This window comes from Variovorax sp. J31P207 (assembly GCF_030316965.1).
In the GTDB taxonomy this organism is placed as follows: domain Bacteria; phylum Pseudomonadota; class Gammaproteobacteria; order Burkholderiales; family Burkholderiaceae_C; genus Variovorax; species Variovorax ginsengisoli_B.
The window spans coordinates 225,433-280,179 of record NZ_JASZYN010000001.1 but is presented as its reverse complement, the minus strand read 5'-3'; the positions used below and the strand labels follow the sequence as shown (position 1 = coordinate 280,179).

Here is a 54,747-nt window from a genome sequence, read left to right as displayed (position 1 = left end):
CCGGCATCGCTGACCGCATGGATCTCGGCGCCGGTCATGAGATCGATGGCGGCCCGCACGTCGCCGAGCCGGGCCGGATCGGCGTGCACCACGACACCCGCGATATGCCATTCGTCGACGGCATCCTCGGGCTCGGGCTCGATGGTGATGAAGCGCTGTGCAATCGCCACTCGCAATCTCCTTGGTTGGGACATGCGTAAGGAAAGGGCGAGCCGAAATGCCCGCCCTCCTCATCCGTTGCGTCTGCGCACCGCCGTTAGTGCGAAGGGGGACCGCTCACCATCTGGATCATCCACACCATGAATCCGTAGCCGCCGACGACGGCGACGGACAGGACGGGCACCATGACGGCCGTCAGGAAGAGAAAGCTGCGAAGCTCCTCCTTCTTGCGCTGCGGGTCGAGCGCAGGCTGGTTTTCCATCGTGGTCATCCTTTATCGCTGGACGATCCCTGCCACTGGCGAGCAGTACGAGGCAAATTAAAGGCATGCGGGAGAGGCTTGTCAAGACAAGAGCAGATGAGGAGGCGCGGGAGAACGCCGCTTCAGGTGTCCGCGTCTTTCGACGGCTAGGTCTCCGGCTGCCCGTTGCGGAACGCCGCCTCCCCGGCCTCCGACACCTCGACCCAGCGCTGGTCGGGCGCCGCGTCCGCGGCGTAGTTGTCGTGCCAGTTCCACCACTTGTAGGGTGCCGTCTGGGGATAGCCTTCGGGCGAGTCCTCCCACGACTCCTGCCGGCCCAGCGGCGTGATGTCGAGGTAGTTCCAGGTGCCTCCCATCTGCTCGTCGCCGCGGCTCTGGATGAAGTAGGTCCGGAAGACGCGGTCGCCGTCGCGCAGGAACACGTTGGTGCCGTGCCATTCGTCGACACCGAAGTCGGCGTCGAATCGGTCGGTGAGGGTGAACCACGGCATCTTCCAGTCCATCCGCGCCTTGAGCCGCGCGATGTCCGCCTGGGGCGCCCGGGAGACGAACACCAGCGTGGTGTCGCGGGCGTTCAGGTGCGCCAGGTGGGCGACCTGGTCGGCCACCATCGAGCAGCCCCTGCAGGCCTGGTCGGGCCAGCCGAACACGCCCGGCTCGAAGAAGGCGCGGTAGACGATCAACTGGCGCCGGCCGTCGAACAGGTCGAGCAGGCCGACCCTGCCTGCGGGTCCTTCGAAGGCATAGCCCGTGTCGACCGCCATCCAGGGCATTCGCCGGCGCTCGGCCGCCAGGGCGTCGCGGGCGCGGGTCTGGGCCTTCTCTTTCACGAGCAGCTGCGCCCGGGCCGCCTCCCAGTCCTGCGGCGACACGATCGGTGGCCGCTGCATGGCGGGCCGTGGGCCCTTGCGTTCGTTCTCGGTGGTCGTCGCCATGGGTGTCGTCTCCTGGTGGGCCGCTGCGCACCATGCGCATGCGGGTCGGGGACAGTCTGGCACCGGAGGGCGAATACGGGGAGTAACAAGTGTGGCGGGGTTCCCGCCTGCGAGTCCCTACAACCGGGTCCCAAGGTCCTGTCGCCGGCGGTTGGCCCAGAGATTGACCAGCGCGTCGAGCTCCGTCGCGTAGATGCCCCGCTGGGGCAGACCCGGGGTGCCGTCGTCCTGGGGCTTGCTGCGCAGGGACGCGTGCCAGAAACCATCCGAGAGCTGTCTGTACTGGCCCATGATTTCGCAGCCCAGCGGCGTCGTGAGCGAAAACCCGCAGCGGCGGATGAGCATCCCGTCGCTGCGCGATCCTTCCACGCCCTTGGTCGATACGAGCATGTAGACCCCGTCGTCCTGGAGCACGCTTTCTCTCGGGAGCTGGGTCAGGAGTTCTGGCGGCTGGCTTGAATGTGGCTTGTCCATGGCTCCCTGTGTATCGGCCGACCCGAGGCAAGTTGTAGGCGGGATGTCATGAAAAATGTGTAAGCGTTGCAGACCGCTGGCATCAAAATCGCTTGCCTCCCGGCTCGGCAACGAAGCAAGGTGACACGAATGGCGAAGATCCCTCCCGGCGTCGGTCCGCGTTTCCCGCAGGTGGTGATGCTGGTGGGCGCGACCGGCGACCTGGCCCGGCGCAAGCTGCTGCCGGGCCTGTTTCACCTCTGCAGTTCGGGCTTCATCCCCGGTTGCCGGATCATCGGCGTGTCGCTCGACGAACTCGACGCCGAGGGCTTCCGTGCCGCCGCGCGCAGCGCGCTCGACGAATTCGGCAGCCGCAAGGTCCTGCCGGCCGCCTGGGACGCCTTCGCGGGGATCCTCGACTACGTGCCGCTGTCGGGCGGTGCGCAGGCGTTCAAGGAAGCGGTGGAGCGCGCCGAGAGCTCGCTCGGCGCGCCAGAATGCCGGCGCCTGCACTACCTGAGCGTGCCGCCGAGCGCGGCCCTGTCGGTGGTGCGCATGCTGGGTGCGGCCGAACTGGTCGAACGCTCGCACATCGTGATGGAGAAGCCCTTCGGCACCGACCTGGCGAGCGCGGTGATCCTCAACAGGCAATTGCACGAGGTGTTCGACGAGGAGCAGATCTTCCGCATCGACCACTTCCTCGGCAAGGAGCCGGCCCAGAACATCCTGGCCTTCCGCTTCGCCAATGGCCTGTTCGAGCCGATCTGGAACCGCAACTTCATCGACCACGTGCAGATCGACGTGCCCGAGACCCTCGGCCTGGGCAAGCGCGCGGGCTTCTACGAGCAGACCGGCGCCTACCGGGACATGGTGGTGACGCACCTGTTCCAGATCCTCGGCTTCATGGCGATGGAGCCGCCCACCGCGCTCGAACCGGCGCCGATCAGCGAGGAAAAGAACAAGGTCTTCCGCAGCATGCTGCCGATCGTGCCGGCGGACGTGGTGCGCGGGCAGTACAGCGGCTACCGCCAGGAGGAGGGCGTCGACCCCGACTCCGACACCGAGACCTTCGTCGCGCTCAAGTGCCACATCGACAACTGGCGCTGGGCCGGCGTGCCCTTCTTCCTGCGCACCGGCAAGCGGCTGGCCGAGGGCCAGCGCATCATCTCCATCGCCTTTCGCGAACCGCCCAAGAGCATGTTCCCGCCCGGCTCCGGGGTTGGCGCGCAGGGGCCGGACCACCTGACCTTCGACCTGGCCGATGCGTCGAAGATGTCGCTGTCCTTCTACGGCAAGCGGCCCGGGCCGGGCATGCGGCTGGACAAGCTGAGCCTGCAGTTCGCGATGCGCGACACCGGGCTGGTCGGCGAGGTGCTGGAGGCCTACGAGCGCCTGATCCTGGACGCCATGCGTGGCGACCGCACCTTGTTCACGACCGCCGAGGGCATCGAACGCCTGTGGCAGGTGTCGACGTCGCTGCTGGAAACGCCGCCGCCGGTGCGGCTCTACGAACCGGGCTCCTGGGGACCGAAGGCGATCCACCAGCTGATCGCGCCGCACGCCTGGCGACTGCCTTTCGAGCGCGCCTGGCGGGATCCGAACAAGGCGGGCAGCTGAGGCCGGGCCGACGGGGCGGAGGCCGCCGCGTACCCATGTCCGGAGTAGGCACACTGGCGCCGACAGCCGCGGCAACGATACTGGGCCTCTCTGCGAATGGAGGTCGGGTATGGCTCAACATGCAATCACCGCGATCCACTACGCGGGCGACAAGATCGACCTCGTGGCGGTTCATCCGGTCGTGGACAAGGAGTTCGGTTCGACCGGGCTGGCGCTGGGAGCGGCGCAACGGATCAGCGTCGGCGAATGCGCCGACCTGCTGGCGGCCGGCGAGGAGGTCTGCCTCGCGCGGCGCACCGAAGACCACGCCTGGGAGATCATTTGCGATGTCGAACTGCTGCCCGGCCGGCGCGAGTTCACCGGCGTCGACATCGTGAATCGGCCCAACGACGCATTGCGGAGTCTGCCCAGCTGGGGTTAGCGGCGATCGTTGCGCCTGCGCGACAGACCGCGCGTTCGGTTTCGAGGGCTTGGCGACTCCATACCCCCCATGTCACGGCTGGCAGCAGCCGTTCGACTCACGCTTTTGCCGGTCTTGCCTCGTCCCGCCGAAGGCATGCGCGCGCTTGACCTGATCCGAGTCTGACCATAAAAATGTGACAAACGTATAACTATGTAACTTTCGGCGGGCGCTCCAGGCCCCGCACCAGGAGGGCCCATGAGGAAAATCGCCGGCATCGCTTGCGCTGCCATGCTCTTGAGCGCCTGTTCGACAGGGCAGCAGCGACCGCCTGACGGCCCTGGCTCGGGCGTGGGCGCGGCGTATGTGCCGATGGTCGAGCCAGGTCCTGCCAGCGGCCCGCCGGCGGGCGAGTCCTACGAGGCGCTGGTCGCCAAGTGTCAGCGCGAGGCGAGCGGCCTGCCGTTCATCAAGACCGAGGACCATGACGCCGCCCTGATCGTGGTCGGCGTCGGCGTGGGTGCCGCGATCGGCTGGAACATCGGGCACACGTACTGGGACAATCGCGGGTTCGCCATCCCCCTCGTCGCCGCCGCGTCGCTGCCCATCGCGGGGATCATGGGCCTCTTTGCCCAGTGGGTGTATTCGCCCCAGACGGCTGTCTGGCGCAAGAAGCAGGAGACGCAGGTCGCCAACTGCATGGCCCGCTCCGGCTACAAGAACGTCGACCCCACGGTCCTCGTGACCTGGCTTGCGGTGCCGGCGAGCAGCATGGCGACCCGACCGACCGGGCGCGACACCTTCACCGCGGAGAAACTGGCGAAATCCCGCAGCTGCGCGGCCACGCCGATGGCCACGCTGGTCGCCAAGGGGCCGGGCTTCGAAGACTATCGCGTCGCCTGCACGAACGCACCCGAATTGGCCATCCATTGCGAGTTCGGCCAGTGCCGGGCCAGCAGCGATTACGCCGCCCGATAGGCCGATGGCGCCATTGCACACCGACGGCCGCACCGAGCCGACCCTCGGCGCCGATCCCGTCGCCCGCCCGCCGCTTCCCCGTGTGCCGGCGTCGGAGGAGGCGCGCGAGTTCTACGAGCTCGCCATCGGCGAGAAGAATCGCGAGTACTACCTGCGGCGTTTCGAGGAATTCGACCGGGAGGGGACTCGCCTGGGCTGGCACTGGCCCGCCTTCTTCTTCACTTTCTGGTGGCTCATGTACCGCAAGATGTGGGGCAAGGCGGCGTTGTACTTCCTGCTGCCCAACATCATCGGCGCCGCCATCGGCGCGGTCGCCATCGCGGCCCCGGGGTTCGCGGTGCTGGCGTACTGCGTCTACCTGCTGGGCCTGTTCGTCATCCCGCCCCTGATCTCGAACGGGGGCTACTACCGCCACTGCCAGAAGCTCATCTCGAGTGCCCGCCACACGAGCAGCAACCCGCAGGCCCAGTTCGCGCTGCTGGCAAGAAAAGGCGGCACGAGCAACATCGCCCTGATCCTGCTGGCGATCATGGCCATCGTCGCCGGCATCGGCATCCTGGCGGCCATCGCGCTGCCCGCCTACCAGGACTACACGGTCCGGGCGAAGGCCGCGAACGCCCTGCGCTACGGCAAGGCCGCGGCCGCCGCGGTCGGCGAGCACTACGAGACCCGGCGCACGCTGCCGGGTAGCCTGGCTGCCGTCCAGTTCGGCCCGCCGCTGCCGGCCGAGCTCCAGGACGTGCAGCTGAACACCTCCAATGGCGTCATCCGCCTGGTGCTCTCGAGCGGACCCGCGAACGGGCGGACGTTCCAGCTGGTTCCGTCCGCGGACACCGGCGGCCGCGTCACGTGGAGCTGCCAGTCGGTGGACATGAAGCCGAAGCTGCTGCCGGCCGAGTGCCGGCCCTGAGTCGGTCAGGCCAGGCGTGCCTGGATCAGAAGGGCCAGGGCGATCAAGGCGCCTATCGTACCGATCCCCAGCGCGATGCTGCGGGCCTTCCGCCGGGCCGCGCGGCGCCGTCGGTCGCCGATTTCCTCCAGCCGATCGAGTACCGATGCGATCAATGCGTCGTCTTCTTCGGGGTGGGCCAGGCGCTCTTCGACCGCCAGCGCCTGCAGCTTGTCGATCGCTTCCCGTCGTTGATTCGGCATGGTGGCATTCTGAAGCATGCGCCGCAGGGCAGGGCCGTGCTATCGCGTGACGTAGTACGCGGAGAACTGACCGGAGCTGTGCGGGCAGCGCTGAAACCCGACCCGCAGAAGCCAGCCTTCGAACCTCGGGCTCGCGATGTTCTCGAGGTAGAGCACGCGGGCCTGCAGGCCGTCGCTGCCGTCGAGGAAGCGATCGACCAGCCGCGCGAAGTAGCCTTGGCTTCGGGCGTCTTCGGAAACCTGGATGTGGGCCAGGCAGAGCGCCGGCTCTCCCGGGGTGGAGGCCTTGAACCATGAATAGTGCATGTACGCCTGCAGCGCCGCGCTCGTGTACCAGCGCGAGACGACGTCTTGCGCCTGGGGGATGCTGGCCTCGAACCGTGCGAGCCATGCGAAGTAGAGGTCCAGCTCGGCCTCCAGTTTGGTCGTGCAGTCCATGGGCCCATCGTAGCGGGCGTTGGCGGGCGGGTATTGCGCTGCAGCAACACCGGCGCCCGTGGAAAGCGGTTTCTGGCCTGGGGACTTTCCCCAGCCGCAAATGCCCGCTGGCGTCTCTTTGGCACCCTCACTTGCGCCAGAACGAGGGGGTCAGCAAGGCGATGAAGCTGAGCAATTCGAGCCGGCCGAGCACCATCGCGAAGGTGCAGACCCAGACCTGGAAATCGGTCAGGACGCTGAAGTTGCCGGCCGGCCCGACGCTGCCGAGCCCGGGGCCGGTGCAGTTCACGCTGGCCAGCACCGCGCTGAAGGCGGTGACCGGGTCGAGGTCGCTCAGCACCAGCAGCATGCTCAGCGAGATCGTCGTCACGCCATAGACCAGCATGAAAGCCAGCACCGAGAAGATCACGCGGTGGTCGACCACCATGGCGCCGAGCGTCACCGGCTGGACCGCACGCGGATGCACGAGGCGCGTCATCTCGCGCCGCGCCTGCTTCACCAGGATCAGCACCCGCACCATCTTGATGCCGCAGCCGGCCGAGCCGGCACTGGTCGCCACGCTCGACAGCAGCAGCATGAAGAGCGGCGCGAACACCGGCCAGGCCAGGTAGTCGACGGTCGCGAAGCCGGTTGTGCTGCCGACCGAGATGGCGTGGAACATGCCGTAGCGCAACGCATCCACCGGTCCGTAGACGCCCTTGGCCCACAGCACCAGCGCCACCAGCAGGCCGCCGCCGACCAGCGCGGCGAGCGTGCCGCGCAACTCCGGGTCGCGCCAGAAGCCGCGCCAGTGGCCCTTTCGCAAGGCGATGAAATACAGCGCGAAATTGCAGCTGGCCGCAAGCATGAAGATCACGGCGATGCCCTCGAGCAGCGGCGACGCGAAGTACGCGAAGCTGGCGTCGTGCGAGGAGAGGCCGCCCAGGCTCACGGTCGTGAACATGTGCATCATCGCGTCGATGGCGCTCATGCCGCCGGCCCAGTAGGCCAGGAAGCAGGCGGCCGAGAAGGTGGCGTAGATGCCCCAGAGTCCCTTGGCGGTCTCCTTCACGCGCGGCGTCAGCTTGCTGTCCTTGATCGGGCCGGCCACCTCGGCCTTGAAGAGCTGGCTGCCGCCCACGCCCAGCAGCGGCAGGATGGCCACCGCCAGCACCAGGATCCCCATGCCGCCGAGCCATTGCAGGAAGGTGCGCCAGACGTTGATCGACACCGGCAGCGCGTCCAGCTTGGCGAGCACCGTCGCCCCGGTGGTCGTGAGCCCCGACACCGACTCGAAGTACGCATGCGTGAAGTTGATCGGCCGGCCGATGTCGTGCAGGGCCCACATCATCGGCAGGGTGGCGAACAGCGGCAGCAGCACCCAGGTGAGCGACACCAGGAAGATGCCGTGGCGCGGCTGCAGCTCGCGCTTGTAGCGGCGCAGCCCGCCCCACAGGGCGGCCCCGCAGGCGAACGAGATCGCCGCCGACAGGGCCCACACATGGCGCAGGCCGTCGGCGTGGGTCCAGGAAATGATCCACGGCACGAACATGCCGAGCGAGAAGAAGGTCAGCAGGGCGCCGAGCACGCGCAGCACCGGGAAGAAGTCGCTCATCGAGACATGCCGGTGGCGTCAGAAGAAGGTGGCGCTGACGCGGAACAGCTTTTCCACGTCGCGCACCTGGCGCTTGCGCGGCACGAAGATCACCACATGGTCGTTGCTCTCGATCAGGGTGTCGCCGCGCGCGATGATCACCTGCACCGGCGTCGGCGGCGCCCCGCCGGCCGGGGCCGCGCCTTCGCCGATCTCGGGCAGGCCGCGCATCACCAGGCCGAACTGGGCGCCCTTGGGGAGCTGGATCTCCGAGATCCTGCGGCCGACCACGCGCGAGGTCTTGCGGTCGCCGCGCGCCACGATCTCCAGTGCCTCGGCCACGCCGCGGCGCAGGCTGTGCACCGCCTGCACGTCGCCCTGCCGCACATAGGCGAGCAGTTCGCCGAGCATGGTCTGCGCGGGCGACAGTGCGATGTCGATCTGCGTGCCGTGCATCAGGTCGGCATAGCTGCGCCGGTTGATCAGCGCCAGCACGCGGCGCGCGCCCAGGCGCTTGGCCAGCAGGCTGGCCATGATGTTGTCCTCGTCATCGCTGGTGAGCGAGAGGAACAGGTCGATGCCCTCGATGCCTTCGTCTTCCAGCAGGTCCTCGTCGGTGCCGTCGCCGTGCAGCACCAGCACGCTGCTCGGCAGTTCGGCGGCCAGCTGCACGCAGCGCGCGTGGTCGTGCTCCAGCACCTTGATCTGGTAGGGGCGGCCGGTCTCGACCAGCTGCCTGGCGAGCCGCAGCCCGACCCGGCCGCCGCCCGCGATCATGATGCGTTCGACGCCGCGCTGCTTTGCCCGGTCGTCGCGGTGCAGCGCCGACAGCACCAGGGGCAGGTGCTCGCGTGCCGACAGCACGAAGACCTCGTCGCCGGGTTCGACCAGGGTCTGGCCGTCGCAGACGATGAAGCGGTCGGGCTCGTTGTCGAGGCGGCGGTAGATGCCGACGATGCGCATGTCGGCGCCGGGCACGCGTTCGCGCAGCTCGGCGATGCTGTGGCGCACCAGCGGTGCGCCCGCCACCGCGCGCACCGCCACCAGGCAGGCCAGTCCGTTGGCGAACTCGCGCACCTGCAGCGCCTCTGGGTACTCGACCAGCTTGCCGATGTAGCGCGTGAGCGATTCCTCGGGGCAGATCACGCAGTCGACCGCGAAGCCGTCCTTGCCGAGCAGCGGGCTGTCTTCCTTGTAGGCGTTGGAGCGCACGCGCGCGATGCGCGTCGGGATGCCGAACACCTGGTAGGCCACCTTGCAGCAGACCAGATTGGTCTCGTCCTGCGCGGCGCAGGCGATCAGCATGTCGCAATCGCGGGCACCGGCCTCGGCCAGCACGTCGGGCTCGATGCCGCTGCCCACCACGCCGCGCAGCTCGAACCGTTCTTCGAGCTCGCGCAGGCGCGCCGCGTTGGTGTCGATGACGGTGATGTCGTTGCTCTCTGACACGAGCGTGCCGGCCACGCTCTCGCCGATCCGGCCGGCGCCGAGGATGATGATTTTCAAGTGATGTGGTCTCCCGGCAGGCTTTATACGCTGGAAGGCGGCGCGCGAAGAGTGGCCGCCACCCCGGGGTGGCGGGGATTGCGGTGTCTGGGATTCGCCGCTAGACTGGTTTAACGAAAACCTTAACGGATTCAGAAAAATGCCATTGCGAGCATCCGACATCGTTCCCATCAGCGAGGCGCGCGCCAGGCTCACCGAGCTGGCCGAAGACGTCGTCGGAAGCGGTTCGGAAAAAGTGCTGACCAAGAACGGCGCCAGCTACGTGGCACTGGTCGACGCGCGTCGCCTGGACTACTACCATGCCCTCGAGCAGGAGCACGCGAGCCTGGTGCTGGCCGACGATGCCGTCACGGGATTGCGGCAGGCCTTGGCCGGCCACTTCGTCGCCGACGACGAACTGGACCAGGCACTAGGCGCCCCACCCGCACCGTGAGCATTCCGGTCAACGCGAGGGTTCGCGCGGTTCCAAACTTTCTGGCGTGCCTGGGCGCGGCGCGCGACTTCATGCACGCGCAAGACGCCGCGACGGCGCCGGCGCGCTTCAAGAAGCTCCAGCGTGAACTGGCGCGGGCGCGCGAACTCCTGTCGTTCGCCCCGGCGAGCGGTCGGCCGGCGAGGTTTCTCGCCGCCCGGTCCGGATGGGGGCGGCTCCAGGCGGAGCAGGCCAGGCAATTGGCCGCGGCACTGGGCATGCCCGAGCTGCGGGAGTTCATCCTGGCGCGGCACATCCTCCTCTACGCGCATTCCGAACGGGAAGTCGTCCTGCTCTCGCTGCGGCATGAGCGCGAGCTGGGCTACGGCATGGCCGAATGACCCACGCGCCCCCTGCCTAGAATCCCGCGATGGATACCCGCCAGATGCGCTGCATCGTCGCGATCGCCGAATGCGGCAGCCTCACCCGCGCCGCCGAGCGCCTGGGGCTGGCGCAGCCGGCCTTGACGCAGACCCTCAATCGCCTCGAGGGCGAGATCGGCGCGAAGCTGTTCGAGCGCAGCCGGCGCGGCGCGGCGCTGACCGAGGCGGGCCTGGCCATCGTCGAAGACCTGCGGGCCGCGCTGGCCCACGGCGATGCGGCCGCCGAACGCGCGCGCGCCATGGGCGCCGGCCGGGCCGGGCGGCTGACCATCGGCTTCGTCACCCATGCGGTCTACGAGGTGCTGCCGCGGGCGCTGCGCCGGCTGCACGTGGAGCATCCGCAGCTGGACGTGGTGCTGCGCGAGATGAGCAACGCCGAGCAGGTCGACGCGCTCGAGGGCGGGCGCATCGACCTCGCGCTGCTGCATCCCCCGGTGCCGGTGACGGCCCGGGTGCACGAGCGGCGGCTGGGCGAGGAAGCGATGGTGGTGGCGCTGCCGGCCGACCATGAACTGGCGGCCGACGGCTGCGTGTCGATGGCCGAGATCGCCGCCCACGGCCTGGTGTGGTTCCCGGCCCAGCAGATGCCGCTGCTGCGCACGCTGATGCTCGGTGCCTTCCGCAGCGCGGGCCTCGACCTGCGGGTGCGGCAGGACGCCAACCGCACCCTCACCGTGCTGGCCTGCGTGGCCGCCGGCCTGGGCTGGTCGCTGCTGCCGAGCTCGGTGCGTTCGCTGCAGCACGCCGGCGTGCGCTATGCGCAGGTGCGCGACGGCGCGACGCTGCCGTCCTTCGAACTGGCGGCGATGTGGCTGGCGCGCTCGCGGCCGACCTTTGCCGATACCTTCGCCGCCATGCTGGCGGACTGAGGCTCCGAGCTCAATCCATCTGGATCTTGTGCGCCCGCGCCAGCTGGCCCCACTTGGCGATCTCCGCGCGGCGGAAGGCGTCGAGCTCGGCCGGCCCGCCGGCGACCACTTCGGCGCCGGTGGCCTCGAGGCGCTGGCGGATCTCGGGCTCCTTGAGCAGCGACGAGAACTCCTTCGCCAGCCGGTCGACCACCGCCGCCGGGGTGCCCGCGGGCACGAAGACCGCGTTCCACTCGTAGACCTCGTAGCCCGGCAGTCCCGATTCGGCCACCGTCGGCAACTGCGGCAGCACCGGCGAGCGCGCCTTGCCCGTGACCGCCAGCGGCCGCAGCTTGCCGGCCTGGATGTACGGCAGGCTCGACGCCAGGCTGGCGAAGAACACCGGCACCTGGCCCGCCATCACGTCGGTCAGCGCCGGGCCGCCGCCCTTGTACGCCACGTGGGTCATGCGCACGCCGGCCATGGCGCTGAACTGCTCGGCCGCCAGGTGCTGGGCCGAGCCGTTGCCGGACGAGGCATAGTTGATCTCGCCCGGCCTGGCGCGGGCCTGCGCGACCAGGTCCTGCACGCTGCGGATCGGTGCCGCCGGATTCACCACCAGCACGTTGGGCACCTTGACCAGCAGCGACACCGGGGCCAAGTCGCGGAGCGTGTCGAAGGGCATCTTGCTGCGCAGCGCCGGGTTCTGGGCATGGCTGGAGGCATCGAGCATCAGCGTGTAGCCATCGGGCGCGCTCTTGGCCACCAGGTCGCCGCCGATCGCGCCGCCGGCGCCGCCGCGGTTGTCGACCACCACCGGCTGGCCGAGCCGGCTCGACAGGGAGGGCGCGATGATGCGCGCCACCGCGTCCACCGTGCCGCCGGGCGGGTAGGTCACGACCAGCCTGATCGGGCGGCTGGGCCAGGCCTGGGCCTGGGCTGGGGACTGCACCGCCACCGCTGCGAGCAGCAGGACGGCGCCGGCCCCGGCCAGGCAGCGCCGGCGCGAGATGTCATTGCGCATGAAGGTCTCCCTCTTGTTCGAATTTGAAGAGCCGGGCCGGCGTGTCGACCAGGATCCGTTGTCGGGCGGCGGCGTCGGGCACCCAGTCGGCCAGGGCCGCCCGGGCCGCCGTGTAGTCGACCGTTTCGCGGTGCTCCGTATGGGGCCAGTCGCTGCCCCACAGCAGGCGCTCGGCGCCGAAGGCGCGCAGCAGCCGATCGGCCGCCGCGCGGGCCTGGGGCGCCCAGGGCTCGGGCCAGCTGCGGTAGGCGGCCGAGAGCTTGACCCAGGTCCGGCCGCCGACGGCCGCGGCCAGCAGCCAGGCCTGGCCGGCGTCGGCCAGGGCACCAGGGCGGCCGAAATGGTCCACCACCAGCTTGCAGCCGGCATCGAGCACGGGCTGTCCAGCCTGGGCCAGCGCCTGCGAGTCGCGGTGCAGCTCGACATGCCAGTCGAGCGCGCGCACGCGCGCGAACAGGCGCTGCCAGGCCGGGCGCGAGAAGTCGGGGATCGACAGGCCGACCAGGTTCAGCCGGATCCCGCAGATGCCGCCGTCGGCCAGCGCCTGCAGGGCGAGGTCGTCGGCCTCGGGATCGACCACGGCGACGCCGCGCAGCCGCCGCGGCCGGGCCCGGATCGCATCGAGCAGGAAACGGTTGTCGGTGCCCAGGAAGCTCGGCTGCACCAGCAGCGCATGCGAGACGCCGTGGGCATCGAGCAGGGCGCTGAAATCGGCCGGCGTGGCGTCGTAGTCCGGCGCGTGGCGGCGCTGGGGGGCCAGCGGCAGCCCGCGCACGAACACGTGGGCGTGGCTGTCGATGGCGGTGACCGCCGCCGGCGCGGCCTCAGGCATAGCGGCGCTCGAGCGCGTCGAACGCATTCTTGCGCACCAGCGCCTGGCGCTCGGCGAAGGTCGCGACCAGGCCGCTGGATTCGTCGAGCCGGCCGTCCCGCTGCAGCGCCTGCAGCGCCTGTTGCATGCCGTGCACTGCACCCTGCAGCGCGGCATTGGCGTAGAGCACCATACCGAAGCCCATGGCGCTGAAGTCGCTCGCGGCCAGCGTCGGCGTCTTGCCGCCGATCACCACGTTGACCAGCTGAGGGCAGGCGATCTCGCGCGGGATGCGGCGCAGCGCGTCGAGCGATTCGGGCGCCTCGACGAAGGTCAGGTCGGCGCCGGCCTCCGCATAGGCCACGGCACGCGCGATCGCGGCGTCGATGCCCTCCACGGTGGCGGCATCGGTGCGCGCGATCACCAGGAAGTCGGGGTGCAGGCGGGCATCGACCGCGGCCCTGACCTTGCCGGCCATCTCCTGCGTCGGCACCAGGGCCTTGCCCTCGAAGTGGCCGCATTTCTTGGGGCTGGCCTGGTCCTCGAGCTGGATCGCGTTGGCACCGGCGCGCTCGAGCGTGCGCACGCTGTGGCGCACGTTGAGCGCGTTGCCGAAGCCGGTGTCGGCGTCGACGATGATCGGCAGCGCCACCGCGTCGCGGATCGCCGCCGTGTGCTGCGCGATGTCGGCCAGGCCGACGAAGCCGAGGTCGGGCAGGCCGTAGAAGGTGTTGGTCAGGCCGGCGCCGCTCAGGTAGACGGCTTCGAAGCCGAGCTGCTCGATCACGCGTGCCGCCAGCGCGTTGGCGGCGCCCGGCACCATCAGCCCGCGCCGGGCCTCGACCTTGCGGCGCAGCGCCGTGCCGGGATGCAGCGCGTCCACCTCATTCGTCCTTCATGCCGGTGGCCTTGACCACCGCGCCGAGGCGCGCGCGCTCTTCGTCGACGAAGCGCACGAAGGAGGCCCGGGTGCCGCCGATCGGCTCGATGCCCAGGCCCTTGAGGCGCTCGGCGATGGCCGGCGTCTTCATGGCCGAATCGACCGCCGCGCTCATCTTGTCGAGGATCGCCGGCGGCGTTCCCTTGGGCGCGTGGATGCCGGCCCAGTGCGCGATGCGCAGGTCGCCATAGCCCTGCTCGGTCGCGGTGGAGAGTTCGGGGTAGGCCGAGATGCGGCTGGTCCAGGTGTCGGCCAGGGCCTTGAGCTTGCCGCTCTTGAGATAGGGCAGGGCGACGATGCTGGCCTCGGAGGTGGCTTCGACCTGCTTGCCGAGCACCGCCGTGATCGATTCGGAGCCGCTCTTGTAGGGCACGATGTCGAGCTTGGCGCCGTACTTCGTCTGCAGCACGCCCGAGACGAAGTGCGGCGTGCTGCCGGTGCCGGCGGTGGCCCAGTGGAAGCCTTCGCCGGTCTTCGAGGCGGCGATGAATTCCTTCAGGTTCTTGTACGGCGCATCGGCCGGCACCAGCACCACCGAGGGCGCCAGGCCGATCATCGCCACCGGCTCCAGGTCGGCGTCCTTGTAGGGCATCGACTTCTTGATCATGCTGTTGGAGATCACGCCGGCGGCGCTGATCAGGAAGGTGTAGCCGTCGGGCGCCGACTTGGCGACCACGTCGGCACCCAGCGTGGTGCCGCCGCCGGGCTTGTTCTCGATCACGATCGGCTGGCCCAGCGCCTTGGAGGCGCCCTCGGCGGCGGCGCGCGCCATCAGGTCGTTGGCGCCGCCGGCCGAGAACGGCACGATCAGCCGGATCGGCTTGGTCGGCCAGGCGGCCGGCGCCGCCTGCGCCCAGGCGGCACTGCCGGCCGAGGCGGCGAGGGCCGTGGCGACGAAGGTGGCGGCCAAGGTGCCGCGAAGGGAATGGGTCATGGTGTCTCCGGTTGTTCGGCCGCGCATGGCCGCGCGGCCCGGCCAAGTATCGGCAGGTCGCCAGCCCATGGGAACGCCTTGGCGGGTTGCTTTTTCATAAGCGGCGCTTATGCAACACTCGCTGCTTGGGTTCGCCATCTTCCCGTTCGTCATGACCTCGCAGCTTCTGTCCGCCACGATCTCCTCCAGCGCCAACGGGCGCGCCATCGTCACCATGGTCGCCGCAATGGCCTGCTTCGTGCTTAACGACGCCCTGGTCAAGCATGTGAGCCAGTCCATGGCCTCGGTGCAGCTGATCTTCCTGCGCGGGCTGATGGCCTCGGCGCTGGTGCTGCTGGTGGCCCACCGCCTGGGCGCGCTGCGGCAGGCGAGCGCCTTGCTGCACCCGCGGGTCGCGCTGCGCGCCGCGGTCGACGCCTGCGCCACCCTGTTGTACCTGCTGTCGCTGTTCCGCTTGCCGATCGGCAACGCGACCGCCATCAACCTGGCCGCGCCGCTGTTCATGACCGTGTTCGCGGTGCTCTTCATGGGCGAGCGCGCCGGCCGGGCACGCTGGTCCGCCGTCGTGCTGGGCTTCGCGGGCGTGCTGTGCGTCGTGCAGCCCAGCGGCGACGGCTTCAACGCCTGGTCCCTGCTGTGCCTGCTCGGCACGCTGTTCCACGCCACGCGCGACCTGTTGACGCGGCGCATCGACCCTGTGATTCCGTCGATCATCATCACCCTGGCCACGGCATTGGCCGTCACCTTGCTGGCGGGCTGCCTGACACTTTTCAGCGGCTGGCCGCCATTCGCGCTCGGCGACCTGGCGCTGCTGGGGATCGCGGCCGCCTTCCTGGCCACCGGCTACTTCCTGCTGGTGCAATGCATGCGCGCCGGCGAGGTCTCGCTGACGGCACCGTTTCGCTATTCGGCCGTGCTGTTCGCCATGCTGCTGGGCTACGCCGTGTGGGACGAGGTCCCCAGCGGGTGGGCCTGGCTGGGCATCGCGCTGCTCGTCGGCTCGGGCCTCTACATGCTGCACAGCGAGCGGGGCCGCCTGCGGGCGGCCGCGCTGGACGCTCAGCCGGAATGACGGCGCGGCGCTACGCCTTCGGCGGCGCCGGCGTTTCGGTGTGCATGGCGCACAGCCACTTGTCGCCGTCGCGCACCCAGGTCGACGAGTCGAGCATCTCCACGGTCGAGGTCTCCGACTGGCCCCTGGGCGCCGTCGTCTGCCGGACCCGGTAGACCAGGATGGCGGTGGCGTCGTTGGGACAGACCACCTCGACGTCGCTGAGCTCGAAGCCCTTCACCACCATCGATCCCTGCTCCGCCATCTTCCGATAGCCTGCGTGGTCGAATTGCATCGCACCATGCGAACTCACCATCAGGGCAGGTTCGCACAGAAGCGACAGCGCGCTGTCGGTGTCCTGGTCCACCATGGATTGCCAGAACCGGGTCTCCAGATCCATCAGTGTCTTGCGCATGGCGGCACACTCCTTCTTGTGGCTTGGGAAGTGAGGTCCATTCTCGAAGCGGTCCGGCGTTCGGGCGTCGGAGGGGTCGTGCTGTGCTGGTCAGTCGATTCCGACACCCCGATCGAAGTCCGTGCCGCGACTCACCGATTCCCAGTCATCCATCTCCTTCAGCATCGCCTGCGAATGCGCGCGGACCGCGTCGACCGCATCGCCGCCGAGCTGCAGGCGCAGCGGCGTGCGTTCGGCGTTCAGCGCGCGTTCGATCGCGGCCGCCGCCTTGCGCGGATCGCCAGCTTGCGTGTCGTGCATCGCGTGGGCGAATTCACGCGTGCCGCCGACCACCGCCTGGTAGTCCTCGACGACCGGCATGTGCCGCATGCCGCTGCCGGCGAGTTGCGTGCGGAACTGGCCCGGCTCCACGATCAGCACCTTGATGCCGAAGGGCGCGAGCTCCTGCGCCAGCGCCTCGGACACGCCTTCGATCGCGAACTTGGATGCCGAGTACGCGCTGAAGCCGGCGAACGAGAGCTGCCCGCCGAGGCTGGAGATGTTGACGATCGCACCCGCGCGTTGCGCTCGCAGACAGGGCAGCGCGGCGCGCGTCACGGCCATGGCGCCGAAGAAGTTGGTGTCCATCAGCGCGCGCAGCTCGGCGTCCGATGTTTCCTCGAATGCGCCGACCACGCCGTAACCCGCGTTGTTGATGAGCACGTCGATGCGGCCGAAGCGGGCGATCGCCGCCTTGACCGCCTCTTCGGCGGCGCCATGCGCAGCGACGTCGAGCGTGGCAGCGAGAACGCGGTCCGGTGCGCGCGCGACCAGATCGGCGAGCCGGGCCGGGTCGCGTGCCGTCGCGACCACGTTGTGGCCCCGGGCGAGGGCATGTTCGGCGAACGCGCGTCCGAAACCCGACGATGCACCGGTGATGAACCAGGTGCTGGCTTGGGCGGAAGAGTTCATGGCGAAGTCCTTTCTTGGTGGTGGACCCATGCAGGGCATGGACGTGACTGTCCCGCAATCTGAATTCATCGACTAGACCGATCAAATAGAAAGCACTGTGCGATACGATGCATGAATGGACCGGCAGCTCCTTCCGCATCTCGCCATCGTTCTCGCGGTGCACCGCCGACGCGGGTTCGCAGCGGCCGCGGGCGAGCTCGGCATGAGCGCGTCGGCGGTCAGCCACGCGGTGAGGGCGGTCGAAGAGCAACTCGGCCAGCCGCTGTTCGCTCGCACCACGCGCAGCGTGCGGCTCACCGAGGCGGGCGAAGCCTTCCTCCACACACTCGCGCCGGCCATGGCCGAGATCGCGGATGCAGTGGACGGCTTCGGCGCCAGCTTCGGCCGGGTCGGCGGCGTGTTGCGCATCAACGCGCCGCACGTGGCGCTGCCGATGGCCGTCACGCCGCTGGTGGCCGAGATGTCGCGGCGCCATCCGGACGTGGAAGTCGAAGTGACCTCGGAAGACGGGCTGGCAGACATCGTGGCTGGCGGCTACGACGCTGGCGTGCGGCTCGGTCATACGGTCGCGCAGGACATGGTGGCCGTGCGGCTCACGCCACCCTTCAAGGCGATCGTGGTGGCTTCGCCGGCCTACCTGGCGTCAGCGGGCACGCCGCGGAACGTCGGCGCGCTCGCAAGGCACAACTGCATCGGGTTCCGGTTCGTGACATCGGGCGGCGCCTATGCGTGGGACTTGCTCGACCGCAAGGCCCATGTGTGCGTCGAAGTGAAGGGCACGGTGCGCGTCACCAACGCCCTCTACGCCAGGGACCTCGCGCTGGCCGGCATCGGCATCGCCTACATCTTCGAGCCGCTGGTGCGCGCCGAGCTTGCCGATGGGCGGCTGCGGCAGGTCCTGCCGCAATCGGCGTTCGAGGAGCCGGGGCTGTTTCTCTACTTTCCGAGGCGGGCCGCGCAGGCGCCGAAGCTGCGCGCCTTCGTCGATCTCGCAAAGGAGATGCCGGGGCTTGCCATGGCCGGTGCCGGCGCTGGTTCCAGGGAGTGACCGAATCCTTGCAGAATGGATGCACTGTCGTCAACCTGAAAGGAACTCGTCATGCCGAGTGCAGAACTTTCGTCCTGGAACAACGGCCCGGCCAAGGCGGCCATCCTCGACTTCGTGGCCAGGGTGACCTCGGAGGGCGGCCCGGACCATGTCCCGCCCGCCGATCGAATCGCGACCTTCGACAACGACGGCACCCTGTGGTGCGAGCAGCCGCTCCAGGTTCAGTTCTCTTTCGCCCAGCATCGATTGAACGACATGGTCGCGCGCGACCCGAGCCTCGCCGAGCGGCAGCCGTTCAAGGCCTATGTCGAGAAGGACATGGCCGCGATCAAGGCGGCCGGGATGCGCGGCCTCTTCGAGGTGGGGGCGGCCGTGCACGCGGGCGTCACCGAGGAAGCCTTCGACCGGATGGCGCGGGACTGGCTCGCGCAAGCCAAGCATGCCGGCCTGGGCCGCTTGTTCACCGATCTCGTCTACGTTCCGCAGCTGGAACTGGTCGCCTACCTTCAGAAGCATGGGTTCAAGGTCTTCATCGTGTCGGGCGGCGGCATCGACTTGATGCGCGCCTTCTCGGAGGAGGTCTACAAGATTCCGCGGCACCAGGTCATCGGTTCCAGCGTCAAGACGCGCTTCGAGATCCAGGACGGCATCGGGCAGCTCGTCAAGCTGCCGGAGCTGAACTCATTCGACGACCGCGAGGTCAAGCCCTGCAACATCGGACTTCACATCGGACGCCGGCCGATCCTGGCATTCGGAAATTCGGACGGCGACCTGGCGATGCTTCGCTACACGAAGACCGGGCCCGGGCCGCGGCTCGCGTTGCTGCTGCATCACGACGACGGCGCCCGCGAATTCGAGTACGACCGCGAGTTCCGATTGAGCCCACTGGCCGAGGCGCTCGACAACGCGGCGCACTACGGCATCGACATCGTGAGCATGAAGCGAGACTGGGCCGAGGTCTTCGCTCCCTGACGACCGTGATGGCGCTACCTGCCGTCGCTCGACTGGCGCCGGCGCGACGCAGGAAAGCCCGGCGTGCCCGGCTCGGCCGGCAGGCGCAGGGCATTCGTGAGGTAGCTGACCGTGCGATAGAAGCCGGCCAGCATCAGCAGTTCGAGAATCGCTTCATCGCTGAATGCCGACTGCAGCGACCGCCACAGCGCGTCGTCGACATCGCACTCGGCATGAAGCATGTCGCAAAGCGCGAGCAGCAGCCTGTCCTCGTCCGTCCAGCAGGCATCTTGCGCTTGCCCGGCGGCCAGCGAAGCGACCTGGGCCTCATTGAAGCCGGCGTGCGATGCGAACAGCGCGATGTGGACGCCCCACTCGTATTCCGACTTGCACAGCGCGGTCGTCCGGGCAATGACGAGCTCGCGCTGTCGCAAGCCGAGATGTCCGCGGTCGAGCAGCCCGCCGGCGAAGAATTTCTGGAACAGGCGAGGGTCCCTGGCGAGCGTGGTGAAGAGCCGCAGGGGCGGCTTGCCACGCATGAGGCCGTCGAGCGAAGCCTGGATGCCGGCCGCAAATGGCGGTTCCGCGGGAGCGATGCGAGCAGTCATGATCGACCTCGGGCGTCTGCTACAGTTTCTAAAGCATGCACTCTACCGAGATTGCTTTGAAAAGTAAAGCATGACCATTCCGAAGATCGGCGCGCCGGTGCGCGGCTCGAAGACCGGCCGCCCCATCATGGTGGCGCTGGACCTGCTGGGTCGCCGCTCGACCCTGCGGATTCTCTGGGAGCTCCGTGCGCAGCGGCTGACATTCCGCGCGCTGCAGGAGGCCTGCGAGACCAACTCCAGCCTGTTGAACACGAGGCTGGCGGAGCTTCGTTCGCTGGGCCTGGTGGCGCATGACGAGGGCGGCTACGGCCTGACCGACGAGGGACGCAAGTTGAGCGCGGCGCTCGCGCCCCTGAGCGATTGGGCGCGCCAGTGGAAGCCCGCGGCGGGTTGAGCCGCAAGAGCTGGTCTTCCGTCGGCGCTGAGCCGACACCCCACAGCGGCACTGCACCAAAGTGCAGCTTTACTTGGACACTGGTCGTGTCTATTCTGGGCCCCGACGACGCCGCGATCCGTCGCCCCTTTCACAGACCAGGAGAAGCAGACATGGTTCGAACACTACTGGCGACCAGCGTGCTGGCGCTGTCGCTCGGGGCAGCGGGCCTGCATGCCCAGCCCGCGCCCGCACCGGCCGCGCCGGCACCCGCGGCCGCGGCTCAGCCGGCGGCCAATCCGGTCGATCCCCAGGCGATCCAGGCGCTCAAGGACATGGGCGCGCACCTGCAGTCGCTGAAGCGCTTCGAGGTCGAGATCGAGCTGACCGCCGAGCGGGTGCTGGCCGACGGCCAGAAGCTGCAGCACACGGCGACCGCCGAACTCCAGGTCGCGCGGCCCAACAAGATGCGCGTGCGGATGTCGAGTCCGCGCTCGGTGCGCGAACTCTTCTACGACGGCAAGACCGTGACCCTGTTCACGCCGGCGCTCAAGACCTATTCGCAGGCCGAGTTCAGCGACAACCTGGGCGTGCTGATCGAAAAGCTCAAGCAGCGCTTCGGCATCGAGGTGCCGGCCTCCGACCTGTTCGTCTGGGGAACGCCAGAGGCGCCGTTCGATGCGATCCAGTCGGCGATGTTCGCCGGGCAGGACTTCATCGACGAGGTGCTCAGCGATCACTACGCCTTCCGCCAGGGCGAACTCGATTGGCAGATCTGGCTCACGTCGGGTGGCAACCCGCTGCCGCTCAAGCTCGTGATCACCAATCGCTCGGATGAAGCCAGGCCGCAATCGGCCACGCTGTTCGACTGGAAGAAGAACCCGGGCTTCAAGGATTCGACCTTCAAGTTCGTGCCGCCCAAGGGGGCGACCGAGGCCAAGTTCGTTCCCCTGAAGACCTCCTGAAGGAGCTGTGCCATGAAGCAAGCAGCAAGCAAGACTTACTCGGCCCTTCTGAGCGTTCTGGTGGTCGCCGGCCTGGCCTGGGCGCCATCGGCCGGAGCCATCGGGGGAGGAGGAGGGCGCGGCGGCGGCGGGGGTGGCATGCACGGCGGCGGTGGCGGCGGCATGCATGCGGGAGGTGGCGGTGGTGGTGTCAATCGGGCGCAGGTCAACAACAACCGCAGCGCGGACGTCCGCACCAACAATGTCCGCAACACCAGCGTCAACAACGTCAACGTCAACAACGTCAACCGCAACACCAACGTCGTCGTCGCGGGCGGCGGCGGCGGATGCCGCAACTGCGGCTGGGACAACGACTACCACCCGGTCGCCACCGCGGCCGCGGTCACCGCCACCGTCGCGGTGACCTCGGCGGTGGTCGGCTCGATGGTGCGCTCGGTCCCTGCCGGGTGCGTGCCGGTCAACTACGGCGGCATGGTCTACCAGCAATGCGGCACGGTCTGGTACCAGCCGCAGGGCGGGCAGTACGTGGTCATCAATCCGCCTTATTGAGCGCCGTCACCCTTCGGGCGCCAATGAGCAATCCGACTTCGTCGACCCCGTCCTTGCTGTCGCGCCTGCTGCCGGTGCTGAACTGGGCGCCGCACTATCGCCGCGACTGGTTCGGCGCCGACCTGCTGGCCGGTGTCACGGTCGCCGCCTTCTGCATCCCCGAGAGCATGGCCTATGCCGGTCTCGCCGGACTGCCGCCGCAGGCCGGCCTCTACGCCAGCCTGCTCGCGGTCTTCGCGTACGCGATCTTCGGCACCTCGCGGCAGGCGGCCATCGGACCGACCTCGGCGCTGTCGATCCTGGTCGCGACCGGCCTGGCGGGGCTGTCCCTCAAGGACCCGGCCCGCTATGCCGAGATGGCGGCGCTGCTCGCGCTCATGGTCGGCGCCATCGCGGTCGTGGCGCGGGTGTTCCGCCTCGGCTTCCTGGTCAATTTCATTTCCGAGTCGGTGCTGACCGGGTTTTCGGCCGGCGCCGCGATCTACATCGCCACCACGCAGCTCGGCAAGCTGTTCGGCATCGAGGGCGCGCACGGCGAGTTCGTCGACCGCATCGCCTATCTCTTCCAGCACCGGGGCGACACCAACCCGTGGTCGCTCGGCCTGGGCGTGGCCGTGATCGCGGTGCTGCTGGTCACCGAGAAGCTCGCGCCGCGCATCCCATGGGCGCTGGTGGTGGTGGCGGCGTCGATCCTCCTCATGATCTTCACCGGGCTCGGCGGCCACGGCATCAGGATCACCGGCGAGATACCGAGCGGCCTGCCGCCGTTCCGGCTGCCGTCGTTCACGCTGGCCGACGCGCAGGCGCTGCTGCCCACGGCCTTCGCGGTGTTCCTGCTGTCGTACGTCGAAGGCATGGGCGTGGTGCGCACCTTCGCGGCCAAGCACAAGTACCCGGCCGACGCCAACCAGGAGCTGCTGGCCGTCGGTGCGGCCAATGTGGTCTGCGGCCTGGGTTCGTCGCTGCCGGTGGGCTGCAGCATGTCGCGCTCGGCGGTCAACGACCAGGCGGGCGCGAAGACGCCGCTGGCGGGCGCGATCTCGGGCCTGCTGCTGGGCGTGATCGTGCTGTTCTTCACCGGCGCCTTCACGCAGCTTCCCGAGCCGGTGCTGGCCGCGGTGGTGATCATCGCGGTCAAGGGGCTGGTCGACATTTCGGCGCTGCGGCGCCTGCTGCGGGTGAGTCCGCGCGAGTTCTGGATCGCCCTGGCCGCGATGGCCGGGGTGCTGCTGTTCGGCATGCTCGAAGGCGTCATGATCGGCACCGTGCTGTCGCTGCTGCTGCTGGTCTGGCGGACCAGCAATCCGAGCACCGTGCTGCTCGGCCGCATTCCCGGCACCGAGCTGTACAGCGACCTGGCACGCCATCCCGACAACGAGATCGAACCCGGCTCGCTGGTGTTTCGCGTCAATGCGGGCCTCTTCTATGCCAATGCGCCCAACGTCAAGGCCGACCTGATGGATGCGATCGAAAAACAGGGCAAGGCGGTGCGGCTGGTGGTGATCGATCTCTCGTCGTCGCCCTACGTGGACGTGGCCGCCGCCGACATGCTGGCCGAATGCCACGAGGAACTGGCGGGCCAGGGCATCACGCTGAGGGTGTCGAACATGAACGGCGAGGTGCGCGACATGATGCGCCGCGATGGACTCGACAAGGTGTTCGGCGACCTGGGCCCGGCACTGAGCGTGGAGTCGATCGTCGGGCAGTGGAAGAAAGCCGGGGCCCGCGCGCCCTAGCGCGTGTTCACGCCCTAGCGCCCCGAGCAGACGCTGGTCACGACCTTGCAGGGCTCGGTCGGCAGCAGGCCCTCGCATTGCGCGATCGCGGCCTTGCCCGCGCCACTCGTCGTCGCGGCGCTGGCCGCGCCCCATTCGCCGAAGTTGCCGGTCGCCAGCGCGCCGCAGGACCGGTCGAACGAGACGCGCACGTCGCAGCTGCCCGCGCGGCCCGCCATGCGATCGCACTGGGCGCGCGCCGCGCGTTCGGCGGCGTCGCGGGACGCGTGGTTGAAGGCGTAGCCGTACGCCCCCGGCCTGGACGCGATCGCGCCCCAGCTGGCGGGCGGGCCGGCGTCCGGGGGCGTGGCGGCGACGGCCGCCGACAGGCAGCCATGCAGCAGCGCGAGCGCGACGATCAGGCGCACGGTGCGGGTCGGCCGGCGACGGCGTACACCTCGACCGGCAGCGCCTTGCCCCGCAGCGCGACCGCGCCCAGCAGGTCGACCGGAATGCGTCCGCCCAGGGCGGCGCAGGTCGCCGGGTCGATGAGGATCGTGCGTTGCGCCAGCTTGGTGTGCTCCTCGAGCCGGGCGGCGAGGTTCACCGTGTCGCCGATGCAGGTGTAGGTGGCGCGCTTCTGCGTGCCGGTGTAGCCCGCCACCAGCTCGCCGGTGGCAATACCGACGCCGATGCGGATCGCGGGCTTGTCGACCGCGAGGCGCCGGGTGTTGAGGAGTTCGACCCGCTCGACCATCTCGAGGGCCGCGCGCACCGCGGCCACGCCATGGTCGGTCATGGGCAGCGGGGCGCCGAAGATCGCCATCAGGCCGTCGCCGATCATCTGGTTGACGACACCGCCATGGTCGTTGATGGCGTCGAACATCAGCGCGTAGTAGGCGTTCAGCAGCTCGATCGTCTCCTCGGGGGGCTGCGACTCGACCAGCGCTGTGAAGCCGCGGATGTCGGAGAACATCACCGAGCCCCGCACATGCCGCCCGCCGAGCGCGAAGCCGGATTGTTCGAGATCTTGTGCCACCTCGGAGGTGGCGAAGCGCCGCACCAGTTCCTTTTGCTGGTCGCGCAGCCGCTTCTTCTCGAGGCTGGCGCCGATGCGGGCCTTGAGCAGCACCGCGTTCACCGGCTTGGGCAGGTAGTCCTCGGCACCGAGCTCGATGCAGCGCACGATGTTGTCGAGCCCCTCCAGCGACGAGGTCACGATCACCGGCAGGTCGCGCAGCTTGGGATCGGCGGTGAGCTGCTCCAGCACCTGGAAGCCGTCCATCTCGGGCATCTCGATATCGAGCAGCAGCAGGTCGAAGGGCTCGCGCCGCAGCATGTCGAGCGCGATCCGGCCGTTCTCGGCGCAGCTGACGCTGTGGCCCTGCAGTTCGAGGCCACGGGTGAGCAGCAGGCGGTTGACCTTGTTGTCGTCGGCCACCAGCAGGCGGGCCAGGGGAGGGTCGGGTTCAGCCACGGCAGAGCGCCTCCAGCGCCCGGGCCACCCGGGCGTACTCGGCCTCGAGCGGACCGAGCGCATCCGGCTGGCGGGCGGCGTCGAGTCCGCCAAGCTCCTGTTCGCGCGCCAGCGCGGCGAGCGCCAGCGCGCCGAAGGTGAGGCTGTTCGACTTCAGGGAATGCGCCGCCCGGCGGAAGGCGTCGGCATGGCCCGCCGCGAGCGCCTCCCGGAGCTCCGACAGCATCGCGGGCGCCTCCTCGAGAAAGGTCTGCACCAGCTCCTTGACGAAGTCGGCCCCCGCGCTTTCCTGCAGCTCGGCGAAGGTGGCAGCGTCGATCGTCGCATCGCTCATGTCGTTCGGTCCTTTCGTGACGGCACGCTGTTCAGTGCCTCGACCAGCCGATCGACGCGGATCGGCTTGGCCAGGTAGTCGTCCATGCCCGCGGCCATGCACATTTCGCGGTCGCCCTGCATGGCGTTGGCCGTCATCGCGACGATCCGGGGTCGTTGCGTGCCCGGCAGCAGTTCGCAGATCTGCCGGGTCGCATCCAGGCCGTCGAGTTCGGGCATCTGTACATCCATCAGCACCACATCGTAAGCCTGGCGCTGCACCGACTCGACGGCCTCGATGCCGTTGGCCGCCAGGTCGGCCCGGTAGCCCATCTGCTGCAGCAGCCGCAGTGCGAGTTTCTGGTTCACCGCGTTGTCTTCGGCCAGCAGGATGCGCAGCGGATGACGCGCCGCCATCGATGGATCGATCTGCGGCTTGAGGGCGCCGCCGTCGGCGGGCCGGGCGGCCGATTCGGGCGCCAGCAGGCCGATCAGGGTGTCGAACAGGTGCGACTGCCGGATCGGCTTGCCGAGGTAGGCGTCGAACAGGGATTCGGCCTCGCCCGCATCGCGCCGGCCGAGCGAGCTGAACAGCACCAGCGGCAGAGTCGGGCGGATCGCCCGCACGCGCCGCGCCAGCGCGATCCCGTCGATGCCGGGCATGTGCATGTCGAGCACCGCCAGGTCGAAGGGCTCGCCTTGCTCGATCCAGTGCAGGGCCTCGAGCGGCGATTCGGTGGCGCGCGCGGCCATGCCCCATTTGTCGACCTGCGCCGCCAGCACGCGGCGGTTGGTCGCGTTGTCGTCCACCACCAGCACGCGCCGGCCCTGCAGTTCGGGCTGCGCGCCGAGGAGGTCGCGGTGCCGGCTGGGCGGCAGCGGCGCCACCGGCACCTCGATGCTGAAATGGAAGGTCGAGCCCGTGCCCAGTCCGCCGCTCTCGGCCCACATGCGGCCGCCCATCATCTCGGCCAGCCGCTTGCTGATGGCCAGGCCGAGGCCGGTGCCGCCGTACTTGCGGGTGGTGCTGGAGTCGGCCTGCGAGAACGACTGGAACAGCCGCCCCATGCCCTGCGCCGACAGGCCGATGCCGGTGTCGCGCACGGCAAAGGCCAGCGTCACCGTGCCGCCCGGGCACGGCTGCGAGCGGACCGTCACCACCACCTCGCCGGCCTCGGTGAACTTCACCGCGTTGCTCAGCAGGTTCAGCAGGATCTGCCGCAGCCGCGGCAGGTCGCCGCTCACCGCGGCGGGCACCTCGCCTTCGAAGACATAGGCCGTGTCGAGGTCCTTCTCGGTCGCCCGCGTGCTGACCAGGTCGAGCGCCGACTCCACGCACTCGCGCAGGTCGAAGGGATGGGCCTCGATGTCCATCCGGCCGGCCTCGATCTTCGAATAGTCGAGGATGTCGTTGATGATGGTCAGGAGCGCGTCGCCCGAATCGCGGATGGTCGAGACGTAGTCCTGCTGCTCGGCATCGAGCGTGGTGTCGAGCAGCAGGCCGCTCATGCCGATGACGGCATTCATCGGGGTGCGGATCTCGTGGCTCATGGTCGCCAGGAAGGCGCTCTTGGCCTCGTTGGCGGCCTCGGCGGCGGCCCGCGCTTCCTTGGTCTCGGCGAACATGCGCGCGTTCTGGATCGCGATCACGGCCTGGTCGGCGAAGATCTTCAGCAGCTTGATCTCCTTCAGGTCGAACGGGCCCGGGGGCTGCCGCGTGACGTGGATCGAGCCGATGTTGTGCCCCTCCCAGATCAGCGGGGCGATCATGATCGCGTAGGTGCCGACTGTTTCGGCCAGCTCGCGCATGAAGCGAGGCAGGTGCGGCTCCGCCAGCACATCCGGAATATGGAGCACCGCGAGCGCTTCCTGCGAGACCGCGACCGGGATCGGGTCGATCGGCCGCGGATAGTACTTCTCGAGGGCCTCGCGGGCCGAGCCGCGGTGGGCCCCCAGGTGCACCATCCCGTCGCTGCCGATCAGCGAGATGCCCATCTGGGAGCTGGAGAACAGGCGCTGGCAGCTGTCGAGGATCTTGTCGAACACCGGCTGCGCGTTCTCCATCGAGCTGCTGATGACCTGCAACACCTCCGACATGGCGGTCTGGCGCTCCAGCGCCTCCCGGGTCTCGTTGAACAGGCGCACGTTCTCGATCGCGATCACGGCCTGGTCGGCGAAGGTCTGCACCAGGCCGATCTCGGCCGCCGAAAAAGGCCGCACCTCGTTGCGCAGCAGGACGATCGCGCCGATCGACTGGCAGTCGCGGACCATGGGCACGCCCAGCACGGTGCGGAAGCCATTGCGCGCCTGCAGTTCGCGCACGTCCGGGTATTCGGTGTCGAGCAGGGGAACGACGTCTTCCACATGAACGCAGCGGCGCTCCAGGAAGGCGCGCCCGCCGATCGAGCTGCGCCGCAGCGGCAGTTCGGTGCCCACCAACGCGGAGCCATAGGCCGGGCCATAGGTGGTCATGGCGCGCAGCTTGTCGCCGACGGCCAGCCACACCCGGCTGCCCTCGGCCCGGCACAGCAGGCCGGCGCGCTCGGCCACGGTGTCGAGCACCGGCTGCACGTCGGTCGGCGAGTCGCTGATGACGCGCAACACCTCGGCGGTGGCGGTCTGCCGCGCCAGGGTCGCCTGCATCTCGTCGAACAGGCGCGCGTTCTCGAGCGCCAGGCCCATGCTCGCCGCCACGGTCTCGAGCAGCCGGATGTCGTGGCTCCCGAAGGCATGTTCGCGCTCGTGGTTCTGCATGCCGAGGATGCCCAGCACCCGGTCGCTGCCGATGATCGGCACCGCCACGATCGAATGCGCCCAGTCGGTGCCCGGGGCCGGCGCGAATCCGGCCCGGGTCTGTTCCTCGCGCGTGTTCGCCACGGCCGGCTGGCGGGTGCGCAGGATCCGCTCGGCCGGACCGTCCGGCTTCAGCGGCCGCGCCGGCGGCAGGGGCAGCGGCCGGTTGTGCTCGTAGCGATACAGCGCCTGCATCAGTTCGGTCTTGTCGTCCCACCACAGGATGTTGATGTCGCCGGAGTCGAACACCTTGCGCAGCTTGTCGCCCACCATGCTGATGATGGCCTGGAACCCCAGCCCGGCGGCCATGCCCTGCTGGATGCTGTTGATCAGCCTGAGTTCGCCGTTGCGCTGCGCGAGCTCGGCCGTGCGCTCGGCCAATTGGACGCGCAGCGCTTCGTCGCCGGCCGCCGGCGCCGGGCCGAGCCGCTCCCAGAGGAAGCGATAGGCCAGCGCCTTCAGGGTCGCGGCCTGCGCGTTGGTGGCGGCGCCGCCGTGGCCGCCCTCGATGTTCTCGTAGTAGCTCACGTCCTTGCCGGCCTCGATCATCGCCGCCGCCATCTTGCGCGCATGGGCCGGGTGCACGCGGTCGTCGCGGGTCGAGGTGGTGAACAGCACCGGGGGGTAGTCACGCCCCGGATCGAACAGGTGGTAGGGCGAGAAGCTGCGGATGAACTCCCACTGCGCCGGGTCGTCGGGGTCGCCGTATTCCGCCATCCAGGAGGCGCCGGCCAGCAAGCGCGTGTAGCGCCGCATGTCGAGCAGCGGGACCTCGATCACCACGGCGCCGAACAGCGCCGGATAGCGGGTCAGCATCATGCCGGCGAGCAGCCCGCCGTTGGAGCCGCCCTGGGCGCCGAGATGCCGGGGGGAGGTGACCCCGCGCGCCACCAGGTCCTTGGCCACCGAGGAGAAATCCTCGTAGGCGCGATGGCGGTTCTGCCGCAGCGCGGCCTGGTGCCAGCGCGGCCCGTATTCGCCGCCGCCGCGGATGTTCGCCACCACGTAGACGCCGCCCTGGTCCAGCCAGGCGCGCCCGAGGGCGCCCGAATAGCCCGGGGTCAGCGAGATCTCGAAGCCGCCGTAGCCGTAGAGCAGCGTCGGCGCCGTGCCGTCCGGCACCAGGTCGGCCCGGCGCACCATGAAATAGGGCACGCGGGTGCCGTCGTCGGAATTGGCGAAGAGCTGCTCCACCACCAGGCCCGTGGCGTCGAAAAAGGCCGGCATGGCCTTGAGCAGTTCGGGCGGCTGCCCCACCGTGGCCAGCGAGAGGGTCGAGGGCGTGAGGTAGTCGGTCGCGCTCAGCCAGACCTGGTCGCTGGCGTCGCGGTCGACCGCCCAGGCGTGCACGCTGCCGATGGGCGGGGCGCCGATGAATTCGCTGCGGGTCCACGGCCCGCTGCCGCTGGCCGGCGGCATCAGCACGTGCAGCCGGTTCTTCACGTCGTCGAGCACGTTGAGCACGAGCTGGCTGCAGGTCCAGGTCGCGGCCGCCAGCGAGCGCGTCGGGCCGGGCTCGAAGAGGACCTCGAAATCGCGCTCGCCGCGCATGAAGGGCTCGAACCGGGTCGCCAGCAGGGCGCCGGCGGGGTGGCTGCGGCCGCCGACCTCCCAGGGGTCGCGCAATTCGACCAGCAGCCATTCGCGCTGGATGCTCGGCTGGGCCGACAGCGGCACATCGACCTTCAGCAACCGGTCGCCCTCGCCCAGCAGGAACAGCTCCGAGCTGTAGAAGGCCAGCGACCGGGACACGAAGTCGCGCTCGAAGCCGGGCGTGTGGGTCCGCCAGGCCGAGATGTACATGTCGTCGGCCAGGCCTTCGTACACCGCGGGGGCGGCCTCCAGCGGCGTGCCGCGGGCCCAGCGCCGGGCGACCCGGGGATAGCCCGAGGCGGTCGACGCCGACTCGCCGAGGGTGGTGAAGGCATAGACCGTGTCGTCGTCGATCCAGGCCAGGCCGCCCTTGGATTCGGGCCGGAAGAAGCCGCCTTCCGCGGGCGTCACGAAGGTCTTGGCGACCAGGTCGAACTCGCGCGTGACGTCGGCATCGGCGCCGCCGCGCGACAGGCTCAGGAGCGCCTTGCGGTACGCCGGGCGGAGCACGGACACACCGTGCCAGACCCATTGCACGCCCTCGGCGGCGGCGAGGGCGTCGAGGTCGAGCACGGTTTCCCAGGCCGGGTCGGCGCCCCGGTACTCGGCCATCGTGGTGCGCCGCCACAGGCCGAGCGGGTGGTCGGCGTCCTTCCAGAAGTTGTAGTAGAGCTCGCCGATCTTGGCGACCTCGGCGATCCTGGCGTCGGAGTCGAGCACGGCCTGTATCGAGGCCTGGGTGCGGGCGAACGCCGGCGTCGCGGCCAGGGTGCCCAGGGTCCGGGCATTTTGCTCGCGGACCCAGCCCAGGGCGTCGGCGCCCTCGACCTCTTCGAGCCAGAGACGCGGGTCGGCGGGGGTCATGGATTCGGGCATGGCCGAAGTATCTCCGCGCCGACGGCAAGCCGTCCACCGGACCGGACGACCGGCCTCGCCATGGACTGCGCGGCGACGGCTACCAGCGCCAGCGCTCGAGCTCCAGGTCGTCGCCCACGTTGTAGTGGTCGACCAGGCCCGTGGGATCGACGTAGATGTAGAGGAACCGCCGGTTGTTGATGTGCAGGTAGCGCCACGACCAGACCGTGCCGTTGAAGGAGGTCACGCGCGTCTGCTGGTAGGGCGGTCCGTAGGTGAAGAGCACGTCGGGGATGCGCCACTCGCCGGGCCGGATGGTGCCGCCGAACAGGCCCTCGTCGAGCTCCTGGCGCACCGACTGGACGCGGCCCGCGGCGTCCAGGTCGACATTGCTGACCTGGAAGCCGGCCGGGCCGCGCGAATACTGCAGCCGCTCGCCGCCGGTGAAGCGGTAGGTGGCGGTCGGCGGACCCAGTTGCTGGAGCACCGCGTCCCGGGGCGCGCCCAGCGGGACCCGCGACGGGTCGCTGGCGCAGCCGGCCAGCAGGCCGCCGAGCAGCGTGGCCACGGCGGCGGCCTTCAATGTAAATCCGGCGAGAGATCGCATGGTGTTTCGAGTGTCGGCGAGGCCGGGCGTTCCGGCTGTGGGACGAGCCGCTGCCCGGCTGTCCGCGAGCAGCCCGGCGCCGCTCAATCCGCCTCGATCTTCGCCGCCTTGACGACCTCCGTCCAGCGCGCCGTCTCGGATTTCACCAGCGCGTCCATCTGCTGCGGATTCAGGTAGTCGGCCGTCGCACCCTGTTCCTGGGCCTTCTGCCTGAAGGCGGGCGTGGACACGATCCGGGCGATCTCCGCCGTCAGCTTGTCGATGATCGGCTTGGGTGTCCTGGCCGGGGCGAAGACCGCGAACCACGAGGTGGCGTCTAGGTTCGGCAGGCCCGCCTCGGCGGTCGTCGGCACGTCGGGCAGGCTGGGCAGGCGGGTCTTGCCGGTGGTCGCCAGCACCCGCAGCTTGCCCGACTGGATGTGCGGCACGAAGGGCGGCGCGGTGCCGAAGGTGATGTCGACCTGGCCGCCCAGCAGGTCCTGCAGCGCCGGGCCGGTGCCCTTGTACGGAATGTGGGTCAGCTGGATGCCGGCCTGCTGCTCGAGCATCGCGCCGGTCGCATGCTGCAGTGAGCCGTTGCCAGACGAGGCGTAGTTGATCTTCCCCGGATGCGCCTTGGCGTAGGCCACCAGCTCGGCCAGGGTCTTGAAGGGGAGGTCGGCGCGCACCACCACGATCTGCGGCGCCGACAGCACGTTGGCCACCGGCGTGAAGTCCTTCGCCTCCCATTGCGGTGCCTGCTTGCTGACCAGCGGCGTGATGACGTGGTAGCCCGAGTACTGCATCAGCAGCGTGTAGCCGTCGGGCTCGGCGCGCTTCACAGCGCTCGCGGCGATGACGCCGTTGGCGCCGCCCTTGTTGTCGACCACCACGGTCTGGCCGAGCGCGGCGCCCAGCGGGACGCCGAGCATGCGCGCCGCGATGTCGGTGGTGCCGCCGGCCGCCGTGGGCACGAGCAGCATCACCGGCCGGCTCGGGTAGCCGGCGGGCGCCTGCGCGTGGAGGGCCGGGGCGATGGCGCAGGCGGCGATGCCGAGCGCGGCCAGGCCGAGGGCGCGGCGCGAGAGGGTGTGAGCGGGTTTCATGAAAGTCTCCTGTCGTCGTTCTAAGAAAAAATGGGTCTTCAGGCGTCGCGCGCCAGCGCCCGGTCGCGCCACAGCGCGAAGTCCGGCGGCGGTGCGTGCAGGTCGAGCCGGCGGCCGGCCTTGGCGATCTGGCTCGGGATCTCGTGGCCGATCAGGCCCGGCAGCCGCGCGGCCGCCTGCAGCAGCAGCGGCAGGTCGCAGCCGGTGTCGAAGTCCATCAGTTCGAGGGCATGCACGATCTCCTCGGTGCACACGTTGCCGCTCGCGCCCGGCGCGTAGGGGCAGCCGCCCAGGCCGCCGAGCGAGGCGTCGAAGCGGTCGGCTCCGGCGTCCAGCGAGGCCAGCACGTTCGCCAGGCCCATGCCGCGCGTGTTGTGGAAGTGGAGCGTCAGTTCGGCGGCGGGCAGGCGCTGGCGGAACAGCCCGACGATGCGGGACACCTGGGTCGGGAACGCCATGCCGGTGGTGTCGCACAGCGTGATGCCGCGGGCGCCGGCGGCCATGAAACGCCCGGCCCATTCGAGCACCACGGCCGGGTCGATGTCGCCCTCCATCGGGCAGCCGAACACGCACGAGAGCGAGACGTTGACCGGCACCCCGGCCTGCCGCGCCAGCCCGATCACTCCAGAGAGCGCAGTGAACGACTGGGACCGCGTCATCCGCAGGTTGGCCAGGTTGTGGGTCTCGCTGCACGACATCACGAGGTTGAGCTCATCGGCGCGCGCCTCGATGGCCCGCTCGGCGCCGCGCAGGTTCGGCACCAGGCAGGTGTAGACCACGCCGGGTGCGCGGGCGATCTCGCGCAGCACGATCTCGGCGTCGCGCAGCGCCGGGATGGCCTGCGGCGAGACGAAGGCGGTGGCCTCGATCTTGGCGAGGCCGGCGGCCGACAGCGCATCGATCAGGGAGATCTTGTCGGCGGTGGGCACGAAGGCCGATTCCATCTGCAGGCCGTCGCGCGGGCCGACTTCCTGCATGTGGACGCGGCGGCGTGCGCCCGCCCACGGTGTGCTCGATGCGGTCATGCAATGGCTCCTTTAGCGCGCAGCAGGGCGATCTGTTCGGCCGTCAGGCCGGCCTCGCGCAGCACGGCATCGGTGTCGTCGCCCAGCCGCGGCGCCGACGAGCGCACGCTGCCGGGCGTGCCCGACAGCTTGGGCACGATGCCGGGCACGTCGACCTCGTGGCCGTCGCGCGTGACCTGGCGCAGGATCATGTCGCGCGCCCGGTAGTGCGGGTCTTCGTGGATGTCCTTGGCGGTGTAGACCCGGCCCGCCGGGACCCTGGCCGCGCCGAGCAGTCGAAGCACCTCGTCGATCGGGCGCGACTGGGTCCAGGCACCGATCGCGGCGTCGAGCTCGTCGACCCGCGCCACCCGGCCGGCGTTGCCTTGCAGGTCGGGCGCGGACGCCAGGTCGGGGCGGCCCACGACTTCCATGAGGCGGCGGAAGATGCTGTCGCCGTTGCCGGCGACCAGCACGTAGCCGTCGGCGCAGCGGTAGGCGTTGGACGGCGCGATGCCCGGCAGCGCGCTGCCGGCCGCCTCGCGCACCGCACCGAAGGCGCTGTACTCGGGCAGCAGGCTTTCCATCACGTTGAAGACCGCCTCGTGCAGCGCCACGTCGATGACCTGGCCCGGGCCGCCGTGCGCCTTGCGGTGGTAGAGCGCCAACAGCACGCCGATGGTGCCGTGCAGCGCCGCCAGCGTGTCGCCGATCGAGACGCCCACCCGCACCGGCACCCGCCCGGGCTCGCCGGTGAGATGGCGCAGCCCGCCCATCGCCTCGCCGATGGCGCCGAAGCCGGGCAGGTCGCGGTAGGGCCCGGTCTGGCCGTAGCCCGAGATGCGCAGCATCACGAGCCCGGGGTTGATCCGGCGCAGGTCGTCCCAGCCCAGGCCCCAGCCCTCGAGCGTGCCGGGCCGGAAGTTCTCGATCAGCACGTCGGCCTCGGCGATCAGCCGGCGCGCGATCTCCTGGCCTTCGGCGGCGCGCAGGTCGATCGCCACCGAGCGCTTGTTGCGCGACTGCACCTGCCACCAGACCGAGGTGCCGTCCTGCAGCAGGCGCCAGTTGCGCAGCGGGTCGCCGCTGCCCGGCGCCTCGATCTTCACGACCTCGGCACCGAATTCGCCGAGCGTCTTGCCGCAGAAGGGACCGGCGATCAGCTGGCCCATCTCGACCACCTTGAGGCCGGCGAGGGCGGTGTTGGAATCAGGATTCATGGCGCGGATCATGGCCGGCCGCCGGAGGGCCGCAAAGCGGTCATTGGCGAGGCTGCCATCGCGGATCGCGATGGTGCTCAAATAGCCCTCCATGAAAGTCGATCCTGTCTCGTTGCGCCTCTTCGTCGCGGTCATGGAAGAGGGCACCATCGCGGCCGCCGCGCTGCGCGAGCACCTGGCCCCGGCGGCCGTGAGCAAGCGCATCAGCGAGCTCGAGGCAGCGCTCGATACGGTGCTGTTCCAGCGCAGCAACAAGGGGGCGCAAGCCACCGCGGCCGCGCATGCGCTGCTCGGGCTCGCGCGCGGCGTGCTCTATGGCCTGGACGACATCGCCGAGCAGATGGCCGGCTACGCGAGCGGGCTGCGCGGCCACGTGCGGGTGTTCGCCAACATCTCGGCCATCACGCAGTTCCTGCCCGACGACCTGCGCAGCTTCATGGCGGTGGCCCCGCTGGTGCAGGTGCATCTGCAGGAACGCATCAGCTCGGCCATCGCGCGCGCCGTGGCCGACAGCACGGCCGACATCGGCATCCTCAATGCGGGCGCCTACGGCGAGCCGCTGGCCATGCTGCCGTACCGCGAGGACGAACTGGTGCTGATCGTGCCGCGCGCGCATCCGCTGGCGCGGCGCAAGAAGGCGAGCTTCCGCGAGGCGCTGGCGCATGAATTCGTCGGCGCCCATCCGGGCAGCGCGGTCAACAACCAGCTGCACCGCGCAGCGGCGGAGATCGGCCTGCCGCTGCGGCTGCGCATCCAGGTCAGCGGCTACGACGCGATGTCGTTGATGGTGGCCGCCGGCATGGGCATCGGCATCCTGCCGCGCCGGAGTGCGCGGCTCTATCTGGCGTCGCTCGACATCCGCGCCGTCGCGCTCGACGAGCCCTGGGTGCGGCGGCAGCTGGTGGTGTGCGTGCGCTCGCTGGAGGCGCTGTCGCCGGCGGCGCGCAGCCTGGTGGAGCACCTTTGCGCGGGGGCTTCGCCGGGCCCTGTGTGAGGGGCGCCAGGCCGGCGCGATCTATCGCAGCTTCGCTGCGTCGAAGATCCGTCGCTTGGCGTTGAGGATATGGACCCGTGTGGCCTCGGCGGCGTCGGCCGGGGACCGCTTCTCGATGGCGTCGAGGATCTGCCGATGCTCCGCCTGGACCCGCCGGATCCGCTCGAGGGTCATCTTCGATCGCACGCTGCGCGCCAGTTCCATGAATTGCCGGATGGGCGCGACACTCGTTTCGACGGCGGCCACGAAGAACTGGTTGTGCGAGGCCCTCGCGATCGCCATATGGAACCGGACGTCGTCTTCGATGCCTCTGTTTCCACCCTCCATTGCCAGGGTCTGAGCTTCCAGGCAGGCCCCGATCGACGCCAGGTCGTCGGCGGTGCGGAACTCCGCAGCGGCGGCCGCCGCCCCCGACTCGACCACGGTGCGGTAGGCGTAGTAGCGCTCGATGTCCGAATAGTTCCTGATGGGCGGCATGCTCGATGCCGGTGTGCCGGGGGCGCGCACGACATGGCTGCCGGAGCCGCGCCTGGATTCGATGATGCCGTCCGATCGCAGCCTCGACAGCGCCTCCCGCACGGTCGGCCGCGAGACCCCGAAGCGGGAGGCCAGTTCGCTTTCCGTCGGCAGCTTCTTCGAGTCGGCGTAGTCCCCGCGCAGGATGGCTTCGACCATCCGGGCGTAGATCTGGTCGGGCAATGTGCCGCCATGGACGTCTAGCAAGTGTTCCGCCATTGAACCGGTCATCGAAAGTCTTTGTCAGACAACTATAGCGGATGTTCGGATGGACCCCCGGGGTGATGGCCCGTTGCCTCCGCAATTACCCGCATGACAACTGAAAAGTTGTCTTACAAAATCTCCGCCAGCCAAGCCCATCCATCAGGAGATTCCGAATGCGCCCAGTTTTCCTTTCGCGGCATCGCCATGCCCTCGTTGCGGCCGTTCTCGGGGCGGCGAGCTGCGCCGGCGTCGGCCTGGCCCAGGCGCAGGAACTGCCGAAGTCGCCGGTGGTGATCAACGTGATCGACGCCGCAGGCAACCTGGCGCTGACGCAGGGGGCTTTCGAGGCCTACCAGGCGCAGAACCCCAAGCTGGTGTCCAAGTTCACCTTCACCAAGGCCCCCGCGCCCGAGATCCCGGCCAAGATCAAGGCGATGCAGAACGCGGGCCGCAGCGACATCGACATGGTCATCGTCGGCACCGATGCGCTCGCCGCCGGCCTCGAGATGAACCTGTGGGTCAAGCTGTTCCCCGACTACGCGGCCAAGTTCCCCAAGTTGCAGGAGAACTACCTTCCGAACGCCTACAAGATGCACGCGCTGGCGAAGGACCACGGTCTGGCCATCGTCTTCATGCCCGCCGGACCGCTGGTCGAGTTCAACCCCGACAAGGTCAAGACGCCACCGACGACGCCCCAGGAACTGCTGGCCTGGTGCAAGGCCAACCCCAACAAGCTGATCTATGCACGGCCCGCCAACTCCGGGCCGGGACGCACCTTCATGATGGGGCTGCCCTATCTGCTGGGCGACAAGAATCCTGCCGATCCGATCAACGGCTGGGACAAGACCTGGGCCTACCTGAAGGAGCTCGACGCCTGCATCGAGTACTACCCGACCGGAACCGCCGCAGTGATGAAGGAACTGGGCGAAGGCTCGCGCGACATGACGCTGACGGTGACGGGCTGGGACATCAACCCCCGGGCGCTGGGCATCGTGCCGAAGAACTTCCAGGTGCTGCCGTTCAAGGGCATGACCTGGGTCAACGACGCCCACTACATCGTGATTCCCAAGGGCGTCCCGGCGGAGAAGCAGGCGGTGGCGCTCGACCTGATGGCCTTCCTGCTCAAGCCGCAGCAGCAGGCGATGACCTATGACAAGGGCTACTTCTATCCGGGCCCCGCGGTCAAGGACGTGCCGCTGTCGCTGGCACCCAAGGACAGCCAGGACGTGATCAAGGAGTTCGGTCGGCCCGAATACGACCAGTGGCTGGCCCAGTTCCCCCATGCCGTGCCGCTGGAGCCCAAGGCCATGGTCGATGCCTTCCGCCGCTGGGACCAGGACATCGGCAGCCGCAAGACCAAGTGATGCGCGGCGCGCACAGCGCGCCCGACCGATGCCGCCAGCGCCCGCGTGGGCGCTGGCCGGCGGACTCTTTTTCCAGCATGGCGTCTGCATGACTTCAAATTTTTCCGAGTTGCGCCTCGAGGGCGTCACCCGCCGCTTCGCTGCGGGCAAGGGCGTGCAGAGCTTCACCGCGCTCGATGCCTTGAGCATGACGGTCCGGCGCGGCGAGTTCATCGCGCTGCTCGGCCCCTCGGGCTGCGGCAAGTCGACGGCGCTCAATTGCCTGGCCGGCCTGCTGCCATTGACGGATGGAAGCATCTGGCTCGACGACACGCGCATCGACGTGCTGCCGCCCGAAAAACGCGGCTTCGGCATGGTGTTCCAGAATTACGCGCTCTTTCCGCACATGAGCGTGGCGCGCAATGTCGGCTTCGGGCTGGCGATGCGCGGCGTGCCCGCCGCCGAGTCGGCGCAGCGCGTGCAGCGGGCGCTGGACCTGGTGCAGCTGAATTCGCAGGCGCACAAGCTGCCCGGCCAGTTGTCCGGCGGTCAGCAGCAGCGGGTCGCGATCGCCCGGGCGATCGTCATCGAGCCGCCCCTGGTGCTGATGGACGAGCCCTTGTCGAATCTCGACGCCAAGTTGCGGCTGGAGATGCGCGCCGAGATCCGGCGCATCCACCGCGAGCTGGGGCGCTCGACGATCTACGTCACCCACGACCAGGACGAGGCGCTGTCGCTGGCCGATCGCGTGGTCGTCATGAAGGACGGCGTGGCGCAGCAGATCGCCGAACCACAGCGCATCTACGCGCAGCCGGCCAATCTGGACGTGGCCCGCTTCATGGGCTATCGCAACCTGGTGCCGCTGGACGTGCGCTCGGCCGGCAGCGCGTCGGTGCAGCTCGCCGGCAGCGGCCTGGCCCTCACCGCGCGGGCGATGCAGCCGCTGACCGGCGGCAAGGCGATGCTCGCCATCCGGCCCGAGGAATTCGACGTCGTCTCCGCGCCGGTGGACAACAGCTTCGCCGCCCAGGTGCGCAATGTCGAATACTGCGGCCACGACAACATCGTCGACGTCGAGGTGGCCGGCGGCCTCCTGCTGATCGTGCGCACGACGGCCCGCCTGCGGGTCGGCGATCCGGTCACGCTGGCCATTGCGCCGGACAAGGCGCTGGCCTATCCGGTCGATGCCGCCGGGGGCCTGGCGCCATGACCAGCGCCGGCCCGTCCTCCTTCGACCGGTCGCTGCTGCTGCTGGTGCCGGCGACGCTGTTCATGGTGGTGCTGTTCGTCTACCCCTTCCTCTACGGCCTGCAGTTGTCGTTCCGTCCGATGGAAGGCCACTGGCTGGCGAACTACACGCAGTTCTTCACCACCGACAACCTGCGCGACACGGTCTGGACCACGCTCAAGCTGGCCATTCCCGCCACCGTGATCAACGTCGGCCTGGCGCTGCCGATCGCCTATCAGATGCGCCGCAGCAGCCGCTTCCAGAAACTGATCACCACGCTGCTGGTGATTCCGTTGACGCTGGGCACCGTCCTGATCGCCGAGGGCATGCTCGGCTATTTCGGCCCCAAGGGCTGGCTGGCGCAGTCACTCCAGTGGCTGCACCTCTACGAAGGCCCGATCCGGCTGACCCACAACTACTGGGGCGTGCTGATCTCGCTCATCATCTCGGGTTTTCCGTTCGCGTTCCTGCTCACGCTGTCGTACATCACCGGCATCGACCCCAACCTGCCACGCGCCGCCGCGACCTTGGGCGCATCGCCGTGGAACCAGTTCCGGCACATCTATCTGCCGCTGCTGGTGCCGGGACTGGCGATGGCCTTCGCGCTGTCGTTCGTGCAGGCCTTCTCGGTGTTTCCGTCGGCGGTCCTGCTCGGATCGCCGGCTGGCGCCACGCGCGTGATCTCGATCGCAGCCTACGAGGCCGCCTTCGAGCGCTACGACTATTCCATGGCCTCGGCCGTCGCGATGTTGATGGGCGTGGTGCAGCTGGTGGTCGTGGCCGCGGTCCTGGGCGCGCGCGGGATGTTCTATCGGGGCCCCGTCTCCGGCGGGAAGGGTTGACCATGGATGCGCATCGCCTGCTGATGAAACTCTGGAAGTCGCTGGTCGCCCTGGTGATGGGCTTCTTCATCCTCAATGTCGCCTTCATGGTGGCCGCGGTCGGCACCAGCTCGGTGGCCCGGCGCTGGCTCGGCACCTGGCTGCCCGATGGCTACACCTTCGACTGGTACCAGACCGCCTGGAAGGAGTTCCAGCTGGACAGCGTGCTGTGGGTGACGATCGAGGTGGTCGCCGCCGTGGTGTTCCTGTCGATCCTGATCGGCGTGCCGGCGGCCTACGCGCTGGCGCGGCGCGACTTCCGCGGCAAGAACCTGCTGATGGGGCTGTTCCTGCTGCCGCTGATGATCCCGCCGATCACCTACGGCATTCCGCTGGCGACCGTGATGTACCAGGCCCACATCGCCGGCACCATCTTCGGCGTGATCCTGGCGAACATGATTCCGGCCGTGCCGTTCATGATCCTGGTGATGACGCCGTTCATCGAGCAGATCGACGCCAACCTCGAAGCCGCCGCCCGCGTGTTCGGCGCCAACACCTTCAAGCTGTTCTGGCACGTGCTGCTGCCGCTGCTGGCCCCGGGCATCCTGGCGGCTTCGCTGCTGGTGCTGGTGCGCACCATCGGCATGTTCGAGCTGACCTTCCTGACGGCCGGCCCGGATTCGCAGACGCTGGTGGTGGCCCTGTACTACGCGGTCTTCGCAGCGGGCGTGCGGGCGCCCCAGTCGGTCGATGCGATGGCGATGGTCTACATGGCGGTCACGCTGGCCTGGCTGCTGATCGCGCTGCAGTTCGTCAACCCGACGCAGCTGGTCAGCCGCGTCAAGGAACATCCCAGAACGGCCTGAGGCCGAGCCCCATGAAGATCACGCAAGTCGACACGGTCCACGCGGCCGCCTATCCCAACATCCTGTGGGTGCAGGTCCACACCGACACCGGCCTGGTGGGCCTGGGGGAAACCTTTCGCGGCGCCCAGGCCGTGCAGGCGCAGATCCACGAACTGGCCGCCCCCTACCTGCTGGGCAAGGACCCGCTCGCCATCGAAGCCCACAGCCAGCACCTGCTGTACGGCTATGTCGGCTTTGCCAGCAGCGGCGCCGAGACGCGCGCCGCTTCGGCGCTCGACATCGCGCTGTGGGATCTGTTCGGCCAGGCCACCCAACAGCCGCTCTACCAGCTGCTCGGCGGCGCCGTGCGCGAAAGCGTCCCGGTCTACAACACCTGCGCGGGCTACACCTACAACAAGGCGGCGCAGCGCCGCTCGGTGACGCAGGCGAGCGCCGAGGTCGCGCCGGAAGGCCCTTACGAGGACCAGGTGGCATTCGTCAAGCGCCCGGCGGCGCTGGCCGAAAGCCTGCTGTCCGAGGGCTACAAGGCGATGAAGATCTGGCCGTTCGATCCCTTCGCCCAGGCCAGCGGCGGGCAGTCGATCTCGGCCCGCGACCTGGACACGGCGCTGGCGCCGTTTCGCGAGATCCGGCGCGCGGTCGGCGACGAGATGGACATCATGGTGGAACTGCATTCGATGTGGAACCTGCCGATGGCCGTGCGCATCGCGCAGGCGCTGGAGGAATTCAAGCCCTACTGGATCGAGGATCCGGTCCAGATGTCCAACCTGGACACGATCGCCGAATTCCGCTCGCGCACCCGGGCTCCGGTCTGCGGCAGCGAGACGTTGGCCACCATCCAGCCATTCGTCCAGCTGCTCAAGAACAACGCCGTGGACTATGTGATGCTGGACCTGGGCTGGGTCGGGGGGCTCTCCGAAGCCAGGAAGATCGCGGCCCTGGCGAAGGCCTTTCACAAGCCGGTCGCGCCGCATGATTGCACCGGCCCGGTCGTTCTCGCGGCATCTCTCCATCTGGCGATGAGCACCACCAACGTGGTGCTGCAGGAAGTGGTGCGCGCGTACCTGGGGGGCTGGTACCGCGACCTCGTGACGCAGTTGCCCGATGTCCGCGCCGGCCAGGCCACGGTGCCGCCCGGCGCAGGCCTGGGCCTGGCGCTGGCGCCGGCGTTGCTGCAGCGGCCCGACGTCAGCATCCGCAGTTCGAAGCTGTGAGCGGCCGCGATGCATCTGAGCGTGACACCCGAGACCACGCTGCGCAGCGGATCGCTGACGGCGACGCTGGCGCCGGCGGCCGGCGGACGCATCACCCGCCTCAGCGCCGGCGCGGCCGGGGGCGAAACGATCGATTGGCTGGTGCCGCTCGCCGACGCCGTGCGCGCCGCCGGTTTCGAATCCACGCAGTGGCCCAAGGCCGGCTGCTACCCCCTGGTGCCGTTCTCGAACCGCATCCGCGACGGCCGCCTGGCCGGCCCGCAGGGCAGGGTGCAGTTGCCGCTCCATCCGGGGGAGCGGCACGCGCTGCACGGCGTCGCCCAGCAGCGGCCCTGGCGCCTCGCGCAACACGCGGCGGACCGCGCCACCATGAGCTACGTCCATGCGCCGGGGGATCACGGCTGGCCGTGGGCTTTCCGGGCCGAGCAGGCGGTGGCGCTCGACGCCGCGGGCATCTCGCTGGAACTGCGGGTCAGCAACGAGGGACGGGAGCCGATGCCCAGCGGTTGCGGCTTCCATCCCTATTTCCCGGCCCGCTTCGCGCACGGCCTGCAGTTCGATGCGCGCAGCGTGTGGCCGGCGGACGCCGAATTCCTCGCCAGCGCGCCGGTGCCGACCGCTCCGGCGGACGACTGCGCGTCGGCGCGCGCCTTGCCCGATGTCGAATGCACGCGCTACTACGGCGAATGGAACGGACAGGCGCGGATGGCGGCAGCCGACGGTCCCGCGATCGAGCTGCTGGCCAGCGCCGCGCTGCAGCACCTGGTGCTGCATCGGCCTGGGCCGGGCGCCTACTTCTGCCTGGAACCGGTCTCGCATGTGGCGGACGCCGCCAACCTGGCCGCGGCACGCGCCGACACCGGCTGGCGGGTGCTCGCGCCCGGCGAGGCGATGGCATGCCGCCTGCGCCTGACCGTCTCCACTCCACGAGATCCACAACATGACTGAATCGACAGCTTCCCTCCGGACCGCGCTGGACGGCATCTCCGGCATCCTGGTCACGCCCTTCGACGATACGGACCGCATCGCGCCGGATCGCCTGGCGCCCGTCATCGACCGCGCCATCGCGGCCGGCGTCCATGTGCTGGTCGCCAACGGCAACACCAGCGAGTTCTTCGGCCTGACCATGGCGGAAGCCGAGCACATGGTGCATGCCGCGGCAGAACATGTGGCTGGCCGCGTGCCCTTGCTGGGTGGGGTGGGGCGCAGCGTCCATGACGCCTGCGCCCTGGCGCGCGCCTCGCGCCAGGCCGGCGCCGCGGCCCTGATGGTGCATCAGCTGACCGATCCCTTCGTCGCGCCCAGCGGGGTGGTCACCTACGTGCGCCGGATTGCCGATGCGGCGGACGGCCTGCCGGTGGTGCTCTATCTGCGTGACGACGCAATCGGCCTGCCGGTGATCGAAGCCCTGTGCCGCATTCCGCAGGTGATCGGCGTGAAATGGGCGTCGCCCACGCCCCTGCGCCTGGTCCAGGCCATGGCCCAGGTGGCCGATCGCGGCCTGGCCTGGGTGTGCGGCCTGGCCGAGCCCTGGGCGCCGCCGATGTATGCGGTGGGCGCCCGCGGCTTCACCTCGGGATTGATCAACCTGCGGCCCGAGCTGTCCATGCGCATTCACGCCGCGCTGGCGAAGGGGGACTACACGCTGGCGACGGAACTGATCGGCGGCATCGCGACCTTCGAGGAACTGCGCACGCACGAGCGCAACGGCGCGAACGTGAGCGTGGTGAAGGCGGCGCTGCGATACGCCGGGCTGGACTGCGGCGCGGCCCGGCCGCCCAGCACCTGGCCGCTGCCCGAAGCCGACCGGCTGCAGCTCGAGCGGCTGGTCGATGGCTGGAAATGACATGAAACGCCGCTTCTTCGCCGCCGTCCTGTTCGGCCTTGTCGCTGCCGTGAGCCTGCCTGCCGCCGCCCAGCCCTATCCCGCCCATCCGGTGAAGCTGGTCATCCCGGTGCCGCCCGGTGGCAGCGCGGACGTGGTCGGGCGCCTGCTGGCCAATGCGGTGGCGACGGAGCTGGGGCAGCCCGTCATCGTCGACAACCGGGCCGGGGCCGCCGGCAGCGTGGGAACGGCGTCGGCGCTGAAGGCGCCGGCCGACGGCTACACGCTGGTCCAGTGCAGCATCGGCAGCTGCGCCATCAATCCGAGCCTGTACAAGAACGTCGGCTACGACCTGCAAAAGGACATGGCGCCGGTGATCCTGCTGGGTTCATCGATCAATGTGCTCACGGTCAACAACGATGCGGGCATCCTCAGCGTGAAGGACCTGGTCGACCAGGCCAGGCGCAAGCCCATGGCCTATGCGTCGTCGGGCGTGGGCGCGTCCAACCACCTCGCCGCCGAGCTGCTCAAGAAGATGGCGGGCATCGAGATGACGCATGTGCCGTACAAGGGCTCGGGGCCTGCCATCACCGACCTCATCGGCGGCCAGGTCCCGGTGTTCTTCGACAACGAGCCTTCCATCCTGCCCTTCATCCAGCAGGGCAAGGTGCGGGCGCTGGCGGTGACGGGCAAGACGCGGTCGGCCAACCTGCCGGACGTCCCGACGATGGAGGAGCTGGGCTTTGCCGGCTTCGTCATCGAGCCGTGGTACGCCTTCGCGGCCCCGGCGGGCACGCCCGAGCCGGTGATCCGGCGGCTCAATGCCGCGTTCGACCACGCGCTGCATCAACCGGCGGTGCGCGACAGGATGGTCGCCATGGGCATCACCCCGGCCGGCGGCCCGCCCGAAGTGCTCGGCCGCCTGATCCGCAGCGAATACACGCGCTGGGCGGAGCTGATCCGCGCGCAGGGCATCAAGGGAGACTGAGGGACGCCGCCGTGCTGCCTTGCTGCTCGACGGCAAACAGCCGCCACTCGCCAGGAATTCCCTTCAGGCGCTGCATCCCCCGATCCTGAAACGACAGTCCGGAGCCCGCCACCAGATCCTTGACGGTGCTCGAGACAAGCACTTCACCGGTCTGCGCATGGGTGGCCACACGGGCACCGGTATGCACGGCGATGCCCGCGACCTTGCCGCCCATCACCTCGCATTCCCCGGTGTGCAGCCCGGCACGGATCTCGAGCCCGAGCGCACGCACCTCGCGTGAGATGGCACAGGCGCAGCGGACTGCGCGAGCCGGCCCGTCGAAGGTGGCGAGGAAGCCGTCGCCCGCGGTGTCGATCTCGTGGCCCCGAAAGTGCTCCAGCTCGCGGCGAACCAGCGCGTGGTGACTCTCGAGCAGATCGTGCCAGCTGCGATCGCCGAGGACGGCGGCGCGTTCGGTCGCCTTCACGATGTCGGTGAACATGACCGTGACCAGAAGCCGGTCGGGTTCGGCGCCGAGTCGGGTCCCGGTGAGGAACTCTTCGATCTCGTCGAGGATGACATCGCTGTCGCAGCCCCACGGGACGTGGTCGATGCCGTTCAATTCGACCAGCTTCGCGCCCGCGATGCGCTCGTACATGTACTGGCTGGCGCCGAAATCGATGACCCGATCGTTTCGGCTGTGCAAGAGCAGCGTGGGCACGCGCACGGCGGACAGCACATGGCGGATGTCGATTTCCATGTTCATGCGCAACAGCGCTGCCGCGGCCGCCGGGCTCGCGCTGGAGCGCAGCCAGCGCCCCCACCATTGGCGGCATCGCTCGTCCCGGACCTGGCTCGGCCACCGTGCCTCCATGCCGACGTCGCCGCCCCAGTTGCGTTCCACCTCGTCGGCAAAGGCCAGAGACTGAGCCCTGGTCGGGCCCCAGGGATAGTCGGGCGCCTGCGTGCGCCGCGAGAAGGCGCCGCCCATGATGAGCGCCGAAGCGCGCGCCGGGTAGGTGGCGGCGAACAGCGCGCACATCGCACCGCCCTCCGAATAGCCGAACAGCGCCGCGCGCTCCGAGCCGACGGCGTCCATCACGGCGCGCACGTCGTCCATGCGAACTTCGAGACTGGGCATGTCGCTGACGCGGTCCGACAGACCCGTCCCCCGCTTGTCGAACAGGATGAGTCGGGAGAACGAGGCCAGCCGCGCGAACATCCGCGCCAGCACCGGCTCTTCCCAAAAGACATCGAGGTTCGAAACCCAGCCCGGAACCAGCACCAGGTCGCGTGGGCCGTTGCCGACCGTCTGGTAGGCGATGTTGACGCCACCGCTCTTCGCGTATTGGGTCGTGGGCAGCATGGAGGTTGCGCTGAAAGCGCCGGTCTACCGGCGTTCCGAAGATTGCCACAAATCGAAGCGTCGCGCGACCCCGCACACCGGCCGGTGCGGCGCGACAATGTCGTCGACACCATTCTGCGGGACATCATGAACACCGGGACATTCGATCGCACGCAGGGGGACACCGGCAATATCGTCGCGCTGGAGCACGTCAACGTCGAGATCCCCGACCAGCAACTGGCGACCATCTTCTACGTGATGGGCCTGGGCCTCACGCGCGATCCCTACCTCTTCACGGGCATCGGCAACATGTGGATCAACATCGGCCGAAACCAGATTCACATGCCGACCGGCGCGCCGATGGTGCTGCGCGGCACCATCTGCGTCGTGATGCCCGGTCGCGAGGCGTTGCTGAAGCGGCTGGCGAAGGTGGCTTCGCTGCTGGCCGGAACCCGATTCGGCTTCGATGCGCAGGCCGACCACGTCAGTGCGACCTGTCCCTGGGGCAATCGCTTTCGCGTCTTCGAGCCCGGTGAACGATACGGACGCATGCGCCTGGGCCTGCCATCGGTCGAACTCGATGTGGCGCGCGGCACGGCGGCCGGCATCGCGACGTTCTACCGGGAAGTGATGGGCGCTCTCGTGTCTGAACATTCCGATGCGCAAGGCGCCCGCGCGAGCATCGGGGTCGGGCCTGGCCAGACCCTGGTCTACCGCGAAGGCGATGCGGCACCGGCACCGTACGACAACCATCACGTGCAGATGTACGTCAACGACTTCTCAGGCCCCTACCGGCGCCTGCGCGCACTGGGGCTCATCACTCAGGAAGACGATGCCTATCAGTACCGTTTTCGGCAGCTCGTCGATCCGGCGACCTCGGCCCCGCTGACAGTGCTCGAGCACGAGGTGCGCAGCCTGCTGCATCCGCTGTATGGCCGCCCGCTGGTGAATCGCAATCCCGAGATGACCAATCGCAACTACGTGGCCGGCGAAGAGAGCTTCCGCTGCTAAGACGTGCCGGCGACGTCCTCGGCCGTTGCCGAATGCGAGAGCGTGTAGAGGCCGCTGAGCGCGCCTTCGGCCGCGCCGGACGCCCGCAAGGCCGCTGCTGCGAGATCGGCGTGGACCAGCGACTCCAGGGCAAGTGCTTCGTAACCAAGTGCCACGAACACCCAGTCGGCCACGCGATCGGCGGAGTTGCGGATGCGCTGTTCGGTCGTTTCGGCGACCGGTGGCGTCTGATGCCGCAACAGATGAGCGCCGACGATCCCCGGCCTCCGGGCCAGAGCGGCGCAGAGCGGTCGGAAGAATGCGCGCAGGTCGTCAGCGCGGCCCTGCAGCGGCGAGACACGCAATGTCAACGCGTGCCGCGCAGCGCTGCCGCCCGACGACTCCAGCACGTGGCACTGGCTGCGCACCATGTTCCTGTGGTGCGGCATCATCCGCGTGGACCACGGCGATGGCGTGTTCAGATGACTGACGTAGGCGGCCGATGAAAGGACCGCGTACGACGTGAGCTCGTACATGACGAAGATGCCTTCGCCCCCGGTGGCACTCGTCCAGCGCGACGCCCGCCGGAATCCGGGCACGCCGAGGCGCTCCGGAAAATGTTCATGGGAGTGCCAGTCTTCGAACTCCGACTTGATCTCGGGCGCCATGTCCCACCACATCGCCAGCGCCGCATCGCCTAGAAGAGACATGTTCCTTGCCCCCGCTTATCTGGCGACTTCGACCGGAACGCCATCGCGACTGCTGGCCGCAATGGCATCGAGCGTCATCGCGATGTCGATCGATTCGGCGGCCGTGGCGCCCGTCCATTGGTCCCGGCCGAAGCGCACGAGATCGTGGAACGACTCTGCTTCGGCCAGGAAGCCGGCGAGCGCGTCGGTTTCGATCACTTCCTGTGCCGCATCCCATCCATTGCCGCGGCGCACAGTCACGAGCGGCGGAAAGGCGGGTCCGGTATCGTTGAAGTAGGTGGTATGGATCGAACCTGCGCCGCCGGCAATATACGCATGCCGGTGCCGCACGGTGGTGAAGCTGCAAGAAATCTGCGCCAGAAGTCCATCCGGGTGCTCGAGCGTCGCCATCGTGGTCACGTCGACACCCGTGGAGCCCCAGCGCGACAGGGCCGACACGCGCGACGGCGCGGCACCTGCGATGGTGCGCACGAAGCTCACCGGATAGGACCCCGCGTCCATCAGCGCGCCGCCCGCAAGAGTCGGGTCCATGCGGATGTTGGCGGCGTCGGTCAAAGGAAATCCGAACGACGCCTGGATGAGCTGGATGCGGCCGATGGCGCCGGCCGCGACGAGCTCACGAACCTTGAGCGTCTGCGGTTGAGCCCGATACGGATAGGCTTCCACGAGATACACGCCATTCTTCTCGGCGGCCGCGAACATGGCCCGTGCCTCCGCCGCATTGGCGGCCAGCGGTTTCTCGCACAGGACGTGCTTGCCGGCGGCGGCGGCCCGGATCGACCACTCGGCGTGCAGGTTGTTGGGAAGCGGCACGTAGACCGCGTCGATGTCGGGGTCGGCAAACAGCGCGTCGTAGCTGGCATGGACGCGGCCGATGCCGAGCTCTCGCGCGAAGGCCGTGGCGCGCTCGACGTCGCGGCTCGCAACGCCGGCCACTACGACCTTGGCCGACGGCCGAACGGCTTCGACGAACGAACGGGCGATGCGTGCGGCGCCGAGAATGCCGATGCGCAGCGGGCCACTGGAAGACGATGTCATAGGCTCCTCACAAGAATCCGGTTCAGGCGGCGTCCAGCACCGATGCCATTTGCGTGACGCAATCCTCGACGTGCGTCATCAGCGTCTGCTGCGCGCGCTGCCAGTCCCGGGCGAGTGCGCTTTCCAGCAGGAGCCGGTGCTCGTCGGCCGCCTCCTGGCCACGAAAGATGGCCGCGATCATCTGGTAGCGCAGATATTTGTCGCAGATCGATGCGTAGGTCTGCAGCAGCAGGGCGGATCCGCAGGCGGAAATCAGCGCGACGTGAAACGCCCAGTCGTACTGGCGCCAGGTTTCCGAAGGAGAAGGATCGCCGGCCGCCATCCTCTTTTCCATCGTGGCGAGCTTGTGATAAGCCGCCACCACGCGGCCTTCCCACTCCAGGTCGCCGCGCTGAAACGACTCCTTGAGCCCGTGGCTCTCCAGCAGCAGCCGCATCGATGCCACTTCGCGCAGGTTGGCCGAGGAGACCGCGCTGACCTGGAAGCCGCGCGCCCCTTCGGCCACGAGCAAGCCCTCTGTGGCAAGGCGGCTGAAGAGTTCGCGCAGCGTGCCGACGCTGGCGCCGTAGGTTTCCTTCATCCGCTCCAGCGGCAGACGGCACCCCGGCGTCAGCCGGCCCAGCACGATGTCCGAGCGAATGCGGCGATAGGCGACCTCGCCGACGGTGGCGCTGTCTGGGGAATCGGGAGAGTTGTCGGTCAACACGGGTCGCTCCTGGCGGGTCGCATTTCAGCACAGTGTTGGGTTCGAACTGCGCCCTTGTTATTAGAGAATACCCTAATCATTGGATATATTGCTAATCCTTCAATGATTCAATACGATCTCGGCATCGCCGCGACAACGGCACTTCGGCGTGTCAGTTCACTGTTCCTTGTCTTGCATACATGCGCCCGGGGACGCGCCCGGATCATTCCCACCACAAAAGGAGACCTTCATGGCATCGAAACTCTTGAAATTGGCAGGCACGCTCACGCTGCTCGCCGCCGCCACGCTCGTTCAGGCACAAGACATTCAGGAACGGACGATTCGAATCGGGCACCTGAACAACACCGACCATCCAACCAGTTGGGGCGTCAAGAAGTTCGCCGAGATCGTGGCGGCCAAGAGCGGAGGCAAGATCACGGTCAAGGAATTCGCCAGCAGCCAACTCGGCAACGAACTGCAACAGCAATCTGCGCTGCAGGGCGGGGTGCAGGAAATGCTCGTGGCGTCCACCACCTCGCTGACCGGCGTCATCAAGGAATTCGGACTCTTCGACTTCCCGTTCCTTTTCAGCAATGGCCAGCAGGCTGATGCGATGGTCGACGGCCCGCTGGGCAAGATGCTCAGCGCCAAGCTGGCCGACAAGGGCATCATCATCCTGGGCTTCTTCGACCTGGGTTTCCGCAACGTCACCAACAGCAAGCGGCCCATCACGAAGGGCGAAGATCTGGATGGACTGAAGCTGCGCGTCATCCCGAACCCGGTGTTCCTGGAGACCTTCAAGACTTTCAAGGCCAACCCGCTGCCAATGCCCTTTGCCGAGCTGTACAACGCCCTCGAAAGCAAGGCGGTGGATGGCCAGGAGAACCCGTACTCGGTGATCCTGTCGAGCAAGTTCTACGAGGTCCAGAAGTACGTCAGTGGCACCAACCACGTGTATGCGACCAACCCGGTTCAAATCAGCAAGCGCTTCTGGGACAAGCTGTCGCCGGCAGAGCACAAGCTGCTGCAGGAGGCCGCCACGGAAGCCCAGAACTACCAGCGCACGGCGAGCCGCGAAGCCGCCGGCAAGGCACTGACCGAACTCCAGGCGAAGGGCATGACCTACAACGCCGTCGCACCCGCCGAGGCGGCCCGCATGCGCACCGAAGTCAAGCCGATCTACGAGAAGTTCTCCGCTTCGTACGATCCGGCCGTGATGACGCTGTTCAAGACCGAAATGGAACGCGTCTCCAAGTTCTGATTCCGGAAAATTCGAGGCCCCTTGGCGCCGCTGGGGGGCCTGTCGCGCCAACGAGTCCCGTCGAGGAGCAGGCATGGTAAAGCTGATCGATTCTTTCTGCCGGGCGGTCACCGCCCTGATGGCCGTCGCGCTCATGATCATGGTGGCGCTGGTCTTCGGCAACGTCGTGCTGCGCTACGTTTTCAATTCGTCGATCACGCAGTCCGAGGAAATCTCGCGTTGGCTGTTCGTGTGGATCACGTTCATGGGCTGCGTGGTCGCGCTGCGCGAGCACACCCACCTCGGCACCGACGCTCTGGTGTCGCGCCTTCCACCCATGGGCAAGAAGATCTGCCTTGCCCTGGGCCATGTGACCATGCTGTACGTCTGCTACCTGGTGTTCAGGGGCGCGCTGGAACAGGCCCGCATCAACATGGATGTGCTGGCACCTTCCACGCAGTTGCCGATGGCCATATTGCATGCAGCCGGCGTGGCCTTCGCGGCCTGCGCATGCATCGTGCTGCTGCTGGACCTGTGGCTGCTCGTCACCGGCCACATGAAAGACACCGACCTGGTGATGATCCAGGAATCCGAAGATCTGGCTGCTCTCAACCGGTCGCATGGCGACGACGCCACCAAACAACACTGATCCGAGCGAGCCACCATGACACTCACCATCTTCCTCGGATCCCTGCTGCTGGCGATGGCGATCGGCATTCCGATCTCGTTCGCGCTGCTGGTCAGCGGCGTGGCGCTGATGTGGCACCTGGACATGTTCGAGGCACAGATCCTGGCGCAGAACCTGCTGGGTGGCGCCGACAACTACCCGCTGCTGGCCGTGCCCTTCTTCTTGCTGGCCGGCGAGATCATGAACGAGGGTGGGCTGTCCAAGCGCATCGTCGAATTTGCGATGGCGTTGGTCGGTCACATCCGCGGCGGACTGGGCTATGTGACCATCGTCGCGTCGATCATGCTGTCGGCACTGTCGGGCAGCGCAGTGGCCGACGCCGCGGCACTGACCACCATGTTGCTGCCGATGATGGTGGCCGCCGGCCACGCGCCGCATCGCGCTGCCGGGCTGATAGCCGCATCGGGCGTGATTGCGCCGGTTCTGCCGCCGTCGATCGGGCTGGTCATCTTTGGCGTCACGGCCAATGTGTCGATCTCCAAGCTGTTCATGGCCGGCATCACGCCCGGCCTGCTGATGGGACTCTCGTTGTGGATCACCTGGGCAATCGTCGCCCGCCACGAAGGCGTGGTGCCGCCGCCGCGCAGGCCGCTGAAAGAATTGCTGGCCACGATGCGCCGCTGTGGCTGGGCGCTGATGCTGCCGGTGATCATCCTGGTCGGCCTGCGCATGGGGGTCTTCACGCCGACCGAAGCCGGCGTGGTGGCCGCGGTCTACGCGCTTTTCGTCGCGACAGTCATCTATCGCGGCCTGAAACTGTCGCAGTTGTACGGCATCTTCAAGGCCGCGGCCAAGACCACCGCGGTGGTCATGTTCCTGGTGGCGGCGGCCATGGTCTCGGCCTGGCTCATCACCGTGGCGGACCTGCCCGGGAAGGTGGTGGGCATGCTCCAACCCTTCCTCGACAGCCCCATCATGCTGATGGTGGCGATCATGGTGCTGGTCATGATCGTCGGCACGGCGATGGACATGACGCCGACCATCCTGATCCTCACCCCGGTGCTGATGCCAGTGGTCGTCGCGGCCCACATCGACCCGGTCTATTTCGGGGTCATGTTCATCATGAACAACGCCATCGGGCTGGTCACGCCGCCGGTGGGCGTGGTCCTCAACGTGGTGGCCGGGGTCGGTCGAATGTCGATGGACACGGTGACCAAGGGCGTGATGCCGTTCATGATCGCCCAGTTCTTGATCATGTTCCTGATGGTCTTCTTCCCCTGGCTCGTCACCGGCCCCGCAAAGTTCTTCTACGGCGGCCACTGACACCCGCCCGCTCGCAAAACAAACTCAGCCATGACCAAGCCGCTCTACATCCTGAATGGTCCGAATCTCAACCGTCTCGGCAAGCGCGAGCCAGCGATCTACGGCAAGACCACGCTTGCCGAGATCGAAGCGATGTGCCGCGACGAAGCCGGGGCGGTCCCGGTGGTGTTCCGGCAGTCCAACAGCGAGGCGCAGTTGATCGACTGGATTCACGAGGCCATCGACGAAGCCAGCGGAATCATCATCAACCCGGCGGCCTTTTCGTTCACTTCGATGGCCATCATGGATGCCCTCAAGATGTTCCCGGGTCCGATCATCGAGGTCCACATCTCCAACATCCATCGCCGTGAGGAGATGTACCACCATTCCTACATGTCGGCGGTGGCCACCGCGGTGATCGCCGGCCTCGGACCCGGCGGGTACCGGGCCGCCATCCAGTCGATATTGGAGATGCTCCGCGACGAGACGGCTTGATCCGCAGGCGGCGCGACCGCACTCAGCTCAGCTGCTTCAACGGCCAGTTTGCACAGAACGTCGAGCCGCCCTGCGGGTTGTTCGTCGCGGTCAGTACGCCCCGGTGCGCTGCGACGATGGTCTTGCAGATGGCAAGACCGACTCCCGTGCCGTCGGTCTTGGTGGTCCAGAACGGATCGAAGACACGGGAGATGTCCTCCGCGGGAATGCCGACGCCTTCGTCGGCAACGCAAAGGCGGACCGTGCCGTCGGCCGACGCTGTCCTCACGGTCAAGGTACGTCGCGCGGGATCATTGGCGCTCATCGCATCGGCGGCGTTCAGCACCAGGTTCAGCAAGACCTGCTGCAGCTGCACACGCTCGCCATCGACCGGCGGCAGCAAGGGGTCGAGCTCGGTTGCTGCCACGACGTGGCGCGTCATGAGTTCGGTGCGCGCGAGCTCGAGCGTCTCGCCCACCAGTGCATTGAGATCCAGCCGCACAAATCTCGTCTCGCCGCGCCGGAAGAGCGCGCCCAGCCGGCGGATGATCTCCGTCGCCCGCTGATCCTCGGTGATGATGTCACGGCAGATCTCGCCGAGTTCCGCAAGGTCCGGGTTCTCGCGTCCGAGCATCTTGCGGGCCGCCTCCGCGTTGCCGAGGATCGCCGCCAGCGGTTGATTGAGTTGGTGCGCTATCGAGGCGGACAGTTGCCCGAGCATCGAAATGCGCGTCATGCGCGTGAGCGCCGCCCGGTCCTTGACGGCCTGGAGCTGGGCAACTTTGCGGGCGGTGATGTCCAGGGCAACGCCGGTCATTCGATCGGGATCGCCGGGTACGGCGCGTCCGCGCGCCGCCGTCCAGCGAAGCGTGCCGTCAGGTTGCAGCTGACGGTATTCGATGTCGAGCTCCTCTTTGTGCGCGAGCGCGTGGGCCACGGCACGGCTGCACTCTTCGCGATCCGCGACATGGACGGTCGCGAGGAATTCTTCGAAGGGCTGGATCGACGAATGGGCGGCGAGCGATGGGACCAGCGGCCTGCGTTCTGCCTGCTTGCGGCCCCGGACCCAGGTCCAGTTCGACAGGCCGGCCGCCCGCGCCGCCAGGTGCATGCGCTGCTCGCTCTGCTTCAGCGCCGATGCCGTCCTGCGACGCAGCCGCCGTTCGACCATCAGCGCGGCGATCAGGAATGCTTGCACGAGAATCACCGCGGCGACGAGCACAGCCTGGTTCCGATAGGCCTCGAGGAAGGTCGGGTCCTTGAAATGCAGCACCGCGCCGGGCGGCAGGCGGGCCTCGTCGACGTCCCATGCGCGCAACTGGCGCCAGTCGAACTGCGGTTGTGCCGTGATCGGCAGCTGCGACAGCGAGGCGGGTGCAACCCCGTCGACCAGCTGGGCGATCTGGCGCGCCGCCTGATGCCCCACGTCCTTGAATGTCGGCATCATGCCGCCCACCAGCCCGGTGCCGATGTAGGTATTGAACGGCCCATAGACCGGCGCTTTCGAGGCCGCCGCCGCCAGCGCCACCGATTCCCGCGGCGAGAGCGCGTGTCCTTCTCCGTCCATGAAATAGCCGGGTGTGAACACGAGGTCGCCGGGCCCAAGTTCGGCCAGGCGCTTCTGCACCAGCTTCGTCGGCAGCCCCACGAGGCTCTCCACCACGGGTGGCGGCGTGATTCGGGCGAGTGCCTCGCGAAGCTCGGCTTCATACTGCAAATCGAGCGGACTCGACCCGGTCACCGTGACGAGATGGCGCCGCTGGGGATGGAGCTTCATCGCCATTTCGATGGTGGCCGCATAGTCGTACGCCACCGGAGAACCCACGAAGCCATCAGGCAGCGGCTTCAGGCGTTCGAGGGCAAATTGGCCGACGGCGACATGGATCACCGGCACGCCGGG

General features: G+C 68.5%; 57 protein-coding genes (2 of these 57 cut by a window edge). 28 read left to right on the top strand and 29 right to left on the bottom strand.

The window, feature by feature from the left end; all coding sequences use genetic code 11:
* The 4 genes from QTI68_RS01305 to QTI68_RS01290 form a co-directional block, all read right to left on the bottom strand.
* On the bottom strand, positions 1-194 hold the 5' portion of the coding sequence (locus QTI68_RS01305; protein WP_503011614.1) for a chaperone NapD. It extends 175 nt beyond the left edge of the window; 194 of the gene's 369 nt are visible here — the first part of the coding sequence; its start codon is at positions 192-194; the stop codon falls past the left edge of the window.
* A gap of 62 nt (positions 195-256) precedes the next feature.
* Positions 257-421 carry a periplasmic nitrate reductase, NapE protein gene (napE, locus tag QTI68_RS01300; RefSeq protein ID WP_286519137.1) on the bottom strand — a complete coding sequence of 55 codons (165 nt, stop codon included), beginning with the start codon at positions 419-421 and terminating at the stop codon, positions 257-259.
* Between the two features lie 146 nt (positions 422-567).
* On the bottom strand, positions 568-1,356 hold the full coding sequence (locus QTI68_RS01295) for a DUF899 domain-containing protein (protein ID WP_286519135.1): 789 nt from the start codon (positions 1,354-1,356) through the stop codon (positions 568-570).
* Between the two features lie 117 nt (positions 1,357-1,473).
* The gene (locus tag QTI68_RS01290; protein ID WP_286519133.1) at positions 1,474-1,770 is read right to left on the bottom strand and encodes a hypothetical protein; all 297 of its coding nucleotides are present in this window, start codon (positions 1,768-1,770) and stop codon (positions 1,474-1,476) included.
* A 189-nt stretch (positions 1,771-1,959) separates the two neighbouring features.
* On the opposite strand from QTI68_RS01290, the gene zwf reads away from it, so the two are divergent.
* From zwf to QTI68_RS01270, 4 genes are all read left to right on the top strand, one after another.
* Complete coding sequence (gene zwf / locus QTI68_RS01285; RefSeq protein ID WP_286519132.1) at positions 1,960-3,426, top strand: glucose-6-phosphate dehydrogenase; 1,467 nt, start codon at positions 1,960-1,962, stop codon at positions 3,424-3,426.
* A gap of 109 nt (positions 3,427-3,535) precedes the next feature.
* A complete protein-coding gene (locus QTI68_RS01280; RefSeq protein ID WP_286519130.1) occupies positions 3,536-3,847 on the top strand; it encodes a hypothetical protein in 312 nt (103 codons plus the stop codon).
* A 237-nt stretch (positions 3,848-4,084) separates the two neighbouring features.
* Positions 4,085-4,804: a hypothetical protein gene (locus QTI68_RS01275; RefSeq protein WP_286519129.1), complete on the top strand. Its 720-nt coding sequence runs from the start codon at positions 4,085-4,087 to the stop codon at positions 4,802-4,804.
* Between the two features lie 4 nt (positions 4,805-4,808).
* Positions 4,809-5,714 (top strand): DUF2628 domain-containing protein, encoded by a 906-nt coding sequence (locus tag QTI68_RS01270; RefSeq protein ID WP_286519128.1) that lies wholly within the window; start codon positions 4,809-4,811, stop codon positions 5,712-5,714.
* 5 nt (positions 5,715-5,719) lie between these two features.
* Here QTI68_RS01270 and QTI68_RS01265 read toward each other — a convergent pair whose 3' ends face one another.
* The 4 genes from QTI68_RS01265 to trkA form a co-directional block, all read right to left on the bottom strand.
* Complete coding sequence (locus QTI68_RS01265; RefSeq protein ID WP_286519127.1) at positions 5,720-5,974, bottom strand: hypothetical protein; 255 nt, start codon at positions 5,972-5,974, stop codon at positions 5,720-5,722.
* Between the two features lie 21 nt (positions 5,975-5,995).
* Positions 5,996-6,394 (bottom strand): hypothetical protein, encoded by a 399-nt coding sequence (locus QTI68_RS01260; protein WP_286519125.1) that lies wholly within the window; start codon positions 6,392-6,394, stop codon positions 5,996-5,998.
* A gap of 127 nt (positions 6,395-6,521) precedes the next feature.
* Positions 6,522-7,988 carry a TrkH family potassium uptake protein gene (locus tag QTI68_RS01255; protein WP_286519123.1) on the bottom strand — a complete coding sequence of 489 codons (1,467 nt, stop codon included), beginning with the start codon at positions 7,986-7,988 and terminating at the stop codon, positions 6,522-6,524.
* An 18-nt stretch (positions 7,989-8,006) separates the two neighbouring features.
* Positions 8,007-9,473, bottom strand: a complete 1,467-nt coding sequence (gene trkA / locus QTI68_RS01250) for a Trk system potassium transporter TrkA (protein WP_286519122.1) — start codon at positions 9,471-9,473, stop codon at positions 8,007-8,009.
* A 139-nt stretch (positions 9,474-9,612) separates the two neighbouring features.
* Here trkA and QTI68_RS01245 point away from each other — a divergent pair, with 139 nt between their 5' ends.
* From QTI68_RS01245 to QTI68_RS01235, 3 genes are read left to right on the top strand one after another with little or no spacing between them, the layout of a single operon-like run.
* On the top strand, positions 9,613-9,906 hold the full coding sequence (locus QTI68_RS01245; protein WP_286519120.1) for a type II toxin-antitoxin system Phd/YefM family antitoxin: 294 nt from the start codon (positions 9,613-9,615) through the stop codon (positions 9,904-9,906).
* Positions 9,903-10,286, top strand: a complete 384-nt coding sequence (locus QTI68_RS01240) for a hypothetical protein (protein ID WP_286519119.1) — start codon at positions 9,903-9,905, stop codon at positions 10,284-10,286. Before QTI68_RS01245 ends, QTI68_RS01240 begins: the two co-directional genes overlap by 4 nt.
* Positions 10,287-10,315: 29 nt before the next feature.
* A complete protein-coding gene (locus QTI68_RS01235; protein WP_286519118.1) occupies positions 10,316-11,197 on the top strand; it encodes a LysR family transcriptional regulator in 882 nt (293 codons plus the stop codon).
* A gap of 10 nt (positions 11,198-11,207) precedes the next feature.
* Here the strand turns inward: QTI68_RS01235 and QTI68_RS01230 are convergent, their stop codons facing one another.
* The 4 genes from QTI68_RS01230 to QTI68_RS01215 all read right to left on the bottom strand — a co-directional run bounded on the left by QTI68_RS01230 (position 11,208) and on the right by QTI68_RS01215 (position 14,885).
* Positions 11,208-12,200, bottom strand: a complete 993-nt coding sequence (locus QTI68_RS01230; protein WP_286519117.1) for a tripartite tricarboxylate transporter substrate binding protein — start codon at positions 12,198-12,200, stop codon at positions 11,208-11,210.
* Positions 12,190-13,032 (bottom strand): amidohydrolase family protein, encoded by an 843-nt coding sequence (locus QTI68_RS01225; RefSeq protein WP_286519116.1) that lies wholly within the window; start codon positions 13,030-13,032, stop codon positions 12,190-12,192. The genes QTI68_RS01230 and QTI68_RS01225 overlap by 11 nt, the downstream gene beginning before the upstream one ends.
* Complete coding sequence (locus QTI68_RS01220) at positions 13,025-13,834, bottom strand: isocitrate lyase/PEP mutase family protein (RefSeq protein ID WP_353506402.1); 810 nt, start codon at positions 13,832-13,834, stop codon at positions 13,025-13,027. The genes QTI68_RS01225 and QTI68_RS01220 overlap by 8 nt, the downstream gene beginning before the upstream one ends.
* 61 nt (positions 13,835-13,895) lie before the next feature.
* Positions 13,896-14,885, bottom strand: coding sequence for a tripartite tricarboxylate transporter substrate binding protein (locus tag QTI68_RS01215; RefSeq protein ID WP_286519113.1), 990 nt, complete (start codon positions 14,883-14,885; stop codon positions 13,896-13,898).
* A gap of 109 nt (positions 14,886-14,994) precedes the next feature.
* Here QTI68_RS01215 and QTI68_RS01210 point away from each other — a divergent pair, with 109 nt between their 5' ends.
* Positions 14,995-15,957 carry a DMT family transporter gene (locus QTI68_RS01210; RefSeq protein ID WP_286519111.1) on the top strand — a complete coding sequence of 321 codons (963 nt, stop codon included), beginning with the start codon at positions 14,995-14,997 and terminating at the stop codon, positions 15,955-15,957.
* A gap of 10 nt (positions 15,958-15,967) precedes the next feature.
* Here QTI68_RS01210 and QTI68_RS01205 read toward each other — a convergent pair whose 3' ends face one another.
* Both QTI68_RS01205 and QTI68_RS01200 read right to left on the bottom strand, forming a co-directional pair.
* Complete coding sequence (locus tag QTI68_RS01205) at positions 15,968-16,351, bottom strand: nuclear transport factor 2 family protein (RefSeq protein WP_286519109.1); 384 nt, start codon at positions 16,349-16,351, stop codon at positions 15,968-15,970.
* Positions 16,352-16,441: 90 nt separating this feature from the next.
* Positions 16,442-17,302, bottom strand: coding sequence for an oxidoreductase (locus tag QTI68_RS01200; protein ID WP_286519107.1), 861 nt, complete (start codon positions 17,300-17,302; stop codon positions 16,442-16,444).
* Between the two features lie 115 nt (positions 17,303-17,417).
* On the opposite strand from QTI68_RS01200, the gene QTI68_RS01195 reads away from it, so the two are divergent.
* Positions 17,418-18,350, top strand: a complete 933-nt coding sequence (locus QTI68_RS01195) for a LysR family transcriptional regulator (protein ID WP_286519105.1) — start codon at positions 17,418-17,420, stop codon at positions 18,348-18,350.
* Between the two features lie 51 nt (positions 18,351-18,401).
* Positions 18,402-19,322 (top strand): HAD family hydrolase, encoded by a 921-nt coding sequence (locus QTI68_RS01190; RefSeq protein WP_286519104.1) that lies wholly within the window; start codon positions 18,402-18,404, stop codon positions 19,320-19,322.
* Between the two features lie 14 nt (positions 19,323-19,336).
* On the opposite strand, the gene QTI68_RS01185 is transcribed toward QTI68_RS01190, so the two are convergent.
* Complete coding sequence (locus QTI68_RS01185; RefSeq protein ID WP_286519102.1) at positions 19,337-19,909, bottom strand: carboxymuconolactone decarboxylase family protein; 573 nt, start codon at positions 19,907-19,909, stop codon at positions 19,337-19,339.
* A 70-nt stretch (positions 19,910-19,979) separates the two neighbouring features.
* Here QTI68_RS01185 and QTI68_RS01180 point away from each other — a divergent pair, with 70 nt between their 5' ends.
* The 4 genes from QTI68_RS01180 to QTI68_RS01165 all read left to right on the top strand — a co-directional run bounded on the left by QTI68_RS01180 (position 19,980) and on the right by QTI68_RS01165 (position 23,532).
* Positions 19,980-20,303, top strand: coding sequence for a winged helix-turn-helix transcriptional regulator (locus QTI68_RS01180; RefSeq protein ID WP_286519100.1), 324 nt, complete (start codon positions 19,980-19,982; stop codon positions 20,301-20,303).
* Positions 20,304-20,455: 152 nt separating this feature from the next.
* On the top strand, positions 20,456-21,247 hold the full coding sequence (locus QTI68_RS01175) for a DUF2092 domain-containing protein (protein ID WP_286519096.1): 792 nt from the start codon (positions 20,456-20,458) through the stop codon (positions 21,245-21,247).
* A 12-nt stretch (positions 21,248-21,259) separates the two neighbouring features.
* A complete protein-coding gene (locus QTI68_RS01170) occupies positions 21,260-21,796 on the top strand; it encodes a hypothetical protein (RefSeq protein WP_286519094.1) in 537 nt (178 codons plus the stop codon).
* 23 nt (positions 21,797-21,819) lie between these two features.
* Positions 21,820-23,532, top strand: a complete 1,713-nt coding sequence (locus tag QTI68_RS01165; protein ID WP_286519092.1) for a SulP family inorganic anion transporter — start codon at positions 21,820-21,822, stop codon at positions 23,530-23,532.
* 14 nt (positions 23,533-23,546) lie between these two features.
* Here QTI68_RS01165 and QTI68_RS01160 read toward each other — a convergent pair whose 3' ends face one another.
* The 8 genes from QTI68_RS01160 to QTI68_RS01125 all read right to left on the bottom strand — a co-directional run bounded on the left by QTI68_RS01160 (position 23,547) and on the right by QTI68_RS01125 (position 34,457).
* Positions 23,547-23,939 carry a DUF4189 domain-containing protein gene (locus QTI68_RS01160; RefSeq protein ID WP_286519090.1) on the bottom strand — a complete coding sequence of 131 codons (393 nt, stop codon included), beginning with the start codon at positions 23,937-23,939 and terminating at the stop codon, positions 23,547-23,549.
* Positions 23,930-24,988, bottom strand: coding sequence for an adenylate/guanylate cyclase domain-containing protein (locus QTI68_RS01155; protein ID WP_286519088.1), 1,059 nt, complete (start codon positions 24,986-24,988; stop codon positions 23,930-23,932). The genes QTI68_RS01160 and QTI68_RS01155 overlap by 10 nt, the downstream gene beginning before the upstream one ends.
* Positions 24,981-25,322, bottom strand: a complete 342-nt coding sequence (locus QTI68_RS01150) for an Hpt domain-containing protein (protein WP_286519087.1) — start codon at positions 25,320-25,322, stop codon at positions 24,981-24,983. The genes QTI68_RS01155 and QTI68_RS01150 overlap by 8 nt, the downstream gene beginning before the upstream one ends.
* Positions 25,319-30,562, bottom strand: a complete 5,244-nt coding sequence (locus QTI68_RS01145) for a response regulator (protein WP_286519085.1) — start codon at positions 30,560-30,562, stop codon at positions 25,319-25,321. Before QTI68_RS01145 ends, QTI68_RS01150 begins: the two co-directional genes overlap by 4 nt.
* A gap of 79 nt (positions 30,563-30,641) precedes the next feature.
* Positions 30,642-31,148, bottom strand: a complete 507-nt coding sequence (locus QTI68_RS01140; protein WP_286519083.1) for a hypothetical protein — start codon at positions 31,146-31,148, stop codon at positions 30,642-30,644.
* Between the two features lie 83 nt (positions 31,149-31,231).
* Entirely contained in the window at positions 31,232-32,233 is a 1,002-nt protein-coding gene (locus tag QTI68_RS01135; RefSeq protein ID WP_286519081.1) for a Bug family tripartite tricarboxylate transporter substrate binding protein, read from the bottom strand.
* Positions 32,234-32,271: 38 nt separating this feature from the next.
* Positions 32,272-33,258 carry a hydroxymethylglutaryl-CoA lyase gene (locus QTI68_RS01130; protein WP_286519080.1) on the bottom strand — a complete coding sequence of 329 codons (987 nt, stop codon included), beginning with the start codon at positions 33,256-33,258 and terminating at the stop codon, positions 32,272-32,274.
* Entirely contained in the window at positions 33,255-34,457 is a 1,203-nt protein-coding gene (locus tag QTI68_RS01125) for a CaiB/BaiF CoA transferase family protein (RefSeq protein WP_286520184.1), read from the bottom strand. The genes QTI68_RS01130 and QTI68_RS01125 overlap by 4 nt, the downstream gene beginning before the upstream one ends.
* Before the next feature lie 91 nt (positions 34,458-34,548).
* Between QTI68_RS01125 and QTI68_RS01120 the strand changes: the two genes are divergently transcribed.
* Positions 34,549-35,451 (top strand): LysR family transcriptional regulator, encoded by a 903-nt coding sequence (locus QTI68_RS01120; protein ID WP_286519078.1) that lies wholly within the window; start codon positions 34,549-34,551, stop codon positions 35,449-35,451.
* A 21-nt stretch (positions 35,452-35,472) separates the two neighbouring features.
* Here QTI68_RS01120 and QTI68_RS01115 read toward each other — a convergent pair whose 3' ends face one another.
* Positions 35,473-36,198 carry a FadR/GntR family transcriptional regulator gene (locus QTI68_RS01115; protein ID WP_286519077.1) on the bottom strand — a complete coding sequence of 242 codons (726 nt, stop codon included), beginning with the start codon at positions 36,196-36,198 and terminating at the stop codon, positions 35,473-35,475.
* A 146-nt stretch (positions 36,199-36,344) separates the two neighbouring features.
* On the opposite strand from QTI68_RS01115, the gene QTI68_RS01110 reads away from it, so the two are divergent.
* The 8 genes from QTI68_RS01110 (at position 36,345) to QTI68_RS01075 (ending at position 44,456) form a co-directional block, all read left to right on the top strand.
* Positions 36,345-37,535: an ABC transporter substrate-binding protein gene (locus tag QTI68_RS01110; RefSeq protein WP_286519075.1), complete on the top strand. Its 1,191-nt coding sequence runs from the start codon at positions 36,345-36,347 to the stop codon at positions 37,533-37,535.
* Positions 37,536-37,623: 88 nt separating this feature from the next.
* The gene (locus QTI68_RS01105; RefSeq protein ID WP_286519074.1) at positions 37,624-38,724 is read left to right on the top strand and encodes an ABC transporter ATP-binding protein; all 1,101 of its coding nucleotides are present in this window, start codon (positions 37,624-37,626) and stop codon (positions 38,722-38,724) included.
* Entirely contained in the window at positions 38,721-39,584 is an 864-nt protein-coding gene (locus tag QTI68_RS01100; RefSeq protein WP_286519073.1) for an ABC transporter permease, read from the top strand. The genes QTI68_RS01105 and QTI68_RS01100 overlap by 4 nt, the downstream gene beginning before the upstream one ends.
* Positions 39,585-39,586: 2 nt before the next feature.
* Entirely contained in the window at positions 39,587-40,429 is an 843-nt protein-coding gene (locus QTI68_RS01095) for an ABC transporter permease (protein ID WP_286519071.1), read from the top strand.
* A gap of 11 nt (positions 40,430-40,440) precedes the next feature.
* Positions 40,441-41,643, top strand: coding sequence for a mandelate racemase/muconate lactonizing enzyme family protein (locus QTI68_RS01090; RefSeq protein ID WP_286519070.1), 1,203 nt, complete (start codon positions 40,441-40,443; stop codon positions 41,641-41,643).
* Positions 41,644-41,664: 21 nt separating this feature from the next.
* The gene (locus QTI68_RS01085) at positions 41,665-42,591 is read left to right on the top strand and encodes an aldose 1-epimerase (protein ID WP_286519069.1); all 927 of its coding nucleotides are present in this window, start codon (positions 41,665-41,667) and stop codon (positions 42,589-42,591) included.
* Positions 42,584-43,489 (top strand): dihydrodipicolinate synthase family protein, encoded by a 906-nt coding sequence (locus QTI68_RS01080; RefSeq protein ID WP_286519067.1) that lies wholly within the window; start codon positions 42,584-42,586, stop codon positions 43,487-43,489. Before QTI68_RS01085 ends, QTI68_RS01080 begins: the two co-directional genes overlap by 8 nt.
* Position 43,490: 1 nt before the next feature.
* On the top strand, positions 43,491-44,456 hold the full coding sequence (locus tag QTI68_RS01075) for a Bug family tripartite tricarboxylate transporter substrate binding protein (protein WP_286519065.1): 966 nt from the start codon (positions 43,491-43,493) through the stop codon (positions 44,454-44,456).
* Here the strand turns inward: QTI68_RS01075 and QTI68_RS01070 are convergent.
* Entirely contained in the window at positions 44,443-45,720 is a 1,278-nt protein-coding gene (locus QTI68_RS01070) for an adenylate/guanylate cyclase domain-containing protein (RefSeq protein ID WP_286519063.1), read from the bottom strand. The genes QTI68_RS01075 and QTI68_RS01070 overlap by 14 nt on opposite strands.
* Positions 45,721-45,927: 207 nt before the next feature.
* On the opposite strand from QTI68_RS01070, the gene QTI68_RS01065 reads away from it, so the two are divergent.
* Entirely contained in the window at positions 45,928-46,791 is an 864-nt protein-coding gene (locus QTI68_RS01065) for a VOC family protein (protein WP_286519062.1), read from the top strand.
* On the opposite strand, the gene QTI68_RS01060 is transcribed toward QTI68_RS01065, so the two are convergent.
* Genes QTI68_RS01060 through QTI68_RS01050 form a run of 3 tightly spaced genes read right to left on the bottom strand, consistent with a single transcriptional unit; the run spans position 46,788 to position 49,224 of the window.
* Positions 46,788-47,438 carry a hypothetical protein gene (locus tag QTI68_RS01060; RefSeq protein ID WP_286519061.1) on the bottom strand — a complete coding sequence of 217 codons (651 nt, stop codon included), beginning with the start codon at positions 47,436-47,438 and terminating at the stop codon, positions 46,788-46,790. The genes QTI68_RS01065 and QTI68_RS01060 overlap by 4 nt on opposite strands.
* 57 nt (positions 47,439-47,495) lie before the next feature.
* The gene (locus QTI68_RS01055; RefSeq protein WP_286519059.1) at positions 47,496-48,518 is read right to left on the bottom strand and encodes a Gfo/Idh/MocA family protein; all 1,023 of its coding nucleotides are present in this window, start codon (positions 48,516-48,518) and stop codon (positions 47,496-47,498) included.
* 22 nt (positions 48,519-48,540) lie between these two features.
* The gene (locus QTI68_RS01050) at positions 48,541-49,224 is read right to left on the bottom strand and encodes a GntR family transcriptional regulator (protein ID WP_286519057.1); all 684 of its coding nucleotides are present in this window, start codon (positions 49,222-49,224) and stop codon (positions 48,541-48,543) included.
* A gap of 229 nt (positions 49,225-49,453) precedes the next feature.
* Here QTI68_RS01050 and QTI68_RS01045 point away from each other — a divergent pair, with 229 nt between their 5' ends.
* From QTI68_RS01045 to aroQ, 4 genes are all read left to right on the top strand, one after another.
* Positions 49,454-50,464 (top strand): TRAP transporter substrate-binding protein, encoded by a 1,011-nt coding sequence (locus tag QTI68_RS01045; protein ID WP_286519056.1) that lies wholly within the window; start codon positions 49,454-49,456, stop codon positions 50,462-50,464.
* A gap of 73 nt (positions 50,465-50,537) precedes the next feature.
* Positions 50,538-51,092: a TRAP transporter small permease gene (locus QTI68_RS01040; RefSeq protein ID WP_286519054.1), complete on the top strand. Its 555-nt coding sequence runs from the start codon at positions 50,538-50,540 to the stop codon at positions 51,090-51,092.
* A 15-nt stretch (positions 51,093-51,107) separates the two neighbouring features.
* Complete coding sequence (locus QTI68_RS01035) at positions 51,108-52,394, top strand: TRAP transporter large permease (RefSeq protein ID WP_286519053.1); 1,287 nt, start codon at positions 51,108-51,110, stop codon at positions 52,392-52,394.
* 30 nt (positions 52,395-52,424) lie between these two features.
* Positions 52,425-52,868 (top strand): type II 3-dehydroquinate dehydratase, encoded by a 444-nt coding sequence (gene aroQ, locus QTI68_RS01030; protein WP_286519052.1) that lies wholly within the window; start codon positions 52,425-52,427, stop codon positions 52,866-52,868.
* 22 nt (positions 52,869-52,890) lie between these two features.
* Here the strand turns inward: aroQ and QTI68_RS01025 are convergent, their stop codons facing one another.
* Positions 52,891-54,747, bottom strand: the 3' portion of a protein-coding gene (locus tag QTI68_RS01025; protein WP_286519050.1) for a sensor histidine kinase. 354 nt of this gene lie beyond the right edge of the window; 1,857 of the gene's 2,211 nt are visible here — the last part of the coding sequence; its start codon lies beyond the right edge, outside the window; its stop codon occupies positions 52,891-52,893.

Bases quoted from the DNA above. Each gene is read 5' to 3' on its own strand.
- QTI68_RS01130 (WP_286519080.1), bottom strand. From the start codon at position 33,258: ATGACCGCATCGAGCACACCGTGGGCGGGCGCACGCCGCCGCGTCCAC.
- QTI68_RS01200 (WP_286519107.1), bottom strand. From the start codon at position 17,302: ATGAACTCTTCCGCCCAAGCCAGCACCTGGTTCATCACCGGTGCATCG.
- zwf (WP_286519132.1), top strand. From the start codon at position 1,960: ATGGCGAAGATCCCTCCCGGCGTCGGTCCGCGTTTCCCGCAGGTGGTG.
- QTI68_RS01135 (WP_286519081.1), bottom strand. From the start codon at position 32,233: ATGAAACCCGCTCACACCCTCTCGCGCCGCGCCCTCGGCCTGGCCGCG.
- QTI68_RS01255 (WP_286519123.1), bottom strand. From the start codon at position 7,988: ATGAGCGACTTCTTCCCGGTGCTGCGCGTGCTCGGCGCCCTGCTGACC.
- QTI68_RS01180 (WP_286519100.1), top strand. From the start codon at position 19,980: ATGACCATTCCGAAGATCGGCGCGCCGGTGCGCGGCTCGAAGACCGGC.
- QTI68_RS01120 (WP_286519078.1), top strand. From the start codon at position 34,549: ATGAAAGTCGATCCTGTCTCGTTGCGCCTCTTCGTCGCGGTCATGGAA.
- napE (WP_286519137.1), bottom strand. From the start codon at position 421: ATGGAAAACCAGCCTGCGCTCGACCCGCAGCGCAAGAAGGAGGAGCTT.
- aroQ (WP_286519052.1), top strand. From the start codon at position 52,425: ATGACCAAGCCGCTCTACATCCTGAATGGTCCGAATCTCAACCGTCTC.
- QTI68_RS01245 (WP_286519120.1), top strand. From the start codon at position 9,613: ATGCCATTGCGAGCATCCGACATCGTTCCCATCAGCGAGGCGCGCGCC.
- QTI68_RS01205 (WP_286519109.1), bottom strand. From the start codon at position 16,351: ATGCGCAAGACACTGATGGATCTGGAGACCCGGTTCTGGCAATCCATG.
- QTI68_RS01100 (WP_286519073.1), top strand. From the start codon at position 38,721: ATGACCAGCGCCGGCCCGTCCTCCTTCGACCGGTCGCTGCTGCTGCTG.
- QTI68_RS01275 (WP_286519129.1), top strand. From the start codon at position 4,085: ATGAGGAAAATCGCCGGCATCGCTTGCGCTGCCATGCTCTTGAGCGCC.
- QTI68_RS01080 (WP_286519067.1), top strand. From the start codon at position 42,584: ATGACTGAATCGACAGCTTCCCTCCGGACCGCGCTGGACGGCATCTCC.
- QTI68_RS01225 (WP_286519116.1), bottom strand. From the start codon at position 13,032: ATGCCTGAGGCCGCGCCGGCGGCGGTCACCGCCATCGACAGCCACGCC.
- QTI68_RS01270 (WP_286519128.1), top strand. From the start codon at position 4,809: ATGGCGCCATTGCACACCGACGGCCGCACCGAGCCGACCCTCGGCGCC.
- QTI68_RS01260 (WP_286519125.1), bottom strand. From the start codon at position 6,394: ATGGACTGCACGACCAAACTGGAGGCCGAGCTGGACCTCTACTTCGCA.
- QTI68_RS01095 (WP_286519071.1), top strand. From the start codon at position 39,587: ATGGATGCGCATCGCCTGCTGATGAAACTCTGGAAGTCGCTGGTCGCC.
- QTI68_RS01035 (WP_286519053.1), top strand. From the start codon at position 51,108: ATGACACTCACCATCTTCCTCGGATCCCTGCTGCTGGCGATGGCGATC.
- QTI68_RS01045 (WP_286519056.1), top strand. From the start codon at position 49,454: ATGGCATCGAAACTCTTGAAATTGGCAGGCACGCTCACGCTGCTCGCC.
- QTI68_RS01265 (WP_286519127.1), bottom strand. From the start codon at position 5,974: ATGCTTCAGAATGCCACCATGCCGAATCAACGACGGGAAGCGATCGAC.
- QTI68_RS01110 (WP_286519075.1), top strand. From the start codon at position 36,345: ATGCGCCCAGTTTTCCTTTCGCGGCATCGCCATGCCCTCGTTGCGGCC.
- QTI68_RS01115 (WP_286519077.1), bottom strand. From the start codon at position 36,198: ATGACCGGTTCAATGGCGGAACACTTGCTAGACGTCCATGGCGGCACA.
- QTI68_RS01055 (WP_286519059.1), bottom strand. From the start codon at position 48,518: ATGACATCGTCTTCCAGTGGCCCGCTGCGCATCGGCATTCTCGGCGCC.
- QTI68_RS01195 (WP_286519105.1), top strand. From the start codon at position 17,418: ATGGACCGGCAGCTCCTTCCGCATCTCGCCATCGTTCTCGCGGTGCAC.
- QTI68_RS01150 (WP_286519087.1), bottom strand. From the start codon at position 25,322: ATGAGCGATGCGACGATCGACGCTGCCACCTTCGCCGAGCTGCAGGAA.
- QTI68_RS01190 (WP_286519104.1), top strand. From the start codon at position 18,402: ATGCCGAGTGCAGAACTTTCGTCCTGGAACAACGGCCCGGCCAAGGCG.
- QTI68_RS01295 (WP_286519135.1), bottom strand. From the start codon at position 1,356: ATGGCGACGACCACCGAGAACGAACGCAAGGGCCCACGGCCCGCCATG.
- QTI68_RS01145 (WP_286519085.1), bottom strand. From the start codon at position 30,562: ATGCCCGAATCCATGACCCCCGCCGACCCGCGTCTCTGGCTCGAAGAG.
- QTI68_RS01230 (WP_286519117.1), bottom strand. From the start codon at position 12,200: ATGCGCAATGACATCTCGCGCCGGCGCTGCCTGGCCGGGGCCGGCGCC.
- QTI68_RS01210 (WP_286519111.1), top strand. From the start codon at position 14,995: ATGCAACACTCGCTGCTTGGGTTCGCCATCTTCCCGTTCGTCATGACC.
- QTI68_RS01040 (WP_286519054.1), top strand. From the start codon at position 50,538: ATGGTAAAGCTGATCGATTCTTTCTGCCGGGCGGTCACCGCCCTGATG.
- QTI68_RS01060 (WP_286519061.1), bottom strand. From the start codon at position 47,438: ATGGCGCCCGAGATCAAGTCGGAGTTCGAAGACTGGCACTCCCATGAA.
- QTI68_RS01185 (WP_286519102.1), bottom strand. From the start codon at position 19,909: ATGACTGCTCGCATCGCTCCCGCGGAACCGCCATTTGCGGCCGGCATC.
- QTI68_RS01075 (WP_286519065.1), top strand. From the start codon at position 43,491: ATGAAACGCCGCTTCTTCGCCGCCGTCCTGTTCGGCCTTGTCGCTGCC.
- QTI68_RS01280 (WP_286519130.1), top strand. From the start codon at position 3,536: ATGGCTCAACATGCAATCACCGCGATCCACTACGCGGGCGACAAGATC.
- QTI68_RS01140 (WP_286519083.1), bottom strand. From the start codon at position 31,148: ATGCGATCTCTCGCCGGATTTACATTGAAGGCCGCCGCCGTGGCCACG.
- QTI68_RS01105 (WP_286519074.1), top strand. From the start codon at position 37,624: ATGACTTCAAATTTTTCCGAGTTGCGCCTCGAGGGCGTCACCCGCCGC.
- QTI68_RS01215 (WP_286519113.1), bottom strand. From the start codon at position 14,885: ATGACCCATTCCCTTCGCGGCACCTTGGCCGCCACCTTCGTCGCCACG.
- QTI68_RS01220 (WP_353506402.1), bottom strand. From the start codon at position 13,834: ATGGTGCCGGGCGCCGCCAACGCGCTGGCGGCACGCGTGATCGAGCAG.
- QTI68_RS01170 (WP_286519094.1), top strand. From the start codon at position 21,260: ATGAAGCAAGCAGCAAGCAAGACTTACTCGGCCCTTCTGAGCGTTCTG.
- QTI68_RS01235 (WP_286519118.1), top strand. From the start codon at position 10,316: ATGGATACCCGCCAGATGCGCTGCATCGTCGCGATCGCCGAATGCGGC.
- QTI68_RS01090 (WP_286519070.1), top strand. From the start codon at position 40,441: ATGAAGATCACGCAAGTCGACACGGTCCACGCGGCCGCCTATCCCAAC.
- QTI68_RS01125 (WP_286520184.1), bottom strand. From the start codon at position 34,457: ATGAATCCTGATTCCAACACCGCCCTCGCCGGCCTCAAGGTGGTCGAG.
- QTI68_RS01165 (WP_286519092.1), top strand. From the start codon at position 21,820: ATGAGCAATCCGACTTCGTCGACCCCGTCCTTGCTGTCGCGCCTGCTG.
- QTI68_RS01065 (WP_286519062.1), top strand. From the start codon at position 45,928: ATGAACACCGGGACATTCGATCGCACGCAGGGGGACACCGGCAATATC.
- QTI68_RS01175 (WP_286519096.1), top strand. From the start codon at position 20,456: ATGGTTCGAACACTACTGGCGACCAGCGTGCTGGCGCTGTCGCTCGGG.